A 57,671-nucleotide genomic window follows, 5' to 3' on the forward strand; every position below is an offset into this window, starting at 1 on the left:
TCAAACAGCAACTCAATTATTATATCATCTTTCGTAAGTCATTGTCAACAACTTTTTTCGGGATGATTCAGCAATTTGTTTCAATTACTGAGCAAAATAATTAAGTTTATTAAAAAGACAAGATGTATCATAACATGTGATATCGTAACGTGTCAATAGCTTTTCACTAAGTAAATGAGTTACCAACACAATATCCGACACGATTATACAAGATGTCGTAAAAGACAACGTAAATTAATTTATCATGTATGACTTAAAACGTCAATACCTATTTAGACATAATTTGAGAAAGTGAACGTACAGCCTAAGCAAATGCCTTTATTTCGTGCAAATTGAATTACTGATCGAGCCTTGTACCCGATCGCACAGTCCATCGCTAACAAATTGTTTCTATTACTATAGAAGATCATTTCAAAATAAAAAGGCACCACGTTGTAAATCGCAGCACCCAAAGGTAGATTATTTAAGTTTATTAAAGAGCGAAGCATCAACTAATTGTCGCTTCATGCTCCGGCTTTGTCGGATTGGCGTTTTCCTTTTCCTGGCATTCAGGACAGACGCCGTATATTTCAAGGCGATGGTGATCCACTTTAAACCCGGTAACTTGAGCCGCCAAAGCTTCCACCTCATCAAGAGCAGGATAAAAGAAATCAACGATTTTACCGCAGTTGCTGCAGATCACATGATAGTGGCGCTTGGTCGAGAAATCGAATCGACTTGATGCATCCCCATAGGTCAGTTCTTTAACTAATCCCGTTTTTTTAAATACACGCAAGTTATTGTATACAGTCGCAACACTCATATTTGGAAATTTATGTTCAAGCGCTTTATAGATATCATCTGCCGTTGGATGTGAATCGGAAATAACCAAATATTCCAGAATCGCATGACGCTGCGGTGTAATACGAACACCGGAGCTCTTTAGCATCTCAATCGCATGATCTACTTTTAACATATTGTCGCTCATCGTCATGCACCTCGCTTTCAGCAATAGTGATTATCAAAATCAATTATTAAATTACAATCGTTACAATTACATTTTAAGTTTACATGGTTGAAGCTTGTCCTGTCAATGTTCAACACATGTCTTTAAAAGTTTTCAACCTGGATCCCCGTTACACATCACTAGGTAGCGGGATATCTAGAGCCGTATAAATAGCCTTCTGAGCGGTCAACATTTCGCCCACCCTTAGTGCCTGGCATGGGGATTCAAAGGCTTCGATCACATCTAATTTATCGAATAAAGATTGAATCGTGTAGTCTTTGAAAAGTTTTTTGGTCTGCATCTTTTTCTTAATCTGAGCAAGCAGGATCAAACCAACAAAAGCCACAAAAAACTTTCCGTCTAAGGTAGCTTCTGATGAAACCAACATGCGACGCAAGTTCAGCCGCTCTTTGATATCCCCAAAGCACTTCTCAATGGGATCTTTTCCCCGATAAAGTTCGAGGGCTTGTATCGCATCCATTTTTTCATTGGAAATCAGTGAGAAATACCCGTAGTACCGCTTAGCCTTCTCGACCATTTGATGATTCACAGTAATTTGAACACCTCGTTTTGGTGTTGATTTTACCGTGAAATACTTTTTGTAGAAGGCTTCATGTTCCGGAATGCGTTTGCCGGTTTTCAGTTCCTGATGATGGCGCATCAGCTTGCGATCAAATTTCTTCTGATCTTCAGCCGCCTGATCAACATTGTAGTACAGATGCAGATAGACGCGGCGCTTCTCTTTGAGCGTATCTCCTTTATATGGCCGATCCTGCGTATAGTCCCAGTCCGTCCTCACCGTCACGGCATAAAGATCATACTGCTCATCCAAATTTTCGAAGGTATCCAGCGTGTCATAGACTTGATCGAGCTCGTGACGCACCCCACTTCTCAAAACGAGTCAAAGGGTTCGGATGTTCCAAAATCATATAATAGGCAAGTGACAGAATCTGTTGATAATACCTCGGGAAACAGGCCTTGAGATCCTCAGTGAGTCCCAGCTGTTCACCGATTTGATCCAGTAAATAGGTGGCTCCATAAAAAACACGCTTTGCTTCAGCAACGGGAGTGGGACCTCGTTGAGGCTTTTCTTTGGATGTTTGCCTGCGTCGTTTCCCTCGCCCGTCTGTAGGGATTATTTCTCCCGTCTTTTCATCGACACGTCCAATGAGTTTACGCCTTGAACGCGGTTGTTTCTTCTCTTTATCCCAATAAGATTCCGATTCATACGCATAGGTGAGTCCGCTACGCTTGTCTTTTTGCCTGATGATCGCCATTTTTAGCCACCTACCTAGTGATGTAATTATAACACATCACTAGGTTAAAGGGAAGCAAAAATATCCCCAAATCCCCATGTAATCAACCTTTTTGAAAATTTTGGGAAAATCATAGTGTGGAGATACGGGAATCCAGGTTTCAAAGAAAAAGTGATGGGCTACCCTCTTATTTTGCCACTTTTGTACGCGTGCATTCACGTACTTTGATAATTAACCGTACAGAGACAGAAATGAAAAATCAGGACATACTCTGCGTCCTGACGTTTTCAATTACTATGTTGTTTGAGAATGAATTTAATGGAGCAATGTCAGGCAAGATGCTCCTGAATGTATTGATAAACATCATCAACATGTCCGGCCACTTTAACCTTTGGCCACATTTGGACAATCGTCCCTTCTTTATCAATAATAAAAGTGGAACGAACAATACCCATCGCTTTTTTTCCAAACATGTTTTTCATTTGCCAGCTTCCGTACGCTTCTGCGATCTTGTGATCAGGATCTGACAAAAGCGTAAACGGTATTGTATGCTTCTCGGTAAATTTCCGATGCTTTTCGATCGGATCAGGACTGATTCCGAGGACAACAGTATTCAGTTCTTCAAAACGACTATTCTGATCGCGAAAATCACAAGCTTCTGTAGTACATCCGGGTGTCATATCTTTTGGATAAAAATAAAGGATAACGTTCTTTCCTTTATAGTCGGATAAAGTGACTTCAGTTCCTTCTGTCTCTTTAAGTGTAAAATCAGGTGCTTTCGTGCCCGCCTCTAGCATAATGTTTACTCCTTCTTTTCCATGTAATTTATCAGTTGAATTACGATATCATCAAACGAAACTATCCTCATAGCTCGTTCTCGTAGCTTCTTTCTTATATCATAACCCGCACACGCGGCAATGTGAATTAATGCGTATTCCTATATACTCGGACAGGCGTCCAATCGCTAATAATGGTAAACTAGAAGTGACAAATGTCTGACTGTAGGTGATCATATGGATATTAAAAGCATTATGCGGCGAATTGAAAACGATGGATCAATTATTGGAGAGGATACCGCGAAAAAATCCGCGGTGTTTCTCCCATTGATTCTGAAAGACAATACATGGTCTATATTATTGGAAGTTCGCGCGGCGCATCTAAAGCGGCAGCCTGGAGACAGCTGCTTTCCCGGTGGGCGCAGTGAGAAAATTGATGGCTCTATGCGTGAGACCGCCGTACGGGAAACATGCGAAGAATTGGGAATCAGGAAAGAATCCATTAACGTGATTGGGCAAATGGGAACATGTATCGCAACCTCAGATCTATTCATTTATCCTTTTGTCGGTGTGATTGAAGCATCTGAGCATTTGAAACCCAACGCAGAAGAAGTCCAAGAGACATTTACAATCCCCCTCCCTTGGCTGATGAAACAGATTCCGGAAAAACACGCGTTGACTTTCTCGGTGGATCGAAATGCGGATTTTCCCTTCGAACGCATTGTCTCCGGAAAGAACTACGCATTCCGTAATCTGCAAATCACTGAACCTTTTTACGAATATAAAGGGAAAACGATTTGGGGATTGACCGCGCGCATTCTCGAACATTTTGTATTCCTGATGAACCACCGCATGTTTGATTAATTCTCCGCCAAGGTTCATCGCTTGTCATTTATTGGCTTATATTGGATACTTGGGTGAGTAATGTCACATTATTGGTTTAAGGGGAGATTGATCACATGACTATACAGACTTCTGAGAAGCTCTATGCGGAAGCATTGAAGCATATCGTCGGCGGCGTTAACAGTCCGTCACGCTCTTATGCCGCGGTCGGCGGAGGTGCGGCGGTTTTCATGAAAAAAGGAAAAGGCGCGTACTTCTGGGATGAAGACGGCAACCGTTACATAGACTATTTAGCCGCTTATGGCCCGATTATTACCGGATTCGCCCATCCGCACATCACTGAGGCCATAAAAAAACAAGCTGAACTTGGTGTACTCTACGGAACACCAACAACACTCGAAACAGATTTGGCTGTGATGTTAAAAAAGGCGATTCCTTCATTAGATAAAGTTCGCTTTACCAACTCCGGAACAGAATCGGTCATGACGACGGTACGTGTCGCTCGCGCCTTTACCGGAAGAAAGAAACTATTGAAGTTCGCAGGAAGCTACCATGGTCATTTTGACCTTGTTCTTGTCGCTGCAGGTTCCGGACCATCAACACTAGGATCTCCTGATTCTGCCGGCGTAACAGAAAGTACGGCGCAAGAGGTCATTACCGTGCCATTTAACAATGTAGACACACTTCAACATGCGTTCGAAAAATGGGGCGCAGATATTGCCGGCGTGCTTGTTGAACCTATAGTGGGCAATTTTGGTATGGTCATGCCTCAACCCGGCTTTCTTGAAGCCGTTAATGAAATCGCTCATCAAGCGGGGTCCGTTGTTATCTATGATGAAGTCATCACGAACTTCCGATTCATGTACGGCGGCGCGCAGAACTATCTAGGCGTGACTCCGGATTTAACTGCGATGGGAAAAGTAATCGGCGGAGGTCTGCCAATCGGCGCCTATGGCGGCAAAAAAGAAATTATGGACGAGGTTGCGCCGCTTGGCCCTGCTTACCAGGCAGGAACCATGGCTGGCAATCCGCTCTCAATGGCCAGTGGCATCGCTTGTCTTGAAGTTCTGCAAACGCCGGGAATTTATGAACAAATGGATCGCCTTGGCAAGAAGCTCGAGGATGGAATGCACACCGTCAATGAAAAATACCGACTGCCCATTGCCATTAACCGCATCGGCGGAGCGATGACTCTGTATTTTTCTGATCATGAAATCACAAACTATGAAGAAGCAAAAGCGACAGACAGCAAAATGTTCGGACGTTTCTTCAAATATATGCTTGAAAAAGGTGTTAACCTCGCACCTTCAAAATATGAAGCGTGGTTCCTGACTACTGAGCATACCGAGAAGGATATTGATGAAACACTCGAAGCTGTAGACTACGCTTTTTCTCAGCTCGCTAAATCTTGATGATTTTTGAGGAAGAGAGCGGGTCTCGAGCCGCTCTCTTTTTTTACGCATAATGATTCATGTATAAATAAATAAACTTAGTAGTTGACGAAGCCAAGTTTTCTAATGAAAAGGGGGATACGGTTATGCATGTAGGTGCGCGAAGTCTGAAAACAGGAGTTGCTGTAACGATCGCTTTAATGACCGCACTTGCGCTTGGCATGACGCCGCCAATCATGGCGGGAGTCGCGGCAGCAATGACCACGCGGCCGTCCGTCCAACGCTCGTTTCGCGCCATGATTCAAAACATTTATGGCAACCTAATCGGTGCACTAATCGCAGTTGCAGCCGTAATTATCTTTGGAGACACCTCCGTCATTGTTGGTCTTACTGTCGTCTTCGTGATCGCCCTGCATCTCAAACTCGGTTTGCATCGGACGCTTACACTAACCATGGTGACCGTTATCTTCATTATGTCGAGCGGCATGAACGATAATGTTCAATTTCTTTTTGAAGGAATTCGCAGATTCTCAACGATTTGTATCGGCGTTGTATCAGCGACACTCGTCAATATGCTGATTTTCCCACCGCATTATGAAAAAACGCTCTATGAACAAATCCTCACGCAAACCACGTTGCTTTTCAAATGGACGCGTCTGCTCAGCGGCGGTGCTTCGGATAATACAAAGATCAAGAACGAGATGGCAGCCTTCGACAGCAGAAAACTGAAAATCGAGAACTACTACCATTGGTATAAAGAGGAGCGCGTTTTCAGTAAAAAAGCAAAACCGGTAAAACTAAGACGCACCGTGATCTTTCGTGAGATGATTACGGCAACGAGGCTGCTTCATCAGGCTTTGAACGAACTGGACCGTAATGAAAATGCATACCGGCTTCTTCCAGCCGACTTCCGAGAAACGCTTAGCCTTCAGCTCAGCGGACTCATGACATTTCATGAACGCGTCCTTCTTAAATTTGATGGCAAAATCAGACGAAAACGCCATGAAGAGCAGGCAAGAAAAGACTATCAACACCGATCAGAGCTCGCAAACACTTTTTTCTCCTTCTTCTCGCAAACTAAACGTGACGACTGGCTGGATGTCTTACCGCTTATTTCAACGATTATCGACTACAGCCAGCATATCGAACACCTCGATCGGCTGGTCACCAGCTATCAGGCGTTCCATAAGAAAGCAAACCGCATTAAATGATCGACGACCCGTGTCTTTTTGAGACACGGGTTTTGTCATCCCATCCGCTTACCTGAACCTAAGTCCAAAGGCTTACCGCAAGATACAGCTTTGGATCATTATCCGGGTCCCGCCTTTTTTATATGATTAAGACATAGAAAGGAGGATCACACATATGAAAAAAATTGCCCTGTTTCTACTCGGAGCCGTCAGCCTGATCGTCCTGCTCACCCAGGTGGGATCATTGATCGGATTAATCGTCAGCCTTGCCATTCTCTACTTCGCGTTTAAACGGTTCAATCGTGCCGATTCAACCGGAGGCAAAGTTCTTTGGGCAATCGTGGGGATCATCGCCCTTTGCTTCTCCATCAGCAATGTTCCCGCGATCATCGGCATCATCGCACTGGCAGGTCTCTATTTCGTGTATAAGGCATGGAATAATGAGAAAGCCGCCGACCGCCAGCCAAGCGACCCATTTGATCACTTTGAGAAAGAATGGAAAGAGTTCAGCCACAAATAAAACACATAATAAAAGGAGCAGATTATAATGAGCAATCTATTTACCCGTTTGAAGGACTCCATCTCCGCTGATTTGAACGACATGCTGGACCAGAAGGAGCAAAAGAACCCGATCGCGATGTTGAATCAGCATCTGCGCCGCTGCGAGAAGGAAGTCAGGCGCGTACGCGAATTGATCGACCGCCAGTATCTGCTTAAAGATCAATTTATCAAAGAGTTTCATGAATCGTCCGAGATGGCTGCGAAAAGGCAGCGCCAAGCCGAAATTGCCGAGCGCGCATCAGAAACGGAGCTCTACACATTCGCGCTAAAAGAACATGAAGACTACACGCAAAAGGCCGAACGTCTAAAGAATGCCTATGATACGTCCGTGAACCAATTGGATCAACTCGAGCAGAAGTACGCTGAAATGAAACGCAAATTAAAAGATATGCATCTGAAACGGATGGAATTAATGAGTCGGGAAAATATTGCGAACGCGAATCATCGAATGAACAGTGTGATTCAGCCGGAGCGAGCATTCGGTCAATCGTTTTCCAAGTTCGAGGAAAGTGAAATGTATCTGGAACAACTGGAGCAAAAAATCACTACGAATTATCACCAGAATACCATTGACGCACGCATACGAGAAATTGAACGCGAGCTTGAGAAGGGTAAAACCAACTAACAGTCAAATCACGGTCTAGCCTGTCTCACATAAGGATGATAAAATGGAAAAAGGTGTGCCGAGCGCGCCTTTTTTACCTACATAAATCAGCTGAAGCGCAGCGAGAAAGGCAGATGAAGGTTATGCTTGAGCAACTGAAAAATGATAAATACAGCTGGCTCATTATTGTCTGCCTGTTTCTCATTATCCTCCAAACCATATTTGACGGATGGGGCTTCTTATTCCCAGTCGCCCTATTTGGCGCCATGGTTTATTATGGTCGCAACAATAGACACTTAAGAAAAGGAAAAGTTTTGTTTTGGATTGGTCTGATCGGACTTGGATTCACTATTCTCAACATGCTCGTTTTTAAATTCATTATCATCGCTCTGTTTATCTGCTTTGTGATTGATTTTATTCAGAGAAAAAAGAATCCGAAGCGAATCACACCCGACTTTGATCATCCGACAGAGAACGAAGGAGATGTGACTATTCTTTCGGCACTGCTCAATAATAAGTGGTTTGGTCATCAGGAGACTCCCGGGCAGGATTATGCATGGCAGGATATTAATATCCAAACCGGTGCCGGTGACACCATCATCGACCTCAGCCATACCATTTTGCCAAAAAAAGAATCGGTTATCTTTATTCGGCAGCTCGCCGGAAGAGTACGCATTCTCGTTCCATATGGTGTCGAAGTCTCTCTTCACTACTCTGTAGTACTGGGCCAAATAGACTTCTTTGATCACCATGAAAACCAATTAATTCACGAATCCAGAATCATGCAGACCAGCAGCTACGATCAAGAAGATCAAAAAATAAAAATCATGATCTCTGCGATTGTCGGGAACTTGGAGGTGCTGCGCGTATGACAGCGGTAAAACGGCAAGTCATCGTCGGCATCTGTTTCGCGCTCGTTTGCTTAATTCTGTTCGCTTCTCTTTTTCTTTTTGCCTTTCCGCCTGCTCATTGGTCCATGCTCTGGAAGCAGCAAATCTGGCATCTTCCTTTTGTCTTTATCGTACCGATTCTTTCTCTATTTATTGGAGGAATCGCTGGTCTGATTTCCGGACTTTATATGCGAAAGCAATTCTTTCTGATTAGCGATACTCTGGACAAGGTCGGACAAGGCAAAGACGCCGTTGCCGACTACACCCATTCATGTGACTTACAACCGATTATGGAACATGCGCAGACGATCAGCGCTAAAATAAATCAACTGACACAGCTCGCACAGCAAACGGCAAATGATAAATCAGAGATTGAAGAAAAAGCGATCCAAAAGATTGTCTCTGAAGAACGTAACCGACTTGCACGTGAGCTCCACGACTCGGTCAGCCAGCAACTGTTCGCCGCCTCGATGCTGATGTCGACAATTAATGAACTTCGACCTGTTTCAGAGGACATAGAGAGCAGGCAACTGAAGCTCGTAGAACAGACAATTCACCAATCTCAGCTTGAAATGAGAGCGCTCTTCCTCCATCTGAGACCTGTGCAGCTTCATGGTAAAGCACTCAAACAAGGGATGGATGAGCTTCTGCTTGAGCTCAAACAAAAGGTACCGCTCAATATCAACGCGATGATCGAGCCAATCAAGTTAGAACGCGGTATTGAGGACCAGCTCTTTCGCATTTTGCAGGAATCGGTTTCGAACACCTTGCGTCATGCAAAAGCGCAAAACTTGGATGTCTTACTGATCAAGCGTGAACATTTTGTTATTTTGCGTGTTACGGATGACGGTGTCGGTTTTAAAATGCAAGCGGCTAAACCTGGTTCCTATGGACTCCAGAATATGAAGGAGCGCACCGCGCAAATCGGCGGTCAGATCAAACTCGTAAGTTTGCCGGACAAAGGAACAAGCTTGGAAATTAAAGTGCCTATACTCGAAAGGGATGAAAACAATGATTAACGTTGTTTTTGTGGATGATCATGAAATGGTGCGCATTGGTGTGTCCGCTTACCTATCCGCACAGGCTGACATTAATGTTGTTGGTGAAGCCGATAACGGTCGTGACGCCATTGATCTGATATTAAAATTAAAGCCGGACATTGTGCTGATGGATCTAGTAATGGAAGAGATGGACGGAATCGAAGCCACGAAACATATTATTGAAAAATGGCCCGACGCCAAAATTATTATCGTTACAAGCTTTCTTGATGACGATAAAGTCTATCCGGCAATTGAAGCAGGAGCGACCAGTTATCTGCTCAAGACATCCAAAGCAAGCGATATTGCCAAGGCGATCCGTTCAACCTATGATGGCCAATCTGTGCTCGAGCCCGAAGTCACGGAAAAAGTCATGTCTCGGATGAAAAACAGACAAAACAAAGCACTCCATGATGATCTGACCAACCGTGAAATGGAGGTTCTGCTGCTCATGGCACGCGGCAAAAGCAATCAAGAAATTGCCGATGAGCTCTTTATTGCTTTGAAAACGGTCAAAGTACATGTCAGCAATATTCTCAGCAAGTTGGAAGTACAGGATCGAACGCAAGCAGTGATTTACGCTTTTCAACATAAGTTGTGTGAATAATATATCGAAATTAGAAAACCCGCACTCATAACGAGTGCGGGTTTTCTAGTTCAAATTCAAAAATTTCACTTATTTTATTGTTACATTTTCCAATGGTTCGCTGCCGGTCGGGCTTGGCGCATAACCAGAGATGGTGCTCTTGCCAATGATCGCGGCTTTTGCATATTCAAGAGGTACCCAAGGGGCGTCTTCGTGAATAATCTGTTGCGCTTTTTCGTACAGTGCAGCACGTTTTGATACATTGGTTTCCGTTTGAGCATCGATAAGCACTTTATGCAGTTTCTCACTCTTATAGAAGGACAAGTTGTTCGTGCCGGCGCTGTCTTTATCAAGCAGCGTGTAAAGGAAGTTGTCCGGATCTCCGTTATCGCCGATCCAGCCCATCAGATACATTGGCGCACCGCCCTTTTGCAGTTTCTCAATATATGAGGACCATTCAACGTTCTCGATCTTAACCTTGACACCGATTTTTCCAAAGGTTGACTGAATCGCTTCAGCTGTCTTTGCAGGTTGCGGCATATAGTCACGAGGGTTGGACATCGTGTATAGGGTCGTTGAGAAGCCATGTGGGTAACCTGCTTCAGCAAGCAGTTTCTTAGCTGCTTTGAGGTCATAAGGATAATCCTTGAGATCCTTAGCAAATCCAAGCAGAACCGGTGGCATTGGGTTCTTTGCCGGTTGTGCCTGACCGTTGTAGAACGCCTTATTCAAAGCTTCTTTGTCAACAGCCATGTTCAATGCCTGACGAACTTTCTTATTATCAAATGGCTTGATCGTTACGTTGAAACCAAGATAAGCAACATTCATCGGCGGACGATAAGAAATGTGGAAATCCTTATTATCCTTAACGCCGTTAATATCACTTGGATTCAATCCGTCCATAATGTCGATTTCACCGTTCTTCAATGCGTTGAGACGGGAACTGTTGTCCGGGATAACTTTAAAGACAATAGAATCGAGTTTAGGAAGACCTTTCTTCCAGTAATGTTTATTCTTAACTAAAGTAATCGTGTTGTTCTTTTTCCAGTTCTTAAATACATAAGCGCCAGTACCTACACCGGCTGTTGTACCATATTTGCTGCCATATTTCTTAATCGCAGCAGGGCTTGAAATCGCGAATGGCGACATAGCCAAATTTTGCAGGAATGGTGCGGAAGACCTTTTCAAGTTAAATACGACCGTATTTTTATCCGGCGCAGTGACACTTTTAATCACGAGGCTGGCGTCACCTTTGTATCCGCCGAACATCGATGGGAAATAAGCAAATTTACCGGATGCCTTGCCATTCATCCAACGATCAAAGTTGTAAACTACAGCGTCGGCATCAAATGCAGTTCCGTCGGAGAATTTAACATCTTTGCGAAGTTTGAACGTATATGTTTTTCCGGCGTCGCTAATCTTCCAGCTTTCTGCAAGACTAGGTTTTACTTCGGTTGTCTGATTCTTATAATCATAAGCAACCAATGTATCATACATATTTTGTGTGACACGGAATGATTCGCCATCTGTAACTACAGCTGGATCCAGCGATGTCGTGTCAGCGCCGCGTCCAAAGACGAGCGTCTTATTGCTGTCATTCGAACTGCTTGATGAGCTGTTGCCGCAACCTGTAAGCACCATGGTCAGTGCCAATACGAGGATGAGCGTCAAGCTAAAATACTTCTTCTTCATGATGATCCCCCTTAAAAATCTAGTATCTAGTGGATACTGAATAATTATAAAAGGCTTTATATTTAAGGTAATAATCTCATATTCGGTGTATAATAAATGCATGGCAACGCGCGCTGTGACGCGATTTTCTATGCATTTTTTAATAGATGGGGTGCTTGGAATGGTTTATCGGACAAAAACGGTTCAACTTTCAATTGAGTCTTTCGGTCAGGAACTGGGTGTCTCCTTAAGCCCGGAAAATAAATGGGTTCAGCTCGCGGATCAGTTGCCATGGACCCAGATGGAGGAGGTTTATCGTGTCGTTTTTCCGTCTCCACTTGGCCGAGCGGGCAAACCCTTTCGGCTTCTTTTTGGCGCCCAGCTCATTAAGCAGTCCACGGGCCTTTCTGATGCTGATTTGGTCACGGCCATTCGGGATACGCCCGCTTATCAGTACTTCATCGGTTGTCCCACATACGTGGTCAGCCGACCCTTTGACTCTTCTGCCCTCACGCATTTTCGGAAACGGATTGCCCCCATTAGCACCCAGTTGCGCCAAATCATGGGCGTCTGGTGTAAAACTCAGCTTCAAGACAGCCTGGGTGACGAGCAGAAGACGATGATCCTTGATGCCACCGTCATGCCGGTCAACATCCGCTTTCCACAAGACTACTCGCTACTCAACCAAGCCCGCACCTTCCTTGAAAAAATGATTACGGAACTGGCTCATCAGCTCCACGTCCCCATTCCACGGACGTACAAACGAGAAGCCCATAAAGCCTATGTCACCTTCACCAAGAAGCCCCGTCGCACCGCTAAGGAAACGCGCCACCAAGTCAAAACACAACTGCAATACGTGCGACGTGACTTGCGTTATGTCGACGAGCTGCGCGCAAAAGGCGGTGAATTGACTGAGAAGCAACACAGCCGACTGACCACGATCCAGCATCTGTTTACGCAGCAGGAGTTCATGTATCGAAATAAGACCCATCGAGTGGATCATCGGATTGTCAGTCTGTCTCAGCCATACGTACGCCCAATCAAGCGGGGCAAGGCGAAACAAAACACGGAGTTTGGTCCGAAAATCGATACCTCGATTCAAGATGGGATCATCGAAATCGAACGTGTTGATTTCAACGCATTTAATGAAAGTACCGACTTCCAAAAGGCCATTGAGCGCTATAAAGAACAGCACGATCATTACCCCGACGAAGTGTTGGCCGACAAACTGTATCGCAATCGTGAAAACATCGCGTTTGCCAAAGAGCGAGGCATTTCGATTATAGGACCCAAACTCGGGCGCAAGCCCAAGAACGTTGATGAAAAGCAGCGACGCGCCGACAACGCAGCAGCACGAGACGCTGAGAATCGTCGAGGGGAAATTGAACGTCGTTTTGCTTTTATCAAGCAAAAGTGCGGTCTTGGTTTAGTGCGCGCCAAAACCGCTGAAACGATTGCGGTCACCATTGATATGGGGATCACGATGGCGAACATCGATACGGTACTACGCTTTTTTTCTTTTGCCCTTTTACTCGTCGTACAAATCAAGGATACATACCTAACCATTAGCTATAAATCATGCGAAGGTGCCGAATTTTTACCAGCCTAATTCAGCATCCACTATCTAGTATACAAATCTTAAACATTGTAACTCTTATTATGCATTGATACAACATATTATAGTGAAGGTTTAGAATACTATATTTTTAACTCTTCATACGCGGATCGAGCGCGTCGCGAAGCCCGTCCCCGATCAGGTTAAAGCCGACAACGACTAAGACAATGGCGAGCCCGGGAAAGAGCACCGTCCATGGCGCATTCTGAATATACTCCCTTGAGTCGGACAGCATCTTGCCCCATTCCGGCAGTGGCGCCTGCGCACCCATGCCAAGAAATCCTAATCCGGCAGCATCGAGAATAGCCGTTGCAATATTCAGTGTGCCCTGAACAATGATCGGCGCAATGCTGTTCGGAAGCACATGATGAAAAATAATACGCATATCGCCCATTCCGATAGAACGTGCAGCCATGACATACTCTTCTTCTTTAACTGTCAGCACGCGTGAGCGCACCAAGCGCCCGAATACCGGTACGTTGACGATCGCAATCGCGACAAGAGCGTTATTCAGTGACGGTCCGAGAATTGCCACAATGGCAATGGATAAGAGAATACTTGGGAATGCAAGCAATATATCAAAGACTCGTGAAATGAACACGTCGAGAACCTTACCAAAATAACCGGCAAGAACGCCAAGCAATGTACCGACAATGATCGATCCGATAACCGACAAAAAGCCAATGCGGAGCGAAAGCCTTGCACCAAATAGAATACGGCTGAATATATCACGACCGAAGTCATCCGTACCAAACCAATGAGCCGGAGACGGCGGTTGGAGTCTATTTGCTATATTTTGATCATTAATCCCTTGAGGAGCAATAAAGTTCGCAAAGATCGCAAGAAGAATGAAGAAAAGGACGATGACCGTTCCGACAATGGCAGGCTTGTTTTTTCGATAAGACTTCCAAAATTCGCTGATTGCAATGATGAACGAACTCTTTTCTTCGATCACAGCCGGATCAGTCGTTGCTTGGGAAGCTTGTGACATGCTACACACCTTCTTTCCTATGTTATGATTCGAAAATCGCTCAGAAGGAGAGTGAAAAGAATTACTTAGCCTTTTCCGCTAAGTAAAACGACCCGTCCAAATTTTTAAACATTTTCTTTTATCGATATTTAATCCGCGGATCAAAGAGCCCATAAAGAAGATCAACAACGAAATTGACCATGACGAAAATGAATGCAATGACCAGGATTCCTGACTGAATGACCGGATAATCACGGTATTGGATCGCGTTGTAAATATAGAGACCGACGCCCGGCCACCCAAAGATTGTTTCAGTAAGGATTGCCCCGCCAAGAAGCAGACCGGTCTGTAATCCGATGACGGTTAAAATCGGAATAAACGCATTTTTTAAGGCATACTTGTACACAATCCAAACCATTCGTTGGCCCTTGGCCTTGGCCGTTCGAATATAATCGGATTTCAGCACCTCAAGCATACTTGATCGAGTCATACGTGCAATAATTGCAGTTGGAATGGTCGCAAGTGCAATGGCAGGAAGAATCAAATGCCTTATGACCATCCAAAATTGATCCAATCGACCGCGCAGCAATGTGTCGATCAGATAAAGATTGGTAATCGGATCAACACCATTTCGGATATCATCCCGTCCGATTGACGGCAGCCATTGCAGTTTAATGGAGAAGCCCCATTGTTCAAGCAAACCAAGCCAGAATACCGGCATTGATACACCAATTAAAGCAAGGATCATCGCTGTATAATCAAGAAATGAATTTTGCTTCCATGCACTGATAATTCCGGCGTTGATGCCAACGAACACGGCAATGATCATCGCTATAAATGAGAGCTCGATCGTCGCCGCTAAGTGTGGCCAGATTTCACTTGAAATTGGCGCATGTGTTTGAATAGATGTTCCAAGATTACCGCTCAAAATATCCTTTAAATAGGAAAAATACTGCACATACCAGGGGTTGTCCAGCCCGAGTGATCGGTTAAGGCTGTGAATAGCTTCCGGGGTTGCTTTTGTCCCGAGAATCGTCAGCGCGGGATTACCGGGAATCGCATGGATGATGGCGAACACAATTAAGGTCATCCCAAGCAGAACAGGTATGAGCATGAGCAATCGTTTTATCGAATAGTAGAACATGAGATTTCACCTCTCTTATGGCACCCATTAGGTAATGGTGTGCTTTTCGCGGTTTAACGTTAGAAAACTTGGCTTTGCAAAGCCTTTGGCACAGGCGAAGCCGCCGGCCATAGATGGCCTAGTGTCCGATGAGCCGCAGGACGCACATCTGCAGGATGCGGTGGCTTCGACGTTGCTCATAGGATGTGAGCGTCGTTAGTCGACGTTCCCTTATTTGCCGGACCGCTTACACTCGTTTCCTTGAATTCTTTTTATAAATGAACGAGAAATTTAATCATATAAATGACAGGAAACCAATCGACCGTCTTCCAAAGTCTTAAGATGCGGTTGTTCAATCGAACAGATATCCATTGCGACCGAGCAGCGATCGTGGAACGCGCACCCTGCAGGCGGATGGGCAGGACTTGGCACATCCCCCTCAAGGATGATGCGCTCGGTCTTAATATCCGGATCTGGAATCGGAACCGCGGATAGCAATGCCTTCGTATACGGATGCTTCGGATCATTGTAAAGATTCTCGCTCTCGGAAAGTTCGACGATTTTTCCAAGATACATCACACCGACTCGGTCACTGATGTGACGAACAACACTCAAGTCATGGGCAATAAAAATAAACGTCAAATTGAATTTCTTCTGCAAATCCTTGAGAAGGTTGAGCACCTGTGACTGAACCGATACATCCAAAGCGGAAACCGGTTCGTCGGCAATGATGACCTTGGGACGCACGGCGAGTGCTCGAGCAATGCCGATGCGCTGACGTTGACCGCCGCTGAATTGATGCGGATAGCGCTTCGCATGATAGCTGCTGAGTCCGACAAGTTCCAAAAGCTCTTCGACGCGTTTCTGACGCTGCTTTTTGTCACCCATATGATGAACGATCATAGGTTCTTCAATAATGTGACCAACAGTATGGCGAGGATTAAGCGAGGCGAACGGATCCTGAAAAATCATTTGAATATCTTTGCGTGCTTTGCGCATCTCACGCTTCGTGAGCTCCATAATATTTCGGTTTTGGAAAATTATTTTACCTTCAGTCGGCTCAATCAAACGCATAATCATTCGTCCGGTTGTCGATTTCCCGCAACCCGATTCGCCAACGATTCCCAAGGTCTCTCCTTCGTTAACCGTTAAACTCACGCCATCAACAGCGCGAACAGTTTCTGATACGCTGCCGAACTTTCCGCCGTTGATTGGGTAATATTTTTTGAGATTCTCAACTTGCAAAAGCGGTTCACTCATGTATGGACTTCCTTTCTGCCTTGCTCCTGATGAAGAAAGCAACGCGATTTATGAACACTGCCCGATAGCTCGGGGGCATTTACTCGGCATTTGTCCATAACAAATTCACATCGCGGCGCAAACAGACACCCCTTGGCGATGGATCCGGGTCTCGGAACACTGCCTTTTATCGTATAGAGATTATCTTTTTTCCCATGCAGATCAGGAATTGATTTGATCAACCCCTCTGTGTACGGGTGGTTAGGATGACTGAAAATCTCCTTAACCGGTCCTTCTTCAACGATTTTTCCCGCATACATGACAACAACTCGATGGCACATCTGGGCGACAACGCCTAAATCATGAGTGATCATAATAATAGCGGTATGTGTTTCCTTATTAAGTTTCACCATCAGGTCAAGGATTTGGGCTTGAATGGTCACGTCAAGCGCAGTTGTCGGTTCGTCAGCGATCAGAACCTTTGGGTTGCAGGACATAGCCATCGCGATCATCACGCGCTGCCGCATGCCTCCGGACAGTTCATGGGGATACTCTGCCAATAATTCCTTAGCTCTCGGGAGTCCAACTAATTTTAACAACTCTATTGAACGCTCAACTTGTTCTTTTTTGGAAAGATGATTATGTAGTCTTATGGCTTCCATTAATTGTTCACCGATTGTGAAAACCGGGTTAAGCGAGGTCATAGGCTCTTGAAAAATCATAGCAATATCATTTCCACGTAACTTTCTCATTCTCGACTCTTTGGCTCGGCTGATGTCTTCGCCCTTGTAATAGATATGACCTCCGACAATCTTTCCTGGGGGCGAAGGAATCAGACCCATTATTGAAAGAGACGTCACACTCTTGCCGCAGCCAGACTCGCCGACAATTCCAAGAATCTCTCCCTCGTGGACCGAGAAATCAATTCCATCAACTGCCGGCACTTCTCCGTCATCAGTAAAAAAGGATGTTTGCAATCCTTCTACTTTTAAAAGTGTTTCATCCATTCTGAATACTCACCTCCTTTTCTTGGTTATTATACCATCTTGGACGCTGCATGCATTTTTTTCTTTTTTAAATGTAAACTTTTTTACTATCCTATTGGAAAATTTATTCACGTGACAGCACTCAATCGAACGTATACTCTTCATCTGTTGGAAAAGTCAAAGAAAAACCAGCCACGCCTTCTCGACGGGCGCACACAAACAAAACACCTTGTCCATGATCTGGACAAGGTGTTTTTTCCGTACTTTAGGTGATTACTGCTTATTTTGCTGCGACTTCTGGTTTTGTTGACGAACTTCCTGTGCATTGGTTTCACTACCAAATTCACCGCTGTATTGTCCGCTTTGGGATTGGGCATTTTGTTTCTTTACTTGTTCTGCATCTGTGCCCGCATTCATTTTCTTTGCCATTGAGTATCACCTCCACCACCATAATCTAGCCAAAAAGGACAAATATTATGTATGATCTTGTCGATTATTTTTAATCCACTCAATAATCTTTTGATGTGATACCGGAAAAGGATAGCGCTCGAACTTATCTTTTGCTGTCCAGCGTTGTCTTTCTTTCAATTGTTTCTTCGTTGTGCCCTTGCCCACGAGAAGAGTCAGCCTCCATATTAGATGTGAAAAACGGTGCGTGTAAGAGAAAGGCTTGCGCACAGGTGCAACCGCGCATCCATATCGTTCGCGGACGTAGTCTGCTCTTTGACTCTGCTCTTCGTATTCATCGAGCGACATCATTGGAAATTGCCACAGTCCGGCAAGCAATCCTTTTTCCGGACGCTGCTCAATGAGGTACCGGCCCTGCTCATCTTGAATCAGCAATACGGCATAATTAAGTGACCGCAGCTTTACTTTTCCGCTCTTCACTGGATATTCAAGCTGAACGCCCTCATCGTAGGCAAGACAATACGCATGGACAGGACATTGCGGACAATTCGTCTTTTTCGGACGGCAAATCATCGCTCCTAGATCCATTAGCGCTTGATTGAATGCACCTGGTTCCGTTCGGGCGATCAAATCACTCGCCAAGTTCTCGAATTTTTTTCTCGTTTTCTGTTTTGATATATCATCGTCAATCAGGAACACGCGCGAAAGAACACGCATTAGGTTGCCATCGATAGCAGGCTCAGGTTCATCGTATGCGAAACTGAGCAAGGCCGCCGCTGTGTATGGGCCGATGCCTGTAATAGATAATAGATCCCCTTTATTGTCCGGTAATCGCCCATCATAATTCTCCACCATTTCACGAACGCCATGCTGAAGATTGCGGGCGCGCGAATAATAACCGAGGCCTTCCCAGCATTTCAGCACCTCCTGCTCCGGCGCATTTGCAAGTGCTTCCGGTGTCGGGAACCTGCTGATAAAGTGGTTATAATATGGGATGACCGTATTCACTTGTGTTTGTTGCAGCATAACTTCTGAAATCCAAATATAATAAGGATTATTGGTTTCACGCCAAGGCAATTGTCTTCCCTTCGTGTGAAACCAATCCAATAAGTCATGGTTAAACTGTTTGATTTGTTGCGCATCCATTTTAGTCAACCTTTCTTAGTTTCATTTTCCACATGAATTGACATATATAACCCTTCCATTATCCTTGAATTTGTGTGACAATAAAAGCAGAGTAACTTGATCCTGATGCCATTGAAGAAACAGCATGTTTTTAAAAGGGAGGACATTGTTTTTCATGGATACAGCGACTCATATTGTTATGGGGTTTGGTTTGGCCGGTTTAGCAACTTTGGATCCCACTGTCGCGCAAAGTCCGCTAACCTATCAGGCGGTAATGATCGGCGTGGTTGCAGGTTCAGTGATCCCCGACATTGACACAGTTTTGAAATTAAAAGACAATGCGACCTACATTCGCAATCATCGTGGAATGACGCATTCGCTTCCGGCGACGGCACTTTGGCCGTTTATTCTCGCGGCAATCATCTTAGCCCTTGTTCCCGGAGCAAACGCTGGTCAGTTGGTATTCTGGACACTCGCGGCCGTTTGCATCCACGTTTTTGTCGATATTTTCAATGCCTATGGAACGCAAGCAGTCCGTCCCTTAACAGAAAAGTGGGTTGCGCTCGGAACGATAAATATTTTTGATCCGTTTATTTTCATCATGCATCTCATTGGTTTCGCTATTTGGCAGACCATTGGGCATCCGGGCGTTACCTTCATTTTGATTTATGCGATCATTGCTGTTTATTACGTCCTGCGCGGCATTTATCATAGGAATACAATCAAATATATTAGAAGTCAAATTCCTGAGCTGACAAAAGTTTATTTATCACCAACCATCCGCTGGTCCCATTATCATCTGGCGGCTGAAAGTGAAAAATACTTTTACGTAGGGAAAGTAAATGGTCGGAAACTGTACATGATTGATCGATTCGACCGCACACCGATTAACTTTGATAATAAAATGATTCAGGCAGCTGCACAAGACAAAAATGTGCGCGCGTTCCTGTCGTTCTCTCCGATCTTTCATTGGTCGATTACGCAGCGCAATGGCAGAAATGTGATCCAATTTACCGACCTCAGATATTACTCAAAAGGCACTTATCCGTTTACCGCGACGGTCTGGCTTGATAAAAACCTGCATGTGCAGAGTTCGTATACAGGCTGGGTATTCAGTGAGCGTAAATTGCGCAAGAAGCTTGTTCTGGCTCGTATGCACTCCTGAGAGTGTGTCACCTATGAATAGAATGAAAAAAAGGGGTATCCGCTCTTGGGGATACCCTTTTTTCATTAAGCGAATGCTGCATACCTTGCTTACTCGCCTTCAACTATTCTTTAATTCCGCTCACACGTTCGCGCAGAAATGAATTAATCGCATCAAGTGGGAAACCTTTATGAAAAAGATAGTTTTTCACTTTCTGTACAAAGTCTCGTCCTGAGAACTTTTTATATTTTTGCATCGCTTTTTCCGCCTGATGTGCTAACGCATTCTTTTCATTTTCCTCAAGGAATTCCGTGATTTCACTTAGTACCTGATCACTGATCTCACGTGAATAGCCTCGCTGCATCAACAGCCTTGCGAGTACAAGTCTTGCTTCTGATCTGGACTTTTTATTTTTAACCGATGATGTCTGTTTGGCTAAGTATTTACGTGCATGGTCCACCTGCTTTTCAACAGGAAAGAGTTCCTCTGCTTGCGAGGCGATTTCTTGTGCAACCCCTGCTTGAAGCAGTTCCCGGTAGATGAGCTGCGGTCCCTTTGTCGACGTTTGGATGCGCGTGCGTATAAATGATGTAGCAAACACCTCATCATCAAGCAGCTTCTCACGCGTCAATCGCTGAATTGCGTAGTCAATCTGAACTGTGCCAAACCGCTTTTTCTCTAAGTATTCCTTCATTTCAAGAACACTGTGCATGCGGTAGGAAAGATAACGCAAGCCCGCATTATAGGCGAGAATGCCTGAAGCTTCATTGCGCAGACGCTCCAATTGTTCCGGAAGCACTTCTAATCCTTTGCGCAATTCCTCCCGAACGAGAATGTCTTCGTGTACATTCAGACTTTCCTCGCTTCCGTCCTCCTCAGAAACATCCACGATGAAAAAACCACGTTCTTTTTCATTCATCCGTATCCTGGTGATAACCGCCATCGATCAATCCTCCAGCACTTTTATCCATATCATATCATAAACTAGTGTATTCGTTTGGAGAAATATGAATTCGTCGCAGAAAAGTTGCGCATTGGCAGGATTGTCCGCGGAAGCCATACACTAATCGCCTGTGGTCAATTAAATGAAGCAAAATAAAAGGAGAGAAAAATTTCTCTCCTAAAACTTAATGATGACTCATTTTAAACTCGAGAAACAACTCGTTAAATTTCGCGTTCATCGGTTTGCTGAAGTTATCATACACCTCAAGACGATCTGTCAATTTTTTATCCGGGTAGAAGCGTTTGTCATTCTTAATTTTCTTCGGAAGATAGCGCATCGCCGCTTTATCTGGTGTCGCGTAACCGACGTATTCCGCGTTTTTTGCCGCATTTCTCGGATCGAGCATAAAGTTGATAAATTCCTCGGCACCTTTCTTATTCGTCGCGCCTTTCGGTATCGCCATATTGTCGAACCAGACATTTGATCCTTCTTTGGGAATCACGTACGTCAATTCCGGATTTTCATCCATAATTTCTACTGCATCACCTGACCAAAGGACACCGATTGCCGCTTCTCGTCTTGGGAGCAGGAGCTTGTTCTCATCCCCGACGATCGCTTTAATATTCGGTGTCAATCGTTTCAATTTCCGTAATGTCTGATCGAGGTGTTTTTCATTGGTATCATTGACGGAATAGTGCAGACTGTTCAGACCCATGCCAATGATCTCGCGCGCACTATCGACAAGCAGAATTTGATTTTTGTAGTTCTTATCCCACAAGTCGTTCCAACTGGTGATCTTATCCCCGCCCAGCATCTTCGGATTATAAACAATGCCCACGGTCCCCCAGAAATATGGTACTGAATAGCGATTATTCGGATCGAAAGACAAGTTCATAAATCGAGAATCCACATTTTTTAAATTAGGCACATTTTTCATGTTGATTGGGAGCAGCAAATGTTCATCACGCATTTTGCTGATCATATAATCCGATGGAACGATGAGATCAAACGAAGTGCCGCCTTGTTGAATTTTGGTCAGCATCGCTTCATTCGAATCAAAAGTCTGATACACCACACGGTAGCCATACTTTTTTTCAAATTTCGTGATGAGCGTTGGATCGATATAGTCGCCCCAATTATAGATCGTCAAGGTCTTGGCAGCTGCTCTCGTCGTCGATCCCGTCAGTTTTGCTGCAACAAAGGCCAGAACAAGGACAAGGATCAAAACGGCGACAAGCATGACACTAATTTTTTTCATACGCGCCGACCTCCCGAATAACTCTTTGCTTTCCCGATGCCATTGCTAAAGAAGTAGTAGACAAGCACAATAGCCAGCGTTATTAGAAAGATAAGCGTTGAGAGTGCGTTCACCGACATGGAAATTCCTTGACGCGCCCGTGAATAAATTTCAACGGAGAGTGTCGAAAATCCATTGCCGGTGACAAAGAACGTAACCGCGAAATCGTCAAGGGAATAGGTAAGCGCCATGAAAAACCCGGCGAAAATCCCCGGCGTTATAAATGGCAGAACTACCTTTAGCAGCACATCACGCCTCCTTGCGCCGAGATCGCGCGCCGCATCTATAAACGTCGGACTCATTTCTTGCAGCTTTGGCAAGACCATCAGAACAACAATGGGCACACTAAAAGCGATATGAGCGAGCAAAACCGAAACAAAGCCGAGCTTAATGCCAATCAGCGTGAAAAGGATTAGGAACGAAGCACCAATGATCACGTCCGGGCTCACCATCAAAATATTGTTCAAAGAAAGCAGAGCGTTTTTTGCGCTTCGTCTTTTCGTACTATAGACCGCCAGTGCGCCGACAACGCCAAGTGCCGTTGAAATGACTGAAGACAGAAGTGCCACAATCACAGTGTCAATCACAATGACGATCAATCGCTTATCTGAAAACACTTCCTTGTACCAGTCCAAAGTAAATCCGGTAAAATGAGTCATAGTTCCCGCTTTGTTAAATGAATAGAACATCAGATAGAAAATGGGCAGATAGAGCACGACAAAGACGCAAAAGAGGTAAATGGAAGCCCATGTCCTTTTTTTCACCATCGTTTCAGCCCTCCTTTGCCCATGAGCGCCATCACTATCACCATAGCAAGAATCAGGAAGACGGCAATGGTTGCGCCCATCCCCCAGTCCTGCGTAACAAGAAAATGTTCCTCAATCGCTGTTCCTAGCGTAATGACGCGATTTCCGGCAATCAATCGGGTCAGCATAAATAAGGATAAGGCAGGAATGAACACAGCTTGGCATCCGGATTTTACGCCCTCAAGTGTCAGCGGAAAAATAACACGACGAAACGTCGCCCCTGCGGACGCGCCAAGGTCATGCGCCGCGTCGACATAACTGCTATTCAATTTTTCCAGACTGTTGTATATAGGTAGGATCATAAACGGAATAAATAAATAGACCGAGACAAAAACAAAACTGAAGCCTGTGAACAGAATCTGCTGACGTCCGATGCCGATCAATGCGGCTAGCGAATTCGCCAGACCATAGGTTCCAAGCAAGCCGATAAAGGCATAAGCCTTTAAGAGCACGTTAATCCATGTCGGCAAAATAATCAACAGCAGCCAGAGTCTTCTGTTTTTAAGCCGTGTCAGTAAGTACGCGGTCGGATATGCGATCACTAAAGTAAACAGTGTGATCAAAAAGGCGTAGCCAATGGAACTAACAGCCATTTTCAAATAAATAGGTGTGAAGAACCGTAAATAATTCACAAATGAAAAATGCCCTTGGATCGTGAAAAAAGAATAGTATAAGACCATCGCCAAGGGTGCAAGGACAAATAGTCCGATCCAAAGCGCATAGGGAATAAGATAAATGTTTGTCAGTTTCTTAGGCATGGTCTGCGCCCTCATAGCTTTCGAGCCGCCGATCAAAGTCTTCTTCCGACTCACCATGACGCATAATATGAATCGCTTCAGGTTCAAAGTACAGACCGATTTCATCATTGATTTTCGCACTTTTAGTGGAATGGATCATCCACGAGTTACCAGCCTCATCCTTGCCAATGATCTCATAGTGCACGCCGCGGAACAGTTGCGATTCCACGCGAACCTGAAGAAGCCCTTCCCCGCGCTGCTTCAACTCCAGATCTTCCGGACGGATGACGACTTCTACAGATTCATTCTCATTAAAGCCTTGATCGACACAATTGAACGTTTTCCCTGCAAACGAAACCACACGATCCTGCGGCATTTTACCAGGGATAATATTTGATTCGCCAATAAAGTCAGCGACAAATCGATTGATCGGCTCATCATAAATGGATCGCGGTGAACCGCTTTGCTCAATCTTCCCTTGATTCAGGACAAAGATTTCATCAGACATCGCCAATGCTTCTTCTTGGTCATGCGTTACAAAGATGAATGTAATGCCAAGCCTGCGCTGCAACTGACGAAGCTCGAACTGCATGGCCGTGCGCAATTTTAAATCTAATGCGGATAAAGGTTCATCCAGCAGCAGTACTTGAGGACGATTGACGATAGCACGCGCGATTGCCACACGCTGTTTCTGACCACCTGACAAATCAGAAATTTCACGATTCTGATAACCATCCAAATTAACAAAGTGCAATGCTTCTTTAACCCTTAGCGCGATTTCCTTACTTGCCAATTTATTTATACGTAGACCGAACGCCACGTTTTCAAAGACGTTCAAATGAGGAAAAAGCGCGTAGTCTTGAAAAACGGTGTTGACTTGCCGTTTGTTCGGTGGAATTTTATTAACCAATTGCCCGTCGAATGTTAGTGTTCCTTCGGTAGGTTCTAAAAATCCGGCGATCAAACGTAGAATTGTTGTCTTTCCGCAACCCGACGGCCCAAGCAACGTGTAGAATTTGCCACGCTCAATATCAAAGCTGATATCACGCAATATAGTCTCTCCGTCGAACTTCTTGGTGACATGATCAAATTGAATCATTATTTTTTCTGCCATCTCATGTTCCGGCACCCTCGACAAGCGACGGCCCGGGATGTCACATCCTTTCTTCTGAATCTTTTTTCGCTTATAGGTAAGACTCTGTTGCGACGAGGATCATTTCCGCAGGCATGTCGCCTTCATTAATCAACTGATGCTCCTCAGTAGCGTGATAATAAATTGCGTCGCCTGTGCTCGCGTGATAAAGTTTCTTTCCGAGGCGCACGGCGATTGCACCAGACAGAACATAGACGAAGGTTTCAGATGGGGAAGGCTCGAACGTTTTAAATGCGCCTCGAGTCCCAAGCGTCAAGCGAATGGGCTCCATCTGCTTTTCATTTGACTCCGGGACAAGCCAGTGAACCTGATAACCAAGCTGTTCATCGGAGAACTCAGACTGATCCGGTTCCTGGTAAACCACTTTCTGTACGAATGTCTGATCATCGAAAAATGATTTAGGATCACTGCCCAAGACCGCCAGCAACTCAAAAAAAGTTTCAATAGAGGGCGAGCTCAGATCACGCTCAATTTGTGATATGTAGCCTTTCGTCAGATCCGTCCGCTCTGCCAGTTCTTCCTGTGTCAAGCCGCTCTTAAGCCGCAGATTCTTGATTTTTCTGCCGATCAACACCACTAGCCCCCACTTTCGTTTGTTTACTATTTATATACACCAAGTTTAGTAAAACAAATTCATTATAAATGTTTTGCGAAAAATAACAATCAGCTGAAGGAAAATATGCTGAAATTTTGTCGAATTAGAGATAACGAAAATTCTACTTTTCTGAATTTGCTAGAACGAGGATTATGAAAATGTCAATAACTCTGTGGATAAGTGGATAACTTCTGTAAAGCCTTTATTAATAAGCTGTAAAAACGTGCATGTTTTTGTTAATAATTATGAATCGATCTGTGGATTATGTGGATATCGGTGTAAAAGTGCTCATTTATCCCACTTTTACATTGTCAAGTCTGTGGATAAAGCTGTGCATACTGTTCGTAACTTTTTTCGACATTTTTTTCTTAAAAAAGACACCTCAAATCCGTATTCGGATCGAGGTGTCTTTTGCTCATTCACCAAAATTCAGTTGGAAGGATGCGTTCTGCCATCAGATCATCAAGACTGCGGAAATGGTAGCCTTGCTTTTTCAAATCGTGAATAACGCGTTCCAATGCTTGAGCGTTATCCTTCGATACAGTGTGGAGCAGAATCACTGCTCCTGGATGAACACGATTCATAATGTGGTCGTAGGCGTAATCAGCACCATGCTGTTCATCTCTAAGCCAATCTCGGTACGCGGCGGACCAAAATACGTTAATATATCCCGCATCGTAACCAAGCTTCAGCGATCGTTCACTAAACGTTCCTCTAGGAGGACGCAGGTAGGTCATTTGTCGATCACCCGTCAATTGTGTGTACCTCGTCTTTAATTTAGCCAGTTCTTTCTTGTATTTCGCATCGCTGATTTTCGATAAATCAGGATGGCTCCAAGAATGATTGCCAATGATATGGCCTTCTCTGACCATACGTTTGACTAAATTCGGCTGGTCGGAAATATAGTGTCCGGTAATGAAAAATGTGGCCGGCACCTGTTCCTTCTTCAACGTGTCAAGAATTCGCGCAGTGTACCCTGCCTCATATCCATTATCAAACGTTAGAAACAGTTCTTTTTTCGCCGTGTCACCGATAAATACACCATTGTATTTTTTTAGCAGTGCTGCATATTCAGGCTCTGTGGTCGCCGGTTGATTGTTTTTTGCAGGCTTAAAATACCAATCCTTTCCGTATGTGGAAAACGGATGGATGATAAGCCCGCAAAGTGCGACCAAGAGCACAAGCGCGATTTTTCTCACACGATCCCCTCCACGTTTAGGGTTAACCGTTTGCGCGCGATTTATGTGTGGTTATTTTTCTGTTAGACCTTCCACCCAGTCATCGCGAAATCTGCGGATTTTCACTTCGAGGTTATCCATCATCTCCAAGACGTTTTCCAAATCCTTTTGATTGACCGTTTCTGCATCAAACGCGCCAACAACCTGCGAAAGAAGGATGAACCTATTTTTAAGATAACTCACTTGATGCGCTTTTGAGTGCGTCGCTCTCCCCAATTTCAGCACCTCCACTATAGCTTCTCCACTAACTTTAGCATAGAAAAGGCAGAATGGTTTGGCAGACGAATTACGGATTCGGATTACCGAGCCATATAGCGAAGCGATAGATGATCTTGAATCGGCATCCATGCACCAATACCTTGCTGCATAATATTCCTAACCTCGATCCGCGCTTTGCCGCCTTTTAGGATCAGAAACACTTCACCGTAGGTAATTTTTCCTCGTTCATTGACCGCCGGCACATAGCCGTATAGGTGGCCGATTTGTTTTGATTGTACCTGATATGGCCGATCAATTTTTGTACCGGCTCCGATAATGGTTGAAAAAGAGATGGGTAAATGAGTCTTTTGTGTTGTTTTTGACATAATCAACTGGCTGGCTTCCTCTTTTTTCGGAATATCCGACGTTAAACCGCCGCTCACTTTCGCCTGTATTTTCTGCACGTAGCCGATTTGTTGAGCGCTCTTGCTGCCGCGCGCGTCCGCCGCATTATCATTAATTTTTTTGAATTCCCAGTTCACCGAGGTTTCCTTCGACTTATAATTGAGCGGCCACTCGCCTAAATAGATGCGTGCAGAATAGCCGATCGACCATTTTGATGGATGAATCGCCGACTCATTTAGCAATTTGATCAATACCGGATTCTCAATCGGAACATTCGCGGTCTTGAGCAATGTTTTCGTGCGCGCGCTTGGGACAAGCTCTGAGGCATCATGAGTTGGATTTGGGTACGTATTTTCTTTAGAGATGTCAATCACCGAATCGGGCAGTTTAGTTGGTACCGCGCTTTTCGCGCCGGCTATTGAGGATATGCTGAAGAGGAGCGTGACGCACAGAATTAAGGTCATGAATTTTTTCAAGGCAGAAAACTCCTTTTTGCCTTATCTTCTGTAGGCACCTGCAAAATTATCCAAAGAAGGCATAGTCAACTAAATGCGAACGCGTTATGGTCACGCAACAAAGCTCTCGTGAGCAAATAAGAAAAAGCGAGTTGTATCCTAAATAGGAGCAGTAGTAACCAATCGATCAGAAGTCGTAACGAAATCATGAAAAGTTTACCTAAACCTAATAAGGTTCTGTTGGACCATACTGCTATCTCGTCTAGCCACAGATCAAGCTCCTTTGGGTTCTACCGACAGTTATCCGTCAATCGACATTTATAATTTCTTAGACAAAAAAATTGAACCCTCACATTCCAAAACAATTTTTTGGAACACGAAGATCTATCTTCCCCTGTACTAGCAAATACGGCAGGTGATTCATTGGGTGAACTCTATAATTGGCTCATTCACCGGCGATTGCGATCGATTTAATCGCTGCTTCACTCGTCAATTGATCCACCTCTTCCTTGTCTAATTGAAGATAAGTCTCGAAAAATCCATTGATCATGCTCTCACGCGCTTCTCCAAGATGCATGTTGATCATTTGCCTGATAAAAGCGAGTCGTACCTGCACACGTTCTCTTTTCGAGTAGTTCATCCTGCTCATCAGCGCGGCGGCAGCAGGATTATTGCTGTTCATAAATTTTCGCCAGTTCATTCTGGAAAGTTCGAGTTTCAAAAAATGGAACACGCTAACAACCATTAGATGAGGTACTCTTACCACGAATTCGTCCGATTCATCTCTAACTCCATCATAACTGAAAATGGCGATGGGTAAAACAGTTTTTCGAAATTTCAGATAGATCATGCTGTAATAGATATACATCCGTTCGGAAAAATCTTCTTGGTAATAATTCTGTGCTTCAAGATGGAGAATCAGGATGACGTCTTTTTTTGATTTCAGCTTCGTTTCCGCGATAACATCTGCCCGTTTTTTGTCGCCTTCGACCATATCCGCGAACAGTTCCTCGGAAAGAAATTTTTTCTCGGAAAGATCAAGCGCCTGGTAAATTTTTGGGAAGAAGGCTTCGAGAAATTCATCAAAAAACTCGTGAAGCAGGACTTTAAAGCGTCGATCGTGGTCTATAGACATAGGAAGCCTCCTTGCGAGGTATGTTTCGGTCATGGGAGAGGAATGTGTGACGTGAAGCGAATCGAGAAGAGAACAAACAATCGTATTTTCATAAGTATACCTTATTTTGAAAAATTGTGTCAATTACTTTGGAGCGAACAGTCCACGGTAAACATGATGGAAACTTGAAATCGATTGCGTCTTCTATCAAGCATATTTGCTACATTCGAACTATTCATAAAGGCGATCCGTGATCAATTCACCTATTAAAGTTGCTGCCGCTTAACTGCTGAAGGTTTACCTTTTATGATAAAGTTTTCAATTATCTGCCAAGTTATTCGTTCACCCGCTCAAGATACGGGTTACCTGAATCAACCAAAGTGGTTATTGAGGATGCCACTGCTTCATATAGCCAGGTTCCGTTTCTGCAGAAGGTCTATAACGAGTTAACCAAAGATTTAGTTTCCAAAAGCGGGGTCTAAACCCACCGCCTATAGGCGGTATTAGCTTTTAGCCTTATCTTTTCGTGTCCATACTTTTTACAGAGGTGAAAAGTATGGACGGCTATCAAAAAACTGGTCATGCGATTTATGATATCAAGTATCATGTGATCTGGGTGACAAAATATCGCTATAAAGTGTTGCGTAATCATGTCGCTGTTCGGTTACGAGAACTCATCCGGCAGGGCTGTGACGCGAGAGGAATCACTATTTTGCAAGGGAGCGTAGGCAAAGAACATGTTCACCTATTGATTTCATGCCCGCCCAGTCTGGCTCCGAGTAAAGTCATGCAGTACCTAAAAGGACGTTCATCTCGGTTATTACAAGATGAATTTCCAGAACTGAAAAAACGGTACTGGGGACAACACTTATGGTCCAGAAGTTATTTTTGTGCAACAGTTGGCACCGTGACCGATGAAATTATTCGTACTTATATTGCCAACCAATCAAATAAAATCAAGGACGACATTTTCAAGATTGATGATTGAGTTCAGTCGGAATTCAGTGTGCATTGAGCACAAGGCCTTTCAGAAGACTTCAGTCTTGAACGGCGACTTTAAGTCGCAGACATTTATGTCTGAACCCACCTGCTTTAGCAGGTGGTCGTTTAGTTATCCATAAGTCGATAGTTTTTAATTTCCTAGACAACGAAAAAAACCAGAGGCAGCAAACTGCGCCGCTTCTGGTTTTCTGGGATAATCTGACGTTCAATCGAACAGATGCAGCTTGCCGATCCGTTCAACAGCTTCTGTTAAACGATCCGGTTCGCTCAGAAGTCCGATCCGCACATAGTTTTCTCCGCCAGAGCCAAATCCTATTCCCGGAGCAAGCACAACATGCGCCTTTTCCAAGACATACTCAAAGAACGATTCGGATGAATAGCCATTAGGAACAGGCAGCCAGCCGAAAAAGGAACCTTTGGACGGCACAGCGTTCCAGCCGATTTTCTTCGCAGCATCAAAAAAGGCATTTCGACGCGTTTCATAACGCTGCACAAGTTCATGGACACAATCCTGCGAGCCAAGCAGCGCTTTTGCACTCGCTTCCTGGATACCGCCGAAAAGGCTGACAAAGTAATGATCTTGGAACAGTTCGATCGCTTCAATGACACTCTTGTTACCGAGCGCGAAGCCAACGCGCCAGCCTGCCATGTTATAGGTTTTGGACAATGTGTAGGTCTCAATGCCAACTTCTTTTGCGCCGGGTGTTTGGAGAAAACTGCGCGGTTTTTCGCCATCAAAGCCAAGCGCGCCATAAGCGAAGTCGTGCAGTACGCAAATATTGTGCTGTTCCGCCGTCTTCACCGTTTCTTCAAAGAAATCCACCGGAGCCGTAGCTGAAGTAGGATTGTTCGGATAATTCAAGAACATCAATTTCGCCTTATCGAGAAGGCTTTCAGGCATCGATCCGTAATCAGGAAGAAACGCATTCTCTTCTCGAAGCGGCATCAGTTCCATATTCAGATTGGCGAGCGCAAAGCCGGACAGGTAATCCGGATAGCCCGGATCCGGCATGAGCACTGTATCACCGCTGTTCAATAGGCACTCGCCAATTTCAACAAGTCCGGTCTTCGATCCGAACAAAATGGCGACTTCAGTTTTCGGATCAAGATCCACATCGTATTCCCGTTTATAGAAGGTCGCAATCGCCTCTTTCAGAAAATCATAACCTCTGAACGGTGAGTACTTATGATAGAGCGGATTCGCGGCCGCTTCCTGCAACGACTTGACAATATGCGGCGGGGTCGGTTGATCAGGGTTGCCTTGTCCCAAGTTAATGACGTCATAGCCTTTGGCAATGGCCGCATTCGTCTTTACGACAAGGTCTGCAAAAAATTGTTTTGGCAAGCGATTAAGTGCATCTGATTTAGCAAAATAAACCATCCAATTCCACTTCCATGTCTCTGATTAAATTTTTTAAAGGTATTGAAAAGACTGATTCTAACAGTATCTATATTTTCAAGGATAAACGCTTATTTGTAAAGGAATCTTGCTAACCAATGTAAAAATAATCAGGGACGAATTCAGCAAAAACAGGTATACTTGTTTTTGCTGAGCTTTGTACGGAGTTTAGTAACCGAGAGAGAAAGGGCTGCCTAGATGAACACAGCATACCAGCGTTTTCAGTTTTCACTATTAATTGGTTCTGTTTTTATTTGCGGCGCGGCAGAAGGCATGCTGCTTCCACTGATCGCTTCACTTTTAGAAACAAATGGTGTATCCGCCATTTTAAATGGACTTGGGTCTACTTCGCTTTACATAGGCATGCTCGTCTCCGTGCCGCTCATGGAGAAGCCGATGCGCAGGCTCGGATACAAGCGTTTTCTCATTGCCGGACTTGCGCTCATCACCCTGCCCTTGTTTCTTTTTCCCGTATGGATGAATCTGTGGTTCTGGTTTGTCCTTAGGTTATTTGTCGGCTTTGGAGACAGTATGCTCCACTTTGCCGCGCAAACCTGGATCACCATGGGCAGTCCATTGAACCGGCGCGGGCGGAACATAGCCTTTTATGGTCTGGCGTTCGGTCTTGGTATCGCTGTCGGTCCAATGCTCGTCCGACTCATCAGCTTTGGCGTGCCCGTTCCATTTATCACTAGCGGCGTGTTCTGTTTCATCGTGCTGCTTCTGTTGCTGCTGCTGAATAACGAATATCCTGAACTGAGCGGCACGAACGATTCATCCGCGCGTCAATTTTTCATTCGCTATAAAAAGGTCATTGCCGCTACCTGGTCAGGATTAATGGTCACCTTCGCTTTTGGTTATCTGGAGACTTCTTTAACTAACAGCTTTCCAATCTTCGCGCTGCGTCAGGGCTATAACCTAAACGCGATCTCGATTCTTCTTCCCGCTTTCGTTACAGGAGGCTTGCTCACGCAGGTACCTCTTGGCATGATCGGTGATCGATTCGGCCGCGCGCGGCTTCTCCCATTAATTTGTTTGCTCGGCTCAGGGTTTATGGCGCTCGCCGGAGTGCTTTCCGCTCATTTCTATGGTATCTATTTTACGCTATTAGGTTCCGGATTGCTGATCGGATCGCTTTATTCGATGAGTATGGGCTATGTCAGCGACTTGCTTGATAAGGAGCAGATTCCGCTTGGAAATATACTCATGACCGTATGCTACAGTGCGGGATGCATGATCGGACCTGTGTCCGGCAACACGCTGATCAGTCTTATTCCTAAAGGCGGTTTATTTTACGGAATTGCTTTTCTCGTCTTACTTGCTTCCTTCAGCTGCTTCATTCAGCAGGCATCGAGAAGGCGAAAAGCGTTGCTCGATCATTCACTAACCAGAACAAGTGTCTTCAATCGTTGAGGCGCTTGTTCTTTTCTTTATTCCAGCAAGAACCCCTCACCTCTCCATCGCATATCCTAACAGAGCAACGGGACCTTCAATCGCGTTGAAGGCCTCCTTTTAGGAGGAATCGCTCATGAAAAAAAAGTTAATGATGCCCGACCTGAACGTAGCGACCCATTGGATGAACCAGAAAGTCACACGTGAGATGCTTCTTGGCAGTCCCACGCTCATTCATTTTTGGTCCGTTAGTTGTCCCAAATGCAAGCAGGCACTCCCGGTCGTCCAATCCATTCGTGAAAAATACAGAGGAATTTTAACTGTTGTGGCCATCCATATGCCTTTATCTGAAGCAGATCTGGACGTCAATGAAGTGGCGCGCACGGCTGCGATGCATTCGATCACCGAACCCATTCTCATCGACAATACGCATCGACTCGCTGATGCGTTCGGAAATCGTTTCGTCCCCGCGTACTACCTGTTTGCTCCGGAGGGAAAGCTCATTGAGTATCATATGGGCGAACGTGGAGCGCTGCGAATCTATAAAGTCATTGATCGGCTGCTGAACTAATGTGTGTAAAAGATGATTAATTTCCGTTTAAAAAAATGAATCAGCACATAGACCAAACATCCGATCACCGTACCAATTGTATTCAATACAATATCATCTATATCAAAGATCCTTGACGCAAACAAATATTGGCAGGACTCAATAATCAAACTAACGCTAAAACCAAACAGTAACTGCCAGAACAAGCCATGCTTAGAACGAATGATCATGGGCAGGAGAAAACCAAGCGGAAGAAAAAGCAGTACATTACCGAAAATATTCTTTATGATTAACGCGCTGCTTCCGCTCCTCAGCATAAGCTTAATGCTGCTAAAGATAAGCAAATTACTTGATCGACCATACGTATAGTAATTGTGCGTGAACAGGGTAACGAAAACGAGCAGCGCCATATAGCATAAAAAGCAAATGATTACGATGTTCCTTTTTCTAGTTACGTCATTCCACATGGTCGACTCCCTCCCTTCTTAATAGTTATGTGGTTCCTTGAAAATGATGTGTGCTTGTACCGAATTTTAAAGAACAATAGTATAGTTTAAGATTACTAGACAAAGAGAAGGAAATTGTACTACAATGAAATCGAGGATAATTTAAAATAATTATAATCTTATCTTTCAATGCTGTCGCTAACTATAGCGGCAGCATTGAGTGTTTCTAGGGGTTTCGATGATGATTATTATTCTCAACTAGAAAAATCAGATGTCATTTGCCTATTGAGAAAACAATATTTTATATTAAAATATAATCATTATATTTTAATAATTAATAAAATCATTAAAAGAAAGGTTGGATTTATTATGATGCAAGAATCGACACTCACCCAAATACCTAACGGACATAACCCTTATCACCGTATAAAAGATCTTTGGAAAAAACATGGTGAATTAATTGCCGCATTAACCGGTGGTGGTTTGACACTTGTCGCCTACTTGCTGGGACTGATGAATGTTCCATACAACTGGATTCTGTATCCGGCAGCCTATCTTATCGGCGGCTATTTTAAAACGAGGCAGGGAATTTCTGATACCATCCGTACCCGTCAATTAAATGTGGAACTGCTCATGATCACCGCTGCTATTGGAGCCGCATGCATTAATCACTGGCTTGAAGGGGCAATCCTAATTTTCATTTTTGCACTTAGCGGTGCACTTGAAACCTATTCGACTGCCAAGAGCACAAATGCATTATCCGCGCTGATGAATCTGCAGCCTGAGGTCGCACGTCTCGTCTCGAATGGCAATGAAACCATGATCTCAGTAAATAAGATACAACCCGGCGACATTGTTCTCATTAAACCCGGTGAGCGCATTCCTGCTGATAGCCTGATCATTAACGGTGAAACGACAGTTAATGAGGCAACCATGACCGGCGAGTCTGTGCCTGTCTATAAAAAAAACGGAGAAAAATTAATGGCCGGGACGATGAATCTGGACGGAAGTGTCTATGCACGTGTGACCGAGCGAAACAGTGATTCATTATTTAGCAAAATTCTGGAACTCGTTCAATCCGCGCAAAAAGAAAAAGCGCCAACGCAGCTATTCATTGATCGCTTCGAAAAAACCTATGTGAAAATTGTTCTTGTAACCACCGCACTCATGTTGTTTGCACCACATTTCTTATTTGGGTGGTCATGGAGCGAGACCATTTACCGGGCCATGGTTCTGCTCGTAGTCGCTTCACCCTGCGCGCTCGTTGCCTCAACCACACCGGCTGTTCTTTCCGCCGTTGCGTACGGCGCGCGGCGCGGCATTCTCATCAAAGGCGGGGTCCACTTGGAACAGCTGGCAATGGTTAAAGTGATCGCCTTTGATAAAACCGGAACCATAACTAATGGAACTCCCGAAGTCACGCGATTCATTAACATGAGCGATAAGGATAACGCACGCGTTCTCAATCACATCGCCGCGATCGAAAACCAATCCTCCCACCCGCTTGGTAAAGCCATCGTGGCCTACGCAGGAAAGGTATCAAACGATATGGCGCTGCCTCAGGTAGAGGGCATTAAAGTGCAGCCGGGATATGGTGTCACAGGACGCGTTTGCAATGTGGTTTATAAGATAGGCAAAGCAGAGATGATGGATGCTGCTGCGATGAAGCAATTTCACGATGCAAATCAATCATTTGTTAACTCCGACGCGAGCGAAACTTTAGTATATATAGCTTCTGAAGGGAAGATTATCGGTGCCTTTGCCTTGAAAGACCAGATCAGGGATTCCGCGGTTGCCGCCATTAAGGCACTTAAGAGCTACGGAATCAAGACCGTCATGATCACCGGCGATCACGCGCGCACCGCAGCTGCTGTACAAAAGGAGTCTGGGGTCAGCAGCTACATTGCCAATTGCCTTCCTGAAAACAAAGCAATTGAAATCAAACGCTTAACTAAGCGCTATGGTCATGTCGCCATGTGCGGTGACGGTATTAACGATACTCCAGCGCTGGCACAGGCTTCAGTTGGTTTGGCTATGGGTGCCGGAAACGACGCAGCTTTAGAAACCGCAGACATCATTCTGATGAAAAATGATTTGACAAAAATAGCGGATGCGGTCCATCTCTCAAGGAAAATGAGTCGAATCGTTAAAACAAATATTTTCTTTGCTATGACAATGATCGCATTTCTCATTGCCGTCAACTTTCTGCAATTTCTAACCATGCCGTTTGGCGTCGTCGGTCACGAAGGAAGTACAATCTTAGTTATTCTAAATGGATTAAGACTATTACGCGGGTGAACAAAATTATCTAATCTAATCTAAGATAAACCGGGCAAAAAGCGCCCGGTTTTTACTTTTGCAGGATGCGGTGACTTTCGCGTTGCTTGCAGGACGTATGCGTTATTAGCGAAAGTTCCTTACATACGAAAGTTTCTTTGCTCTAAGTACCCTTTTGAATCATCAACCTTGTCTTGAACAGACATTTCTATTTCGTAAATCAATTGGGTCCTTAATTAAGTAACGTCGCGCAGTAAAATAAGCGGAGATTTTCCGCTTATATGCATCAGGCGCTTGTTTCACAGGTACATAAGGGTAATTTTTCCGGTTATACACAGAAAAAACCTCAGTTTTCACATTTTCCGATCAGATAAGCGGAATTTTTCCGTTTATTTCTCAGATGGGGCGCTAACGCTGGTCCCGCAGGCGTGATCATTCAAGCGGCTCGTTTTTGAGCTGATGTATAATCGCGTTGATCTGACCGCCGATAATAATTGTGATCGCAGTCAGATAGAACCAGAGCATCAGTACAATGATTCCTCCAAGCGTGCCGTATGTAGAAGCGTAGTTGCCGAAATAACGAACATAAAATGAAAAACCATAAGAAACAATTTGCCAGCTCGCACCTGCAATCACAGCACCAATCATTACTTCATCCATTTTCAACTTTCTATTCGGCCCAAGTCGATAAAGAAATGCGAAGATGATGATGATCACGCAGAAAGTAACCAATGTGCTGATGACCGACCACATATCCGCGAAGGTATGTGAAAGACCGATATGGTCAAACAAAATTCTTGCCAGCCCGGCCGAAATCACATTGACCGCCAGAGTCATGGCGATTGCGAAGATCATGGCAACCGTGAAGCACATAGCCAGCAAACGAGTAAGAAAAAAAGAGCGGGTTTCCTTCACTTGATAGGCGCGATTTAGCGTACGCATAAGCGCGTTAATGGCGCTTGAAGCCGGCCACAGAGTCGCAATCACACCAAGTGAGAGCAAGCTGCCGCGTTTTGTAAAGACGCTATCCAGATTTTGATGGATGAGTGTGAGAACTTCTTTTGGAAGATAAGCGCCAATGAGCGAGATCAGCTGCGATTGATCGAGTCCTAAATAAGGAATGATCGCAAATAAAAAAATGAACAGCGGAAAAAGCGACAACAAAAAATAGTACGCCAATGTTGCCGCTAAATCCGCTGTGTGATCCTCAATAAATCGTCTGCCCAGAAGTCTAGCGAAGAGAAGAATGTTTTTTACTTTCATTTTCCCCACGGTTCCCCATCCCCCGGTCTCTCTGTACTTAAAGAACTTATCAATGGTGAACGGACTGTTTATTTATTCCGTTCTTATTCTTTTGCTCCGTTCCAGAAGGCAAATGATCATGCGTCTGGTTAACCGAGCGCGGCATCGTACCTGGATTAGGTACCGATGTCTCATCTTCTAACCTTTGGAGCGCGTCTGCCTCAGAATCAATCAACACTGGTTCTTGGTAATTGGCAATGTTTTTCCCGGATTGCTTGATTTTTCCAGCCATCTCGGCAAGCTCACTTCCAACTTCCATAACATACTGATACGTGTCACTCGTGCTTGTTCGCGCTTTCTCAACACGGTCGATCATTTGTTGAAAATCATCGGACACTTCGCGCGCAAGCCCTTTAAGGCGAGTACCGGTGACCTGCATGTATTTGCCAATTTGATCTGGATGTTGGTACATCGTGCGCATCATTTTCCCGCCATTACTTGCCGCTGTCGACAGATGATGACCCCAAACCGATCGTGTCTCGCGGCTCATCAGTGACAAACCGCAGCCAACCACGCCGCCAATCAGCATGAATTTGCCCATCTGGCTTTTGCCATAAACACTCATCAGATTCTGCCCCCTCGCAGTAGCGTAATCCTTAAAAGGATCACACGTATAGTCTGCGCACACCCAGTCATTAATATGAGGCGCTCGGCAGAAGAGACAGTTGCTAAATAGTGGTGGATTTAGTGTTCTGCCGCAGCAATCTGTTCAAGTAGTCGTTCGGTACCGCGGTCAATCAGGTCATATACTTCGTCAAAATTTCCTGTGTAATAAGGATCCGGAACGTCTGCTTGCGGCCGATCATGAAGCAATGCCATAAATCGGCTTATCTTCTCCTTATATCGTGCTCCGGCCATCTCGAGTATATCCTGCTGATTCTGCTCATCCATCGCAATGATACGATCGAATTTTTCAAAATCACTTTGTTTCAATTGCCGCGCCCTAATCCCATCAAAAGAAATGCCGGATTCCGTGAGCCGCGCTTGTGTCCCGCGATGCGGCGGATCACCAATATGCCAATCACCGGTTCCCGCAGAGTCAACGCGAATCTTATCGGACAGTCCCGCCTTAGCTATCTTCATTCGCATCACAGCTTCGGCCATCGGTGATCGGCAAATATTCCCAAGACAAACAAAAAGCACGCGCATCATCGTTCTCTCCTTAATAAAATCCTATGTACATCATATCAGTAAATTCAGGAAACAACAAAAGCAAACGATTCATTGACTATGCTACAATACTTGGAGATGCAGAAAGAAGGGAAACAATGAATACATTGAATAAGCAGTGGGAGCTCGACTCCATTTTTCAAGGAGGCTCCGCATCGAGTGCATTTCGCACGTTTTTAGATGAACTGCAGCGGGAAATCGGCCGTTTCAAAGGAAATTTAGAAGCAGTCACAACTCCGTTTACTGTCCATGATGCCCAGTCATTTACTGAGTTGGTCACAGATTACGAAACAGTATGCAAACAATTTAATGAAGGCTCTGCCTACGTAGAATGTCTGACGGCCCAAAATATTAAGGATGCGCAAGCCGCCCAAGCGAATAACCGAATGCAACGCATGGGAGCCGAATTGGACGCTTGCACCAGCCTGTTTGAGAATATGTTACGGCAAATTTCAGATACCAACTGGAATGGCCTGCTTGAAAACGGTGATTTAAAAGAGGTGCAATTCGCGCTTCGTGAAAAAAGAGAGCTTTCGCGGAAGAAACTCGGATCCGACCAAGAACAGCTGATCAGCGGTCTTGCGGTTGACGGATACCACGCTTGGGAAGACCTTTATTACAGCTTAATCGGGAAAATGGAAATAACGATTGATCGTGATGGAAAGAAAGAGACGATGTCCGTCAGCCAGGCCAACAACTTGATTGATGACTCCGATCGTTCTGTTCGCCGAGCGGCCTTCAATGCCTTGGAATCCGCCTGGTCCGAAAATGCAGATCTGTTTGCAGCCGCACTGAATCACATCGCCGGATTCCGAATCGCCGCCTATAAGGCGCGCGGTTGGGACACTATAATCGACGAACCTTTGGATTACAACCGAATGTCGGAACAGACGTTGACAACCATGTGGGCCGCAGTTGATCACTATAAGCCAAAGCTTGCGGCGTTTATGAAACGTAAAGCAGAGTTGCTCAATCTGGAGAAACTCTCATGGTTTGATATCAACGCGCCGCTCACGCAAAATAGTGAAAAGCTGACCTATGAAGATGCCGCCGAATTCATCATGAACCATTTTGGCTCGTTCAATCCAAGCATGGCGTCATTTGCTAAACAAGCCTTGGAAAATCGCTGGATTGAAGCAGAAAATCGAGCAGATAAGCGTCCGGGCGGCTTCTGTACCAATTTTCCATTGGCCGAACAGTCACGAATTTTCATGACATTCAGCGGAACCGCCTCAAACAGGTCGACACTCGCCCATGAACTGGGGCACGCGTACCATCAATCACTCATGAATCAATTGCCGTACCTTTCACAAAACTACGCGATGAATGTTGCGGAAACAGCGTCCACTTTCTCTGAAATGATTGTCAGTGACGCAGCACAATCAGCTGCCAAAACAAAAGAAGAACGAGTCGCGTTCTTATCCGATAAATTAGAGCGGTGCGTGGCCTTGCTTATGAATATTCATGCCCGTTTCCTATTTGAAACCCGTTTTTATGAAGAGCGCAAGCAAGGCGTGGTCAGCGTTGAACGTTTGAATCAACTGATGACCGATGCAGAACGTGAAGCTTATCGCGACACTTTGGATGTTTACCATCCCACTTTCTGGGCGTCTAAACTTCACTTTTACATCACCGATTGGCCGTTTTACAATTTTCCCTACACATTTGGTTTCTTGTTTAGTACAGGGATCTATGTTCAAGCGCTTCAAGAAGGTCCCGCATTCGCTGAGAAATATGATGCGTTATTGCGTGATACAGGCCGTATGACAACGGAACAACTCGCCCAAAAGCACCTCAGTGTTGATTTGACGAAGCCTGATTTCTGGTCCTCCGCACTGGACTATCTGACGCGCGACGTTGATGAATTCTTGGAACTGACGAAATGAAACTCAAATCTTGAAGCACTTGAAAAAGGGCTAATCGTAGACAACAGAACCTTTTGAATGTAAGATGAATTTTAAGGAAAATAATAATCATTTTAATTTTAAATCATGCTGTCATCCCCTTCGGGATGGCAGCATGTTCCGTTTTAAGGGTTATGAAGATGATTACTATTCTCATTTGCATTACATTTTTTCATTTTAACTTGTAAAGAGAGGTCTATGATTATGGAACATGCGGCAAATGGAATGAATCAAAGATTGAATGTGCTTCGCGCAGGTGTTCTCGGTGCGAATGACGGCATTGTATCGACAGCGGGCATCGTTATCGGCGTCGCAGGAGCAACAACGAATACAACGACCTTGTTAATTTCCGGATTGGCTGGCCTTGTCGCAGGAGCTCTGTCTATGGGCGGTGGAGAGTTTGTCTCCGTCAGCACACAAAAAGATACCGAAAAAGCAGTAGTCGAGGCAGAAAAAATCAGAATCAGGGACAACTATGACGGTGAAGTCGACGAGCTGGCCCAAATCTATATAAATAATGGATTATCTGAAGATTTATCGAAGAAAGTAGCTATAGAATTAATGAACAAGGATGCGCTCAGCGCTCATGCCACTGCTGAACTAGGCGTAAACCCGAACGAATATGTCAATCCGTGGTACGCTGCTTTATCATCGATGATCTCTTTCTCAGTTGGCGCCATTCTTCCCGTCCTGTCCATTCTGCTTTTACCCGAATCTGTACGCGTCTTATTCACTTTTGTCACCGTTCTCATCGCATTAGGCATGACCGGGTTTGTCAGCGCAAAATTAGGGGGCGCTCCGAAACATCCGGCGATTATCAGAAACGTCCTAGTCGGAGCACTGACAATGGCCATCACTTTCACAGTCGGCAAACTTATATAAGGGATTTCCGAACGCAGCCATGTAACAGCGTGCACAAGGTAAGCGAAACATGGATTCAGTTTCCCCCATTCAGAGCTTTTCAGTTATAATGGTCTATATATTAATCGGATCCTGTTATTCATCAATTGAAAATCAGGGAGAATACTTTAGGTCTGGAGAGGGGAATTCAGAGTGGCAAACAACAGGCAACTATTGATTCGGCGTATCCGTACGGCTTCGAAAAAAGAACCGGCGGATTTAGTTATAAAGAACGGTAAAATCGTTGATGTATTTAGCGGAGACCTTCTGCAAACAGACGTTGCAATTACGGACGGTATGATCGTCGGGCTCGGTAACTATGAGGGAAAACAAATGATTGATGCGCAAGGGAAAATTATTAGTCCCTCTCTCATTGACGCTCATGTGCATATTGAATCGTCAATGCTGACGCCCGGCGCATTTTCCGATGTACTTGCCGCTCACGGGGTTACATCCGCGATTACCGACCCGCATGAGATCGCCAATGTGCTTGGGGCGGGCGGTATTCGTTTTATGCTGGAACGCGCGAAAGAAAGCAGTATTGATCTCTACATCATGCTGCCTTCATCGGTACCTGCAACCTCGTTTGAACATAACGGTGCAACACTGTATGCGGCTGATTTAGAGCCTCTTTTCCAGTACGGGAACGTTCTCGGTCTTGCGGAAGTCATGGATTTTCCCGCTGTGTTGAACGCAGATCCGAAGATGGTTGATAAGCTGGCGATGACGCAAAAGTACAGCTGGCGTATTGACGGCCATGCGGCAGGACTGGATGCGCGCGGTGTAAACGTGTATAAAGCCGCCGGAATTCGTACAGACCATGAATGTGTGAACAGCGACGAGGCTAAGGACCGTTTATCACGCGGTCTCTATGTCATGATTCGCCAAGGCACGGTCGCCAAAGACCTGCCGCAGCTGATTTCTCTAGTCAATGAAACCAATAGCCGCCGCTTCCTCTTCTGCACCGATGACAAGTATCCGGACGATCTGATCCGAGAAGGCAGCGTTGATCATAATGTGCGTCTAGCAATTGAAAGCGGTCTTGATCCGATAACTTGCATTAAAATGGCATCACTTAATGTCGCTGAATGCTATGGTTTCCGTGAAAAAGGTGCCATCGCTCCAGGCTATGAGGCCAATTTTCTGCTTCTTGACGACTTGGATCATTTCTCAATTCATCAAGTCTATGCACATGGAAAACTTGTCGCTGAAAATGGCAAAGTCGTTCAGACCCATACGGACTCTTCAATAAAAGCCGAAGAACATTCGCTGACATGGCCGCGGCTTTCTCGCGAACAATTCACGATTTCATTAGGTTCAGAACGAAAAGCGCATGTGATTGGGATTATTCCAAATAGCCTCGTGACCCGTGACCTTGTCGAGCAGGTGCCGGTACAGAATGGACAATTCACTTTTTCACAGGATAACGATTATTTGAAATTAGCTGTTATTGAACGTCATAAGGGTTTGGGCACCATTGGTCTGGCGATTGTTAAAGGTTTGGGAATGAAATCCGGTGCAATAGCCACAACGATCGCTCATGATTCTCATAATTTAGTTGTGACGGGCTGCAGTGATCAAGATATCATTGCCGCGGCTGAACGACTGAAGGAAATTGATGGAGGAATGGTCGTCGTCAATAATGGAAAGATACTTGCAGAGCTTGCGCTGCCGATCGCGGGTCTGATGACTGACACGCCGGCAAAACAAGTGGCTGAGGCGTTAAAAAAATTGCGAGAAGCGGCGACTTCGCTTGGCGTCTCCGAATCCTTTAATCCGTTTCTAACCTTGTCGTTCCTAAGCCTGCCTGTTATCCCGGATTTGAAGCTTACGGACACCGGCCTATTTGATGTACGTGCTTTTAAGCATATCTCTGTGTCTGCGGATTGATGAGCCATTTTTTGAGGAGGATTTTACTTGTTTGATTTGCCGGAAGCTTTTAGAAACAAAATGATTGCGCTCATGGGTAGTGAAGAAGCAAACGCTTTTTTTGAAACCTATAATCAGGAAAGGGCATTTGGGTTACGTGCCAACAAATTGAAGTTGTCGCCTGAAAAGTTATTGGAGCGCGCACCATTTCATCTGGAACCTATTCCGTTTTGCCAGGAAGGCTTTTACTATCAGGATTCAGATGCACCAGGTAAGCATCCCTATCATCAGGCGGGGATCTATTACATACAAGAACCCAGCGCGATGTTCGTTGCTCAGGCATTGGGTCCTAACCCTGGTGAACATGTGCTCGACTTATGCGCCGCTCCGGGTGGAAAATCGACACAATTAGCCGCAATGATGGGCAACACTGGCTTGCTTATCTCGAATGAACCCTACTTAAAAAGAGCGAAAGCACTTTCTGAGAACGTTGAGCGTATGGGTCTAAAAAATACATTGGTCACGAACGAAATGCCTGAACGTTTAGCTCATTATTTCCCGGGCTATTTTGACAAAATTCTCGTAGACGCACCCTGCTCCGGTGAAGGTATGTTTCGAAAAGATCCGGAAGCGATGCACTATTGGAATTCAGAGCACGTCGCAGAATGTGCGGCACTACAGACACAAATTTTGGAACAAGCATACATCATGCTGCGCTCCGAAGGTGTTCTTGTTTATTCGACTTGCACGTTTTCGCCTGAGGAGGATGAGCGAATGATTGAAGCTTTTCTGGAGAAGCATCCGGACCTTGAACTCTTGCCAATCGACAAAAAGGCGGGTGTTGCGAGTGGACGAGTGGAATGGTCGGAGAGTAAAAATTCTGATCTCTCTAGAACGGCACGACTTTGGCCGCATCAACTGCTTGGAGAAGGTCATTTTGCCGCAAAAATCTGCAAGCATGGTCCAGCATCGGTACCCAAACAAACTGCAGCGCCATCAGCTAAAGAAAACCTGCTGAAGGACTACCGCATGTTTGAACAGCAGACATTGGCAACACGTCTAAACGGTATTTTTCAGTTCATTGGTAATCAACTCTTCCTGCTTCCTGATGATTGTCCTGAATTGGGACATTTAAAAATCGTCCGTGCAGGTTTACATTTGGGCGAGCAGAAAAAAAATCGTTTTGAGCCTAACCACTCGCTTGCGCTTGCAATGCCGGCCGATTCATTTCAAAATCAATGTCCACTCGTTTATTCCGGTGAGGAATGGAATCGCTATTTGCATGGCGAAACACTGCCAATCAATAATACCTTAAAAGGCTGGACCGTGGTCACGATTGACGGATTCCCTCTCGGTTGGGGAAAAGCTACCGGCGGCATCTTAAAGAATGCCTACCCAAAAGGGCTGCGTCGCAGAGGATTAAAATAAGGTCAGACATGGAGTTGAGTATTATGCCACTATTACAAAAGGGAGATACGGTCGGACTGATTTCATGCTCCGATGGACTCCAAGTTAAAGATCACACAAGTCTAATCGAAATAGAACGACGACTTACCCGACTCGGTCTACAAACAGTCAAAGCAAAAACAATTTTTCGCGACAAACATTCACCATTTAGCGGTTCACCCCAAGAGCGCGCTTCCGAATTAACACGGTTGTTCCATTATCCTGGTATTAGAGCGGTCTTTGACGTTTCGGGCGGAGACAGTGCCAATCAAATTCTGTCCTTTCTCAATTTTGACACCATCCGCAGTGCAGGTGTTCCTTTTGTTGGTATCAGTGATTTATCGGTACTTAACAATGCCATTTTCACCCGCACCGGCATCCCGGCCTACCACTATCGGATCAAAAATATCGCCGGATCCTTTGCAGAGGAGCAAACAGAGTTCTTCGCGCGCGTTTTCATGGATGACACACCGGGTCCTACGTTCGAGACTCGGTGGCTGCGCGGCAACCAAATGAGCGGCATTGTCATCGGCGGCAACATCCGCTGCTTTTTAAAGCTCGCAGGTACAAGCTATTTCCCTGATCCCAGTGGTAAAATTGTTTTTCTTGAAGCGCTTGGCGGCGGTCCGGCACGCATGGCCTCGCTCCTCGCTCAGCTCGATCAATTGTCAGTTTTCGCGAGGTGTTCCGGTGTTTTACTCGGGACATTCTCTGCGATGCAAGCTAAAAAGATGGAGCCTTCAATCGAACAACTCGTTCTCGAGATCACAGAACGCTATCAACTACCAGTAGCGAAAACCGAGCAGCTCGGCCATGGAGAAGATGCCCATTGCCTGCCTATTGGTTTGTCGCTTGGCTTAATGAACTAGGTATTTGAGCCAATCATATATTAGAAAACTTGTCTTCGCCTTCGCCAAGCCTCTGGCGAAGGCGAAGACAAGTTTTCTAATAAATCACTTTAATCCTTAATTAAGTAACGCAGCCGGAATAAAATAAGCGGAGATTTTCCGGTTATTTGCATCATGGCACATGTTTCACAGGTAAATAAGGGTAATTTTTCCGCTTATGCACAGAAAAGCCCTCCATTTTCACGTTTTTCGATTCGATAAGCGGAATTTCTCCGTCTATTTAAGCAATTTTTTCGTTCATTATCTAAATAAGCGGAATTTTTCCGCCTATTTTCAGATTGGGCGGTAACCTGATCACACCCAATCGAATCTTATGACCTTATCGTCGTACCAGCAAGGCAAAATGATCTACTTCCCTATCAGTGTTAGATAAACCGGACACAGGCCGGTCCTTACTTCCGCAGGATATCGAAGTTGCTCTATTTGCCTGAACAATTATACGATACTCCGCTGAATTTTAGATTCTCTTATAGTACAAGAAAATTTGGTTAGGTGAAGGTACAGCTCCCTTACACTTTTTTGAATGGGTCTATTATTTAATCAAAAAACAGCCACTCGTCCGATCCGCATCACATAAGGATGATGGTCGGCCAATGTGGCTGTCAAATAAAGCATAAAAGAGCCGCTTGTTCCTAAATCTAGGCACAAGACAAATTCTTTACCGGGCCGTTGTGACCCGTATCTGTTATGATAGATCAATTGGTAAAAAAATAAAAGATTTTCGATCAATTTGTTTTTTCTATTAATTCTAATCTTTGCTCCGGTATCATCATCTGGTATCTATCAGAATCAATGAAACCAATGACTTACACAAACGCATATCATTAATTTGGCGCGTACTCATCTTGAGATTTTTGTAAAAACTCGCTGAGATCATTCACAGTCACTTCGCCTGAATTATACAGGACCGTACAAACAAAATCGCGTATATCTAGATCATTCATTTCATAGTTTTCCCCAGTATTGACACTTGCGCATGCATCCTCAACCACACATACCTTGTATTCATGCTCAAAAGCCGCCACCGCATTGAAAAGGATGCAATATTCCGCGTTAAATCCGCAAAGCACCACTTCATCAATGGTCGCCTTTTCCAGTTTGCTGTTTAAATCTGTATGATAGAAAGCGCTTGGCAAGCGTTTTGCAACGGTATCTGTGACATATGGAGCGAGTTGACAACATATTTTACTGCCTGGTGTTCCCTCTTGAATCAAGCTATGTGAATCCTCATCATGATGGCGAATGAAAAAAACCGGTTCATTATTCTTTTTGAACACATGCACCAACTGCTCAATGCGATCGACCATAGCTGCGAAGTTTCCTGCATCAACAAATCCTTGCTGCACATCAATAACCAGCAACGCGCGCATCAACTCATCCCCATTTTTTCACCATCATATCGCTTATTAGCATTCCGTTCAATCCACCCGCTTGCTCAACTACGGTTTTAGGACTACGCATTGAATTGCCGACTCAGTACCCATCATGGTCTTCATTTCATTTTGTCTGAAATTGCACTAAAATAGAGTGAAAGGTTCAATACCATTGTGGTCGATCGATTCAAGAAAGAAGTGTCTGAACATGACTTTGTTGCATCATGATATCACATTCTGTAATTTTGACAGAACCTATGAAACTCAAACTCAATTACTTGCATCTGTCCCTCACCATTGGATTGATTTCACTCAACTCCGTGGCACAAGTTTGTATTGTTCTCAAGAAGCATTCGCAAATATCTCCGATCAATTAAACCTGTTGCCTGAAAACGGCCTGACTTTTTGGGGCAGCGGCAACTATCATTACGCGACGCTTGCACGATTAAAGCGTATTGATCGCCCTTTTTCTCTGATCCTATTTGATCATCATACGGACTTGAAAGAAGGACGGATCGGCTCATTATTATCTTGCGGCTCGTGGGTTCGTCACGCAATCGCCGACCTTGTGAATCTTAAAAAGGTGACCATCATCGGTCCGGATCCGACAAAAGCACCGATAACCCAAATAGACGGACGCCAGCAAGTGACAATTTTCCCCGAGAAAGATCTTCCTTCTGCTGCTCGGATTCTAGATGCTGTTCCTACTGAGCATGTTTATATCAGTGTTGACAAAGACCTGCTCTCCGAACATGATGCGAAAACAAACTGGGATCAAGGGAATGTTTCGGTGATGAATCTCGTTGCATTAATTGAAACGATCATTGATAAGACAAAAGTCGAGGGAATTGATGTCTGTGGTGAGTGGCCCATTCGCCCTCACGAGCATTTCGATCATCAAACACGTCTTTGCCTCCGCAAGAACGAGCGCAGCAATCTCCTGCTCGCGCAAGGCTTTTTGAACCGGATCTGCGTAACTAAAGAAAAGACCGACCATTTCACGAAACATGTTGTTTAATAGATAATTTTCGTAAAATCGTACCTTTAGAAAAACCGGGCAAGCCCGGTCCTTAATCTCCAGCCATGTGTTATTGGTTCGTGTCTTTATAATACTGAATCGTCGCTTCGGTTGCTCGCTTGCCGTGGGAGTCTCGCACCTCCGCTTTGATTCCCGGCCAAGACACTGGTTTATTGGTTTAATACAGGGCAAAATCATAAACTTTCTTTACTTGCAAAAAAAGCTGCTTCTTCGATTATCCGAAGAAACAGCTTTTTTCACGAGAATTTAAGCCAATACTTTCAAACTTTCCCGATTAAATGCGGGTATATCATCAGGAGTTCTGCTTGTCACGAGATTGTGGCAAACCACGACTTCTTCATCCTTATATTTTGCTCCGGCGTTTTTCAAATCAACGGCAATTGATTTATAGCCGGTAATGTTCCGATCCTTAATTGACTCAGCTGTAATCAGCAGTTGAGGACCATGACAGATCGCGAAAACACCTTTATCATCATCCATGAATGCTTTGGTGAAAGCAACGAAACGATCATCATCTCTTAAATTGTCTGGTGAATAACCGCCAGCTATGAGCAGCGCGTCAAAATCACTTGGCTTTACGTCGTCAATCGAAGCGTCCGCCGTCACTTTTGTTCCATGTTTGCCATTGATTACAGCACCTTTTGTTTTTCCGATAACAGTGACCGTATGACCCGCTTCCTCATATGCCTTAGCCGGTCCTGTGAATTCAACATCCTCGAAATCATCTGCAAGTACTGCAGCAATAGTCTTTGCCATGTAAATCCTCCTCACGATTATTTCGAAATTAACCTGTCCCACTTGAAAAAATTGATGCAACGATCAAGCAAAGGAACACGTAATTCCAAGTTCACAGGTATTATTATAGGCATTCATGTGCTGCATGATCAAATGATCTGCTTCGCATCCATAATTCGGTCAATACTTACGGTAAGCGTAAGGTGATTTGGGTTTCTCAATCTGATGCCATTTGGTTACCTTTACCACCGGAATGGTCTGCTTAAACGGTTGATAATACGTTTCGGCCAGTTTCCCCTCGGCACGGACCCATGTATCATCCTTATAGTCGACATTCTTTGGGAATTGAACCATCAAGCCAAAAACCCCGGCATCGGCAATACAGTGAATGATGCCGAATCGAAATAAGAATAATTGATTTTTTTCGAGTGAATCACCATGATAGACAAAACCCATGATGGAAACTTGTTTATTTGAGAAGTTTCCCGGATAATTGTACACAGCCTCAAGCGCGCGCAGAAAATTGTCGTCATTTAGATACAGTCGATCCGGTTTGCTGTATTTCTCCATATCCGATTTCAACATTTCTTTATAGGTGCTGCTCTCGTAATATTGGCTTGTATCTGGTTTCAGGATCTGGTGGTTTGCGTACTGATCCTTGTCATTGTCAATTTCAGCAAAATGAAACCCCTTTGCACGCACAATCGTTGAATCAAGTGTCGCAATTGGCAGGAACAATCCGGTGACAAGTGGAAAAATGACCAACGTATAAGTGACTATTTTTTTCCACCACGTATTGTTCTCATGACTATGATCATGACCAAAGATCTTTTGTTCCACATCGACATGTGCCTTATTGCCTTCACCATTCCATTTCACAAGCTGATAGATGGCCATAAAACCAATCACAAAAATCATCGCAAAGGATAGATAACCATAGCGCATATTAATGTATTTACTGATGTCACCGGTAAGGTGCAGATGCAGAAAAAGATAAGCGAATCCAAATAAGATTAAAAAGCGAAGCATGGCTGACCCCTCCTTAAATCAACAGCGCCCCGGCAAATACGCAGATAAAAATAAGTGCGATTAACCCGGCGACAAATTTCTTTTTAAATGTTGAGAGCATCATAATTAGATTCTTAATATCAACCATCGCGCCAAAGACGAGAAATGCGGTCAGTGGTCCCGGCGGAAAGGTACTGCGAAATGACGAGGCAACAAATGCGTCAGCTTCAGAACATATCGACATAATGAAAGCGAGAACCATCATGACAAGAATTGCGGTAAACGGCGTATTAGCGAACGAGAGCAGCACACTTTGCTTAATATAGGTCTGCATCGCGGCTGCAATAAAAGCACCGAAGACGAGATATTTACCAACGGAAAAAAATTCATCAATGGCGTGATCCATCGTCCCTTTGAACTTGTCCAAAAAGGTAATGGTGTGCGGCGCCATCTTCTCCTCCTGATGATGATTATGGTAATGCGCCACTTTCTTTGTTACAAATTCTCTCAACTGGTTCTCCGGAAAAAGATAAGAAATCAGAATACCTACCGTGATGGAAACGGCGATGGCAAGTCCCGCACGATAAAACACCATCTGCCAGCTGCTGCCGAAGGCTATATATGTAGCAAAGAGCACAACCGGATTAATGATCGGTCCCGCCAGCATAAACGCTATCGCCGCGTGCAAGGGTACGTTCTTTTTGACCAAACGTTCGGTAATCGGCACAATGCCGCATTCGCATGCGGGAAATAGAGCACCCATACATGTGCCGAACATCACGGACCCCACCCGATTCTTGGGCACAATTCGAGCAACGAGCGTATCGGTAACAAACATTTGAATAATTGCTGAAATAAACACACCAATAATGATAAAAGGGACAGCTTCGATAATAATACTAATAAAAATTGTATTTAATTGCAGAAACGAATTGCTGAACAAACCAACCACTCCGATCAACTAAACAAATGAATGTATACGGACTATCGACTCAATTTGCGTTTATAAAATCAAGGTCGCAATACTGACACGGTCATTAAAACTTCTCCTAGTCTACCACCTCATGCCCACGCTGACAAAACTATGATTAAATTTATACGGTTCATCACTCAGTAATTAGCTGCAAAGTTTTTCTTAAAAATCCCTTGAGATTGACGCAACGTCACGGTGTAAAGTAGAAATTGTCAGGAGGGAGTTCAATGAATTATTCAATAAAGAAGCTCAGTGACTTGGCAGGGGTAAGCACGCGTACGCTGCGTTACTACGACAAAATCAGCTTGCTTAAACCTGAATTTATCAATGCGTCCGGCTACCGAGTATACGGGGCGAAGCAGGTTGACCTGCTTCAGCAGATTCTCTTTTTTCGAGAACTCAGGTTCAGTTTAAAGGAAATTCATGAGATGCTGTCCTCGCCGGATTTCAACCTTTTGGGTGCCCTCACTGAACAACACAAGAAATTAAATGCGGAGAAAGAGCGCCTTGAACGGCTGATCGCGACCGTTGAAAAAACGCTCGCTTCGCAAAAGGGAGAGACAATCATGACTGATCACGAGAAATTCGAAGGCTTCAAAAAAGAGAAATTAGATCAAAACGAGAAAAAGTATGGCAAAGAGATCCGTAAAAAATATGGCGAAGATGTAATAGAAAAAGCAAACAAACAATTTGCCAATCTGAGTAAGGATGACTATGAAGCATCCATGGCTATTCAGAATGAGATGTTCCAGAACCTGCAAGAAGCGCTCAATCTTAACGATCCCGCGAGCAGCCCTGCTCAGAAAGCAGCGGACTTGCATCGTCAGTGGCTGTGCTATTTCTGGCCAAGGGGGACTTATTCCAAAGAAGCACATGCCGGTCTCACGCAGATGTATGTTGATGACTCACGGTTCACAAGCTACTATGAGAGTAATATCGCTAAAGGCGCGGCAAAAATGCTTCACGATGCCGTAAAAATATACACAGCAAAGGTGTAAAGCATTCGAAAAAGAGGTGTGGATACTATCCACACCTCTTATCTAGTTTCATAGAATTAGTCTGAGAAGTCTTGCGTGAAGAATGCCCATCCCTCTGAGCTGCCGTTCTTTTGACCATAAACGACGCCGACACCAATATATTTATACTCAGGCTTCAGGATATTCGCTCGATGGCCCGGGGAATTCATCCAGCCGTCCATCGTTGCCTGTGCGCTCCAAATCTGATCCCATCCGAAATAGTTTACATCGCCTTTAGCATAGGCTACGTTTTGTCCGGCTACCGTGTTCCGCGAAAAATTCATCATTCCGTGGCTCATTGCGCCATTGCTAAATTGCTGCTGACTCCATTGCCGTGCAAAATTCTGAAGTTCCGGTTTGACTTGAAGTGCCTGCAATCCGTTCTGCGCGCGTACATTATTTACTAGATTCACAATCTGCTGTTCTACGGATCCATTATACTGACCGGAAGCTGCGGGTTGAGGTGCAGGTGTCTGTGCCTGAACAGGAGCTTTTGCAGGTGCTTTTTTAACAGGAGTTTTTTTAACAGCCTTATGTACAGCTTTCTTTTTGACTACTTTAGCCTTTTTGACTGCTTTTTTAACTTTTTTAACTGCTTTTTTCTTCTTAACCGATTTTTTTGCTTTTTTTACCGCTTTTTTCTTAACACTCTTTTTTATACGCTTCTTAACTACAGGCTTTTTCGCTTTTTTCTTTGCGTGCTTCTTCACCGATTTCGCTTCAACACCGCTCGTAATCTTCTCATTCTGTTGAACGATCGGTTGGGATTGTTTATTTGAACCGGCGGCCGATTTCGATTGATCAGCGGCTGATATTGAGGCTGTGGACAGGGACAGTACAACAATCAATAAGCCTACTAACAAATTCTTAAAAATACGCATAATAAAAAATCTCCCCTCATTTACGTTTGACTATCAAATACGGCGGTCCAGCCATCCTAGCGATTGCTCGCTTTAGATCTGTGACTTTGCGTCACTACTTTTCAGTAGTTTTGCCCTTTAGAAAAAAGATTTATCTTTAAAATATTAGGTTAATTTAACTATACATCAGCCGGCAGGCTTTAACAATAATCGACCTGTTGCCTCAAATTATTTATCGGCAGAAGATCGATTTTATTTAGTAGGTTTGATTTATTTCAATGAAATCTACTTCACGTATCGCGCGTCAGCAGCGAAGCAGATTACTATGATCAGAATATTCCGAGTGCTATACTGAGTAGTAAATTCAATTTGAGGAGGTTCGTTACATGCGGAGATGGTTTCGAGCAGCAGGGGTGGCGCCACTATTGGTGCTTGCTGCATGCGGGGGACAATCTGCTTCGGAAAACGGTCATTCGTCAGCAGATACTCAGACAGCAGAAGTCTCTCAAATGTCCGAGCAGCAATCAACGAGCAAAAATAAGTTTGCCAAAGTACAAACAGTTACCTTTAAGGATGACGGAATAATTCCGAACAATCCCTATTTCCAGGTTCTGATTTATCCTGGCGCGTTCAAAGGACGGACCGGGCAGATTTTGAAAACATTTGAGAAGAACAATTGGGGCAATAATTGGGTAGACGGTGTCTTTCCTTACCATCACTTTCACAGCACATCTCATGAAGTACTCGGGGTCATCTCCGGACACGCGACACTTAGACTTGGCGGACAGAAAGGCAACAATTTCAAAGTGTCCGCAGGCGACGTTGTCGTGCTTCCGGCGGGAACTGGGCATAAGCGCTTATCATCAAGCAGCGATTTCTCTATTGCCGGCGGGTATCCGAATGGACAAGACTACGATATTCAAACAAAGGAAACGAAGGCTTTAAAAGATAATATTAGCCATGTTGGCAAACCGAAGCAAGATCCGGTATATGGAAATCAGGGACCGCTTCTCAACATTTGGAAAAACAAATAACGAATCAGAAAAGATGGAGGCGATTGAAAATCCGTGAACGATAACTTTGAAAGGTTGATGTGTGTGCAATGGAGCGTTTTTCCATTAACTGATTAAATTTCAATTGCTTAAATCGCAGTTGTTTCGTCAGTCGCGCGCGCTCTTTTTCATCTTCGCAGCAATTAAGTAAATCATTCAACGTAACGATGTCTTTTTTTATCTGCAGCTCTTCAGGCAGCGTGCCTGCATTTTTCATCATTTTGTAGCCTGCGCGCAGTTCCTTAGGTACTGATGACAGATCTTCAAGAACAAGCGGCTTGCCCTTGCCCGGAAGATGATCGAATGCGCCGGATTTCAAACCTTCCTGAATTTTTTCTTCTGCCATAATTTCGATAATGCCCATAGTTAACACTCCCGTTTATTTGACGTTTGCTGTTGCTTATTTTGATGATCAGACTCTGAAAAAATTAATGATAAAGATTCCTTTGCCGGACCGTCGAGCACCTCTCCATTGGCTGTGAAGCGCGAGCCGTGACAGGGACAATCCCACGTCCGTTCGCCTTGATTCCAGTTTACTTCGCACCCCATGTGCGGGCAAGTGGCATCAACCACAGTCAAGTGTCCGTCCTTATTGCGATAAGCACCAACTTTTCGTCCGTGAATCGACGCGATTGCGCCATGGTCGTTTTGCAGTTGCTCTTCTAATGGCTCGGTTTTGCTTAGTTTTCCTTTAATCAGATTGCCCGCCGTTTTCATATTTTCAACGAGAAAGCTGGCAAGCATAGGAGCTGCCTCAAAGCGGGCGGGACTGAACAAGTCCACATAGGGATTTGCGCGTTCAAGGACGAGATCAGTCATCAGTTGAGCGGCTACGGTACCTGTGGTCATTCCCCACTTATGAAATCCGGCGGCAACCAAAACACGTGAATTGTTATTTGCAAGCCTTCCTATGTATGGAACCTGATCCAATGTCGTAAAATCCTGTGCTGACCAATGCGCCTTAATTTTCTCTTCACCAAATTGCTCACGCGCAAAGTCAACGAGCTTCTGATAGTGAACGTCCATCGGTTCACCGCGTCCGGTTTTGTGATTTTCACCACCAATTAAAAGGAAGTTCTTGTGATTGAGCCGCAGTCCGCGAATGGAGCGTTTCGGCGTGCCGGCGCTGAGGTACATACCATCCGGAACTTTGCCCTCTGTTTCACAAGCAATTAAATAGGAACGCTCGGGAAACATTCTGGAAAAGTAGAAGCGATTGTCGTAAAAAGGAAAGTGGGAGCAGATCAGCACATTCTGACAACGGACGCCAAATCCCTGTTTTGTCATCACTAACGGTTCAGACTCTTTGTCTTTGATATCTACTGCAAGTGTTTCTTCAAAAATCGGTACATTCATGTTTACAAGATCTGCAAGCAGTTCGTGCAGATACATCAGTGGGTGAAATTGTGCTTGACCAGGCATAATAAGCGCATTCTTAACTTCAATAGGCAACTCAATTGAATGGGTCAGCTTCCCCAAAATACCCAGATGATCATAGGCAAGCTTCTCCTTCTCGATGTTCTTCGCCTCTTGATCCGTTGTCGCGTAGACAACTGCCGGATGAATTTCGTAGTCGCACTGGAAGCCGCGCTCGTTCACATGATTTCCCATCCAGTGAAGTGCCTCTTTATTCGCCTGATAATAAAGTGCGGCTTTTTCCTCGCCAAGTGTACGAATCAAATGGTCGTAGATCAATCCATGCTGAGCTGTAATTTTTGCCGTCGTGTAACCGCTCGTGCCGCTCGCAATTGTGCTCGCGTCCATCAACATGACCGGAACCCCGCTTTTTGCAAGCATATACGCTGCCGTGATTCCTGTGATCCCGGCACCGACTACCAGCGTGTTTGTCGTGCGATTTTCTTTTAGCGGACGAAACGTCGGCAGATGAACGGTGTCATGCCACAAGGATGAAGTACTCTCTGATAAATTCGTGTGTTGCTGCTCCATGAAGATTATCCATCCTTCGTTTTATTCAGAACTCTCAAAGGACAGTGTGTCCCATGTTGAAGAAACTATGCACCTTAGCTGTAAAGAAAAACGATCCGCCTGATTTTCAATCAGCGAATCGTTTTTTATTCTTTATCAATCATTGCAAACGAAAGTCTCCGGAATTTGTTCTCACTCTAATTTTGTATTTGCCGTCGCCTTTTTGTCCGATGATGAGGTGATCTGTTTTATCTTTATAGAGGAATCCGTCCAGATTAACTGTGCCTTCTCCGGAACCGCCACGATAATTAACGGACAATGAATCTGGATCCTGCACAAAATTAATATCGATATCACCGCTCGCTGCTTGCGCATCAATATCTCCGGACAATTGGTTACTTTCAATATCTATGTCACCTGAATTCGCTTGTGCACTCAGTGATCCGCTGTACCTTTGAACATCAATATCTCCGGAGGCCGTTTCAAGTCGTGAGGACTTGGCAGTCAAATCGGACAAGTCAAGATCTCCACTGTTTGCAGAGACACGGGCTTCGTTCTGGACTTGATTATGCTGCATATTAATATCGCCACTGGACGTCTGAACGATAAAATTCCCTCTGGACTTATTATTTATAGCAGTGACATCTCCGGAGCCGGAAGTTAAAGACAAATGTCCTGCCTGTAGGTCTTCAATAGAAAGATCTCCTGAGCCCACATCAGCAGTAAATCGGTTATACTCCTGCTCCGGAACCTCGATGATCAGCTTGGTCCAGCCAATCGTGAAGGTGAAAAACGATTGATTTCGCTCTGCAGTCACATGAAGCGTATCGCCTTCCCTATTGATCGCAAGCTTAACCCCTTGGATCATCTGCTTATTTCCCCAGCCCTTCACCTCGGCGGACAATTGATCACGATTTGTTTTCTTTATTTCAACATCCAGTGAAGATACGTCAACATTTATTTTCTTTATTCCATTGACCGATGCGGTTTTTGTTTGTGTGTTGGTTTTGCTCGTTTGAAAAAGATCGGTTGTTTGAAAAACAATCAGTCCACCAATGGCGCCGATAAGAATGAGTGCCAGGGCAACATAGATAATTTTTTTCATGATCGCTTCCTCCCTGTAATGAGATCTATAGTAAAACGGATATAACCGGCACATACATACCAAAGAAATTTTCCGATGTAGACTAATGCGATACTGAGCAGTAAACCTACGCCGCAGCAAGCAAGCGATACGAAGAAGGTGAATAGAAAGGCATCAAAACCTGACTGAAAATAGGATAAAAGCGAAAGCAGCGGACTGATCACCATACAAATGGCACCAAACCATAGACCAATAAATCCGAAGAAAATACCGAAAGCAGGTCCCGCAACCACAACTAAATTAAAAAAAATCAGGACTATAGCGAGCAGCAGTGAGCGCGTTGCTGATGTTACCCCACCCTGCCTCGCCGGGTTCGTGGCATAATAATCGGCAAGTTCCGCATTAGCAATATCTTTGGGATCGCCAAGTTCTTGAATGATTTCTTCCTCTGTTTTTCCTTCATTAAATCCAATCGTGAAATGTTCTTCAAAATCCGCTAGTATTTCATTGCGCTCTTTTTTAGGGAGTTCTCTCAGCAAGTGGTTCAGTTTACGAAAAAATTCATTCTTCACCATGTCCCGCTCCCTCCTTAATAAATTGATCAACCGCTTTGGAAAATTGTTTCCACTCGTTAATTAATGCATTCATATACTGCTCCCCTTCTGGTGTAATGGAGTAATATTTTCTTGGCGGTCCTTC

Annotated in this window: 56 protein-coding genes, 1 pseudogene and 1 riboswitch (1 of these 58 running past the window's edge); of the genes and pseudogenes, 22 read left to right on the top strand and 35 right to left on the bottom strand. The window is 44.6% G+C overall.

From position 1 onward, the window contains the following. Window positions 1-487: 487 nt before the first annotated feature. From perR to bcp, 3 genes and pseudogenes are all read right to left on the bottom strand, one after another. Entirely contained in the window at window positions 488-955 is a 468-nt protein-coding gene (gene perR, locus ABWW58_RS08365) for a peroxide-responsive transcriptional repressor PerR (protein ID WP_445783426.1), read from the bottom strand. 160 nt (window positions 956-1,115) lie between these two features. Next, window positions 1,116-2,262 (bottom strand): annotated as a pseudogene (locus ABWW58_RS08370) (IS1634 family transposase). A gap of 308 nt (window positions 2,263-2,570) precedes the next feature. Then, the gene (gene bcp / locus ABWW58_RS08380) at window positions 2,571-3,038 is read right to left on the bottom strand and encodes a thioredoxin-dependent thiol peroxidase (RefSeq protein WP_353868696.1); all 468 of its coding nucleotides are present in this window, start codon (window positions 3,036-3,038) and stop codon (window positions 2,571-2,573) included. 216 nt (window positions 3,039-3,254) lie between these two features. On the opposite strand from bcp, the gene ABWW58_RS08385 reads away from it, so the two are divergent. The 8 genes from ABWW58_RS08385 (at window position 3,255) to ABWW58_RS08420 (ending at window position 10,140) form a co-directional block, all read left to right on the top strand. Next, window positions 3,255-3,881 carry an NUDIX hydrolase gene (locus tag ABWW58_RS08385; protein WP_353868697.1) on the top strand — a complete coding sequence of 209 codons (627 nt, stop codon included), beginning with the start codon at window positions 3,255-3,257 and terminating at the stop codon, window positions 3,879-3,881. Between the two features lie 95 nt (window positions 3,882-3,976). Further along, window positions 3,977-5,272, top strand: coding sequence for a glutamate-1-semialdehyde 2,1-aminomutase (locus ABWW58_RS08390; RefSeq protein ID WP_353868698.1), 1,296 nt, complete (start codon window positions 3,977-3,979; stop codon window positions 5,270-5,272). Window positions 5,273-5,397: 125 nt separating this feature from the next. After that, a complete protein-coding gene (locus tag ABWW58_RS08395) occupies window positions 5,398-6,462 on the top strand; it encodes an FUSC family protein (protein WP_353868699.1) in 1,065 nt (354 codons plus the stop codon). A 154-nt stretch (window positions 6,463-6,616) separates the two neighbouring features. Continuing rightward, window positions 6,617-6,961 carry a lmo0954 family membrane protein gene (locus ABWW58_RS08400; RefSeq protein WP_353868700.1) on the top strand — a complete coding sequence of 115 codons (345 nt, stop codon included), beginning with the start codon at window positions 6,617-6,619 and terminating at the stop codon, window positions 6,959-6,961. Window positions 6,962-6,988: 27 nt separating this feature from the next. Then, the gene (locus ABWW58_RS08405) at window positions 6,989-7,627 is read left to right on the top strand and encodes a PspA/IM30 family protein (RefSeq protein ID WP_093670206.1); all 639 of its coding nucleotides are present in this window, start codon (window positions 6,989-6,991) and stop codon (window positions 7,625-7,627) included. Between the two features lie 113 nt (window positions 7,628-7,740). Beyond that, window positions 7,741-8,478 (top strand): cell wall-active antibiotics response protein LiaF, encoded by a 738-nt coding sequence (liaF, locus tag ABWW58_RS08410; protein ID WP_353868701.1) that lies wholly within the window; start codon window positions 7,741-7,743, stop codon window positions 8,476-8,478. Next, window positions 8,475-9,515, top strand: a complete 1,041-nt coding sequence (locus tag ABWW58_RS08415; RefSeq protein WP_353868702.1) for a histidine kinase — start codon at window positions 8,475-8,477, stop codon at window positions 9,513-9,515. The genes liaF and ABWW58_RS08415 overlap by 4 nt, the downstream gene beginning before the upstream one ends. After that, window positions 9,508-10,140: a response regulator gene (locus ABWW58_RS08420; protein WP_353868703.1), complete on the top strand. Its 633-nt coding sequence runs from the start codon at window positions 9,508-9,510 to the stop codon at window positions 10,138-10,140. The genes ABWW58_RS08415 and ABWW58_RS08420 overlap by 8 nt, the downstream gene beginning before the upstream one ends. A 69-nt stretch (window positions 10,141-10,209) precedes the next feature. On the opposite strand, the gene ABWW58_RS08425 is transcribed toward ABWW58_RS08420, so the two are convergent. Beyond that, complete coding sequence (locus tag ABWW58_RS08425) at window positions 10,210-11,811, bottom strand: ABC transporter substrate-binding protein (RefSeq protein WP_353868704.1); 1,602 nt, start codon at window positions 11,809-11,811, stop codon at window positions 10,210-10,212. Between the two features lie 160 nt (window positions 11,812-11,971). On the opposite strand from ABWW58_RS08425, the gene ABWW58_RS08430 reads away from it, so the two are divergent. Next, on the top strand, window positions 11,972-13,399 hold the full coding sequence (locus tag ABWW58_RS08430; protein WP_353868705.1) for an IS5 family transposase: 1,428 nt from the start codon (window positions 11,972-11,974) through the stop codon (window positions 13,397-13,399). A 97-nt stretch (window positions 13,400-13,496) separates the two neighbouring features. Here the strand turns inward: ABWW58_RS08430 and ABWW58_RS08435 are convergent, their stop codons facing one another. The 6 genes from ABWW58_RS08435 to mutY all read right to left on the bottom strand — a co-directional run bounded on the left by ABWW58_RS08435 (window position 13,497) and on the right by mutY (window position 19,277). After that, window positions 13,497-14,396 (bottom strand): ABC transporter permease, encoded by a 900-nt coding sequence (locus tag ABWW58_RS08435; RefSeq protein ID WP_353868706.1) that lies wholly within the window; start codon window positions 14,394-14,396, stop codon window positions 13,497-13,499. Window positions 14,397-14,514: 118 nt separating this feature from the next. Beyond that, a complete protein-coding gene (locus ABWW58_RS08440; RefSeq protein WP_353868707.1) occupies window positions 14,515-15,519 on the bottom strand; it encodes an ABC transporter permease in 1,005 nt (334 codons plus the stop codon). Between the two features lie 270 nt (window positions 15,520-15,789). Beyond that, on the bottom strand, window positions 15,790-16,758 hold the full coding sequence (locus ABWW58_RS08445; protein WP_353868708.1) for an ABC transporter ATP-binding protein: 969 nt from the start codon (window positions 16,756-16,758) through the stop codon (window positions 15,790-15,792). Further along, a complete protein-coding gene (locus tag ABWW58_RS08450) occupies window positions 16,755-17,744 on the bottom strand; it encodes an ABC transporter ATP-binding protein (protein WP_353868709.1) in 990 nt (329 codons plus the stop codon). Before ABWW58_RS08450 ends, ABWW58_RS08445 begins: the two co-directional genes overlap by 4 nt. A 252-nt stretch (window positions 17,745-17,996) precedes the next feature. Then, a complete protein-coding gene (locus ABWW58_RS08455) occupies window positions 17,997-18,152 on the bottom strand; it encodes a gamma-type small acid-soluble spore protein (protein ID WP_353868710.1) in 156 nt (51 codons plus the stop codon). A gap of 45 nt (window positions 18,153-18,197) precedes the next feature. Beyond that, a complete protein-coding gene (mutY, locus tag ABWW58_RS08460) occupies window positions 18,198-19,277 on the bottom strand; it encodes an A/G-specific adenine glycosylase (RefSeq protein WP_353868711.1) in 1,080 nt (359 codons plus the stop codon). Window positions 19,278-19,431: 154 nt separating this feature from the next. Here mutY and ABWW58_RS08465 point away from each other — a divergent pair, with 154 nt between their 5' ends. After that, window positions 19,432-20,421: a metal-dependent hydrolase gene (locus tag ABWW58_RS08465; RefSeq protein WP_353868712.1), complete on the top strand. Its 990-nt coding sequence runs from the start codon at window positions 19,432-19,434 to the stop codon at window positions 20,419-20,421. 103 nt (window positions 20,422-20,524) lie between these two features. Here ABWW58_RS08465 and ABWW58_RS08470 read toward each other — a convergent pair whose 3' ends face one another. From ABWW58_RS08470 to ABWW58_RS08515, 10 genes are all read right to left on the bottom strand, one after another. Beyond that, window positions 20,525-21,343, bottom strand: a complete 819-nt coding sequence (locus tag ABWW58_RS08470) for a RecX family transcriptional regulator (RefSeq protein ID WP_353868713.1) — start codon at window positions 21,341-21,343, stop codon at window positions 20,525-20,527. A 184-nt stretch (window positions 21,344-21,527) separates the two neighbouring features. Then, the gene (locus ABWW58_RS08475) at window positions 21,528-22,601 is read right to left on the bottom strand and encodes an ABC transporter substrate-binding protein (RefSeq protein WP_353868714.1); all 1,074 of its coding nucleotides are present in this window, start codon (window positions 22,599-22,601) and stop codon (window positions 21,528-21,530) included. Further along, on the bottom strand, window positions 22,598-23,407 hold the full coding sequence (locus tag ABWW58_RS08480) for an ABC transporter permease (protein ID WP_093670232.1): 810 nt from the start codon (window positions 23,405-23,407) through the stop codon (window positions 22,598-22,600). Before ABWW58_RS08480 ends, ABWW58_RS08475 begins: the two co-directional genes overlap by 4 nt. Further along, on the bottom strand, window positions 23,401-24,204 hold the full coding sequence (locus tag ABWW58_RS08485; RefSeq protein ID WP_353868715.1) for an ABC transporter permease: 804 nt from the start codon (window positions 24,202-24,204) through the stop codon (window positions 23,401-23,403). Before ABWW58_RS08485 ends, ABWW58_RS08480 begins: the two co-directional genes overlap by 7 nt. Further along, window positions 24,197-25,297, bottom strand: a complete 1,101-nt coding sequence (locus ABWW58_RS08490; RefSeq protein WP_353868716.1) for an ABC transporter ATP-binding protein — start codon at window positions 25,295-25,297, stop codon at window positions 24,197-24,199. Before ABWW58_RS08490 ends, ABWW58_RS08485 begins: the two co-directional genes overlap by 8 nt. 70 nt (window positions 25,298-25,367) lie before the next feature. Next, window positions 25,368-25,910, bottom strand: a complete 543-nt coding sequence (locus ABWW58_RS08495) for a helix-turn-helix domain-containing protein (RefSeq protein ID WP_353868717.1) — start codon at window positions 25,908-25,910, stop codon at window positions 25,368-25,370. 440 nt (window positions 25,911-26,350) lie between these two features. Beyond that, window positions 26,351-27,130, bottom strand: a complete 780-nt coding sequence (gene pdaA, locus ABWW58_RS08500) for a delta-lactam-biosynthetic de-N-acetylase (protein WP_353868718.1) — start codon at window positions 27,128-27,130, stop codon at window positions 26,351-26,353. A gap of 51 nt (window positions 27,131-27,181) precedes the next feature. After that, window positions 27,182-27,385 (bottom strand): SE1561 family protein, encoded by a 204-nt coding sequence (locus ABWW58_RS08505; protein ID WP_353868719.1) that lies wholly within the window; start codon window positions 27,383-27,385, stop codon window positions 27,182-27,184. Window positions 27,386-27,468: 83 nt separating this feature from the next. Continuing rightward, a complete protein-coding gene (locus ABWW58_RS08510) occupies window positions 27,469-28,248 on the bottom strand; it encodes a YfkD family protein (protein ID WP_353868720.1) in 780 nt (259 codons plus the stop codon). A gap of 424 nt (window positions 28,249-28,672) precedes the next feature. After that, window positions 28,673-29,362, bottom strand: coding sequence for an RpnC/YadD family protein (locus ABWW58_RS08515; RefSeq protein WP_353868721.1), 690 nt, complete (start codon window positions 29,360-29,362; stop codon window positions 28,673-28,675). Between the two features lie 535 nt (window positions 29,363-29,897). Between ABWW58_RS08515 and tnpA the strand changes: the two genes are divergently transcribed. Further along, entirely contained in the window at window positions 29,898-30,329 is a 432-nt protein-coding gene (gene tnpA / locus ABWW58_RS08520) for an IS200/IS605 family transposase (protein ID WP_353868722.1), read from the top strand. Between the two features lie 219 nt (window positions 30,330-30,548). On the opposite strand, the gene ABWW58_RS08525 is transcribed toward tnpA, so the two are convergent. Beyond that, the gene (locus ABWW58_RS08525; protein ID WP_353868723.1) at window positions 30,549-31,724 is read right to left on the bottom strand and encodes a pyridoxal phosphate-dependent aminotransferase; all 1,176 of its coding nucleotides are present in this window, start codon (window positions 31,722-31,724) and stop codon (window positions 30,549-30,551) included. 216 nt (window positions 31,725-31,940) lie between these two features. Here ABWW58_RS08525 and ABWW58_RS08530 point away from each other — a divergent pair, with 216 nt between their 5' ends. Both ABWW58_RS08530 and ABWW58_RS08535 read left to right on the top strand, forming a co-directional pair. Next, window positions 31,941-33,155, top strand: coding sequence for an MFS transporter (locus ABWW58_RS08530; RefSeq protein ID WP_353868724.1), 1,215 nt, complete (start codon window positions 31,941-31,943; stop codon window positions 33,153-33,155). A gap of 115 nt (window positions 33,156-33,270) precedes the next feature. Then, complete coding sequence (locus tag ABWW58_RS08535) at window positions 33,271-33,705, top strand: TlpA family protein disulfide reductase (RefSeq protein WP_353868725.1); 435 nt, start codon at window positions 33,271-33,273, stop codon at window positions 33,703-33,705. Here ABWW58_RS08535 and ABWW58_RS08540 read toward each other — a convergent pair. After that, complete coding sequence (locus ABWW58_RS08540) at window positions 33,702-34,151, bottom strand: VanZ family protein (protein ID WP_353868726.1); 450 nt, start codon at window positions 34,149-34,151, stop codon at window positions 33,702-33,704. The genes ABWW58_RS08535 and ABWW58_RS08540 overlap by 4 nt on opposite strands. A gap of 351 nt (window positions 34,152-34,502) precedes the next feature. On the opposite strand from ABWW58_RS08540, the gene ABWW58_RS08545 reads away from it, so the two are divergent. Then, window positions 34,503-36,428, top strand: a complete 1,926-nt coding sequence (locus tag ABWW58_RS08545; protein WP_445783427.1) for a heavy metal translocating P-type ATPase — start codon at window positions 34,503-34,505, stop codon at window positions 36,426-36,428. A gap of 411 nt (window positions 36,429-36,839) precedes the next feature. Here ABWW58_RS08545 and ABWW58_RS08550 read toward each other — a convergent pair whose 3' ends face one another. The 3 genes from ABWW58_RS08550 to ABWW58_RS08560 all read right to left on the bottom strand — a co-directional run bounded on the left by ABWW58_RS08550 (window position 36,840) and on the right by ABWW58_RS08560 (window position 38,861). Next, window positions 36,840-37,670, bottom strand: a complete 831-nt coding sequence (locus ABWW58_RS08550; RefSeq protein ID WP_353869074.1) for a YihY/virulence factor BrkB family protein — start codon at window positions 37,668-37,670, stop codon at window positions 36,840-36,842. A gap of 49 nt (window positions 37,671-37,719) precedes the next feature. Beyond that, entirely contained in the window at window positions 37,720-38,274 is a 555-nt protein-coding gene (locus ABWW58_RS08555) for a hypothetical protein (RefSeq protein ID WP_353868728.1), read from the bottom strand. Between the two features lie 119 nt (window positions 38,275-38,393). Continuing rightward, window positions 38,394-38,861, bottom strand: a complete 468-nt coding sequence (locus tag ABWW58_RS08560; RefSeq protein ID WP_353868729.1) for a low molecular weight protein-tyrosine-phosphatase — start codon at window positions 38,859-38,861, stop codon at window positions 38,394-38,396. Between the two features lie 116 nt (window positions 38,862-38,977). On the opposite strand from ABWW58_RS08560, the gene ABWW58_RS08565 reads away from it, so the two are divergent. The 5 genes from ABWW58_RS08565 (at window position 38,978) to ABWW58_RS08585 (ending at window position 45,867) form a co-directional block, all read left to right on the top strand. After that, complete coding sequence (locus ABWW58_RS08565; RefSeq protein WP_353868730.1) at window positions 38,978-40,765, top strand: M3 family oligoendopeptidase; 1,788 nt, start codon at window positions 38,978-38,980, stop codon at window positions 40,763-40,765. 222 nt (window positions 40,766-40,987) lie between these two features. Beyond that, window positions 40,988-41,665: a VIT1/CCC1 transporter family protein gene (locus tag ABWW58_RS08570; protein ID WP_353868731.1), complete on the top strand. Its 678-nt coding sequence runs from the start codon at window positions 40,988-40,990 to the stop codon at window positions 41,663-41,665. Between the two features lie 171 nt (window positions 41,666-41,836). Continuing rightward, window positions 41,837-43,573 carry an adenine deaminase gene (ade, locus tag ABWW58_RS08575; protein WP_353868732.1) on the top strand — a complete coding sequence of 579 codons (1,737 nt, stop codon included), beginning with the start codon at window positions 41,837-41,839 and terminating at the stop codon, window positions 43,571-43,573. A gap of 27 nt (window positions 43,574-43,600) precedes the next feature. After that, window positions 43,601-44,980 carry an RsmB/NOP family class I SAM-dependent RNA methyltransferase gene (locus ABWW58_RS08580; protein WP_353868733.1) on the top strand — a complete coding sequence of 460 codons (1,380 nt, stop codon included), beginning with the start codon at window positions 43,601-43,603 and terminating at the stop codon, window positions 44,978-44,980. 23 nt (window positions 44,981-45,003) lie between these two features. Next, window positions 45,004-45,867 (top strand): S66 family peptidase, encoded by an 864-nt coding sequence (locus ABWW58_RS08585; RefSeq protein ID WP_353868734.1) that lies wholly within the window; start codon window positions 45,004-45,006, stop codon window positions 45,865-45,867. 863 nt (window positions 45,868-46,730) lie between these two features. On the opposite strand, the gene ABWW58_RS08590 is transcribed toward ABWW58_RS08585, so the two are convergent. After that, on the bottom strand, window positions 46,731-47,276 hold the full coding sequence (locus ABWW58_RS08590; protein ID WP_353868735.1) for an isochorismatase family protein: 546 nt from the start codon (window positions 47,274-47,276) through the stop codon (window positions 46,731-46,733). 334 nt (window positions 47,277-47,610) lie between these two features. On the opposite strand from ABWW58_RS08590, the gene ABWW58_RS08595 reads away from it, so the two are divergent. Next, the gene (locus ABWW58_RS08595; protein ID WP_353868736.1) at window positions 47,611-48,297 is read left to right on the top strand and encodes an arginase family protein; all 687 of its coding nucleotides are present in this window, start codon (window positions 47,611-47,613) and stop codon (window positions 48,295-48,297) included. A gap of 267 nt (window positions 48,298-48,564) precedes the next feature. Here ABWW58_RS08595 and ABWW58_RS08600 read toward each other — a convergent pair whose 3' ends face one another. The 3 genes from ABWW58_RS08600 to ABWW58_RS08610 form a co-directional block, all read right to left on the bottom strand. Then, window positions 48,565-49,074: a type 1 glutamine amidotransferase domain-containing protein gene (locus ABWW58_RS08600; RefSeq protein WP_353868737.1), complete on the bottom strand. Its 510-nt coding sequence runs from the start codon at window positions 49,072-49,074 to the stop codon at window positions 48,565-48,567. Window positions 49,075-49,233: 159 nt separating this feature from the next. Then, window positions 49,234-50,082, bottom strand: coding sequence for a TIGR03943 family putative permease subunit (locus ABWW58_RS08605; RefSeq protein ID WP_353868738.1), 849 nt, complete (start codon window positions 50,080-50,082; stop codon window positions 49,234-49,236). A 13-nt stretch (window positions 50,083-50,095) separates the two neighbouring features. Next, complete coding sequence (locus tag ABWW58_RS08610) at window positions 50,096-51,004, bottom strand: permease (RefSeq protein WP_353868739.1); 909 nt, start codon at window positions 51,002-51,004, stop codon at window positions 50,096-50,098. Window positions 51,005-51,261: 257 nt separating this feature from the next. Between ABWW58_RS08610 and ABWW58_RS08615 the strand changes: the two genes are divergently transcribed. Next, window positions 51,262-52,032 (top strand): MerR family transcriptional regulator, encoded by a 771-nt coding sequence (locus ABWW58_RS08615; protein WP_353868740.1) that lies wholly within the window; start codon window positions 51,262-51,264, stop codon window positions 52,030-52,032. Between the two features lie 56 nt (window positions 52,033-52,088). Here the strand turns inward: ABWW58_RS08615 and ABWW58_RS08620 are convergent, their stop codons facing one another. Beyond that, the gene (locus ABWW58_RS08620; protein ID WP_353868741.1) at window positions 52,089-52,931 is read right to left on the bottom strand and encodes a CAP domain-containing protein; all 843 of its coding nucleotides are present in this window, start codon (window positions 52,929-52,931) and stop codon (window positions 52,089-52,091) included. A 38-nt stretch (window positions 52,932-52,969) separates the two neighbouring features. Further along, window positions 52,970-53,056, bottom strand: a riboswitch (cyclic di-GMP riboswitch). Window positions 53,057-53,296: 240 nt separating this feature from the next. On the opposite strand from ABWW58_RS08620, the gene ABWW58_RS08625 reads away from it, so the two are divergent. Further along, window positions 53,297-53,944: a cupin domain-containing protein gene (locus ABWW58_RS08625; protein ID WP_353868742.1), complete on the top strand. Its 648-nt coding sequence runs from the start codon at window positions 53,297-53,299 to the stop codon at window positions 53,942-53,944. Between the two features lie 4 nt (window positions 53,945-53,948). On the opposite strand, the gene ABWW58_RS08630 is transcribed toward ABWW58_RS08625, so the two are convergent. The 5 genes from ABWW58_RS08630 to ABWW58_RS08650 all read right to left on the bottom strand — a co-directional run. After that, a complete protein-coding gene (locus ABWW58_RS08630; protein WP_353868743.1) occupies window positions 53,949-54,326 on the bottom strand; it encodes a DnaJ family domain-containing protein in 378 nt (125 codons plus the stop codon). 2 nt (window positions 54,327-54,328) lie between these two features. Beyond that, window positions 54,329-55,909, bottom strand: a complete 1,581-nt coding sequence (locus tag ABWW58_RS08635; RefSeq protein ID WP_353868744.1) for an FAD-dependent oxidoreductase — start codon at window positions 55,907-55,909, stop codon at window positions 54,329-54,331. A gap of 139 nt (window positions 55,910-56,048) precedes the next feature. Then, on the bottom strand, window positions 56,049-56,993 hold the full coding sequence (locus ABWW58_RS08640; RefSeq protein ID WP_353868745.1) for a DUF4097 family beta strand repeat-containing protein: 945 nt from the start codon (window positions 56,991-56,993) through the stop codon (window positions 56,049-56,051). After that, a complete protein-coding gene (locus ABWW58_RS08645) occupies window positions 56,990-57,547 on the bottom strand; it encodes an HAAS signaling domain-containing protein (protein ID WP_353868746.1) in 558 nt (185 codons plus the stop codon). The genes ABWW58_RS08640 and ABWW58_RS08645 overlap by 4 nt, the downstream gene beginning before the upstream one ends. Beyond that, window positions 57,534-57,671 carry the 3' portion of a PadR family transcriptional regulator gene (locus tag ABWW58_RS08650; RefSeq protein ID WP_353868747.1) on the bottom strand. Its footprint extends 192 nt past the window's final position, so 138 of the gene's 330 nt are visible here — the last part of the coding sequence; its start codon lies off the right edge, out of view; the stop codon is at window positions 57,534-57,536. The genes ABWW58_RS08645 and ABWW58_RS08650 overlap by 14 nt, the downstream gene beginning before the upstream one ends.

Source organism: Sporolactobacillus caesalpiniae (genome assembly GCF_040513385.1).
Lineage (GTDB): Bacteria > Bacillota > Bacilli > Bacillales > Sporolactobacillaceae > Sporolactobacillus.

Coding starts and splice junctions, on each gene's coding strand:
- ABWW58_RS08490 (WP_353868716.1), bottom strand. CDS start 25,297: ATGGCAGAAAAAATAATGATTCAATTTGATCATGTCACCAAGAAGTTC.
- ABWW58_RS08465 (WP_353868712.1), top strand. CDS start 19,432: ATGGATACAGCGACTCATATTGTTATGGGGTTTGGTTTGGCCGGTTTA.
- ABWW58_RS08585 (WP_353868734.1), top strand. CDS start 45,004: ATGCCACTATTACAAAAGGGAGATACGGTCGGACTGATTTCATGCTCC.
- ABWW58_RS08480 (WP_093670232.1), bottom strand. CDS start 23,407: ATGGTGAAAAAAAGGACATGGGCTTCCATTTACCTCTTTTGCGTCTTT.
- liaF (WP_353868701.1), top strand. CDS start 7,741: ATGAAGGTTATGCTTGAGCAACTGAAAAATGATAAATACAGCTGGCTC.
- ABWW58_RS08625 (WP_353868742.1), top strand. CDS start 53,297: ATGCGGAGATGGTTTCGAGCAGCAGGGGTGGCGCCACTATTGGTGCTT.
- ABWW58_RS08445 (WP_353868708.1), bottom strand. CDS start 16,758: ATGAGTGAACCGCTTTTGCAAGTTGAGAATCTCAAAAAATATTACCCA.
- ABWW58_RS08590 (WP_353868735.1), bottom strand. CDS start 47,276: ATGCGCGCGTTGCTGGTTATTGATGTGCAGCAAGGATTTGTTGATGCA.
- ABWW58_RS08395 (WP_353868699.1), top strand. CDS start 5,398: ATGCATGTAGGTGCGCGAAGTCTGAAAACAGGAGTTGCTGTAACGATC.
- ABWW58_RS08535 (WP_353868725.1), top strand. CDS start 33,271: ATGAAAAAAAAGTTAATGATGCCCGACCTGAACGTAGCGACCCATTGG.
- ABWW58_RS08390 (WP_353868698.1), top strand. CDS start 3,977: ATGACTATACAGACTTCTGAGAAGCTCTATGCGGAAGCATTGAAGCAT.
- ABWW58_RS08545 (WP_445783427.1), top strand. CDS start 34,503: ATGCAAGAATCGACACTCACCCAAATACCTAACGGACATAACCCTTAT.
- ABWW58_RS08420 (WP_353868703.1), top strand. CDS start 9,508: ATGATTAACGTTGTTTTTGTGGATGATCATGAAATGGTGCGCATTGGT.
- ABWW58_RS08615 (WP_353868740.1), top strand. CDS start 51,262: ATGAATTATTCAATAAAGAAGCTCAGTGACTTGGCAGGGGTAAGCACG.
- ABWW58_RS08385 (WP_353868697.1), top strand. CDS start 3,255: ATGGATATTAAAAGCATTATGCGGCGAATTGAAAACGATGGATCAATT.
- perR (WP_445783426.1), bottom strand. CDS start 955: ATGTTAAAAGTAGATCATGCGATTGAGATGCTAAAGAGCTCCGGTGTT.
- ABWW58_RS08440 (WP_353868707.1), bottom strand. CDS start 15,519: ATGTTCTACTATTCGATAAAACGATTGCTCATGCTCATACCTGTTCTG.
- ABWW58_RS08450 (WP_353868709.1), bottom strand. CDS start 17,744: ATGGATGAAACACTTTTAAAAGTAGAAGGATTGCAAACATCCTTTTTT.
- ABWW58_RS08470 (WP_353868713.1), bottom strand. CDS start 21,343: ATGGCGGTTATCACCAGGATACGGATGAATGAAAAAGAACGTGGTTTT.
- ABWW58_RS08540 (WP_353868726.1), bottom strand. CDS start 34,151: ATGTGGAATGACGTAACTAGAAAAAGGAACATCGTAATCATTTGCTTT.
- ABWW58_RS08565 (WP_353868730.1), top strand. CDS start 38,978: ATGAATACATTGAATAAGCAGTGGGAGCTCGACTCCATTTTTCAAGGA.
- ABWW58_RS08635 (WP_353868744.1), bottom strand. CDS start 55,909: ATGGAGCAGCAACACACGAATTTATCAGAGAGTACTTCATCCTTGTGG.
- ABWW58_RS08620 (WP_353868741.1), bottom strand. CDS start 52,931: ATGCGTATTTTTAAGAATTTGTTAGTAGGCTTATTGATTGTTGTACTG.
- ABWW58_RS08525 (WP_353868723.1), bottom strand. CDS start 31,724: ATGGTTTATTTTGCTAAATCAGATGCACTTAATCGCTTGCCAAAACAA.
- ABWW58_RS08435 (WP_353868706.1), bottom strand. CDS start 14,396: ATGTCACAAGCTTCCCAAGCAACGACTGATCCGGCTGTGATCGAAGAA.
- bcp (WP_353868696.1), bottom strand. CDS start 3,038: ATGCTAGAGGCGGGCACGAAAGCACCTGATTTTACACTTAAAGAGACA.
- ABWW58_RS08555 (WP_353868728.1), bottom strand. CDS start 38,274: ATGAGTGTTTATGGCAAAAGCCAGATGGGCAAATTCATGCTGATTGGC.
- ABWW58_RS08640 (WP_353868745.1), bottom strand. CDS start 56,993: ATGAAAAAAATTATCTATGTTGCCCTGGCACTCATTCTTATCGGCGCC.
- ABWW58_RS08515 (WP_353868721.1), bottom strand. CDS start 29,362: ATGTCTATAGACCACGATCGACGCTTTAAAGTCCTGCTTCACGAGTTT.
- tnpA (WP_353868722.1), top strand. CDS start 29,898: ATGGACGGCTATCAAAAAACTGGTCATGCGATTTATGATATCAAGTAT.
- ABWW58_RS08475 (WP_353868714.1), bottom strand. CDS start 22,601: ATGAAAAAAATTAGTGTCATGCTTGTCGCCGTTTTGATCCTTGTCCTT.
- ABWW58_RS08600 (WP_353868737.1), bottom strand. CDS start 49,074: ATGGCAAAGACTATTGCTGCAGTACTTGCAGATGATTTCGAGGATGTT.
- ABWW58_RS08605 (WP_353868738.1), bottom strand. CDS start 50,082: ATGCTTCGCTTTTTAATCTTATTTGGATTCGCTTATCTTTTTCTGCAT.
- ABWW58_RS08415 (WP_353868702.1), top strand. CDS start 8,475: ATGACAGCGGTAAAACGGCAAGTCATCGTCGGCATCTGTTTCGCGCTC.
- ABWW58_RS08530 (WP_353868724.1), top strand. CDS start 31,941: ATGAACACAGCATACCAGCGTTTTCAGTTTTCACTATTAATTGGTTCT.
- ABWW58_RS08430 (WP_353868705.1), top strand. CDS start 11,972: ATGGTTTATCGGACAAAAACGGTTCAACTTTCAATTGAGTCTTTCGGT.
- mutY (WP_353868711.1), bottom strand. CDS start 19,277: ATGGATGCGCAACAAATCAAACAGTTTAACCATGACTTATTGGATTGG.
- ABWW58_RS08485 (WP_353868715.1), bottom strand. CDS start 24,204: ATGCCTAAGAAACTGACAAACATTTATCTTATTCCCTATGCGCTTTGG.
- ABWW58_RS08405 (WP_093670206.1), top strand. CDS start 6,989: ATGAGCAATCTATTTACCCGTTTGAAGGACTCCATCTCCGCTGATTTG.
- ABWW58_RS08645 (WP_353868746.1), bottom strand. CDS start 57,547: ATGGTGAAGAATGAATTTTTTCGTAAACTGAACCACTTGCTGAGAGAA.
- ABWW58_RS08570 (WP_353868731.1), top strand. CDS start 40,988: ATGGAACATGCGGCAAATGGAATGAATCAAAGATTGAATGTGCTTCGC.
- ABWW58_RS08455 (WP_353868710.1), bottom strand. CDS start 18,152: ATGGCAAAGAAAATGAATGCGGGCACAGATGCAGAACAAGTAAAGAAA.
- ABWW58_RS08425 (WP_353868704.1), bottom strand. CDS start 11,811: ATGAAGAAGAAGTATTTTAGCTTGACGCTCATCCTCGTATTGGCACTG.
- ABWW58_RS08630 (WP_353868743.1), bottom strand. CDS start 54,326: ATGGGCATTATCGAAATTATGGCAGAAGAAAAAATTCAGGAAGGTTTG.
- ABWW58_RS08550 (WP_353869074.1), bottom strand. CDS start 37,670: ATGAAAGTAAAAAACATTCTTCTCTTCGCTAGACTTCTGGGCAGACGA.
- ABWW58_RS08560 (WP_353868729.1), bottom strand. CDS start 38,861: ATGATGCGCGTGCTTTTTGTTTGTCTTGGGAATATTTGCCGATCACCG.
- ABWW58_RS08400 (WP_353868700.1), top strand. CDS start 6,617: ATGAAAAAAATTGCCCTGTTTCTACTCGGAGCCGTCAGCCTGATCGTC.